Consider the following 57,096-nt stretch of genomic DNA (forward strand, 5'->3'; position numbering starts at 1 on the left):
GGTGACGCTGGAGCGTCAGCTGTGGCTCGCCGTGCTGCGGGCCCAGAATCACCACGAGCGGCCCGCAACGCCCCCTATCCATGTGATCCGCCTGCCGTTCCACCCGCCTACTTGTCGGCGATCAGCTTCCCGGCGGCGCCCCAGCTGTCCGTCGGCACCTCGTGGATCCACACCTGCACGGTCTCGGCCGGGATCTTGTACGCGTCGACGAAGGCGTCGGTGACGCGCTTGACGAGGTCACGCTTGAGCTCGACATCGCGCGGACCCTGCTGAATGGTGACGATGGGCATGACTGAACTCCCTTGAGTACGGCTGTGCACGGCGCCTCGTGCCGCTCGGCGGCGCCTGCGAGGCTGACGGAGTTCAGTTCATCGCGCGGGGCGCCGCCGACCAAGAAGCAGCCGGAGAGCGCAGCGATCAGTTCTCGTGATCGCCGCAGGCCGCGAGCAGTGCGGCCACTGCGGGAGAGGGTTGTGCGACCGCCGCCGGCAGCGCGAGGCCCGCGGTCAGTGCGAGGCCGGGCGCCCTGAACGGCACGAAGGCGACCCTGGGCGCACGCAGCACCCGCGCCTGCGAGGCGTACACGACCGTCCACAGCGGACGCGTCCCGATGGTCGCGAGGGTGTCCTGCAGCGAACCGCTCACCGGCCCGGGCACCGGCTCGAACCCGGCGTCGTGGCAGGCCCCGACGACCAGGTCCACCAGGGCGGGGTTGTTGCGGCGCGCGGTGATGCTGAGCGGCAGCGCGGCCAGGTCATCGAGCGCCAGCTCCCCCTTCCCGGCCAGCGGATGCCCGGCCGGGACGGCGGCGACCAGCGGGTCGGGCCACAGCGGGACGATCCGCACACCGGGCGCGGGTTCCGGGGCCCGCACGAACGCCGCGTCCAGCCGGCCGTCGGCGACCCGCGCCAGCCGTTCGCCGGTCGGCACGGACACCAGCTCCACCGGCACGTCCGGAGCGAGCTTCGACAACGCGACCAGCACCCGGTCCAGATGCTCCCCGAGTCCGGCACTCGTGCCGATCCACAGCCCCTGCCGCGGAGCGACCGCCGTACGCGCCCTCTCCGCCGCGGCGAGCACCGTCCGCGCCTCGGGAAGCAGCCGCTCCCCCGCACCCGTGAGCCGTACGTGCCGCGGCGAGCGGTCGAACAGCTCGGCGCCCAACTCCCGCTCCAGACGCCGTATCTGCTGGCTCACCGCGGACTGGACGATGTGCAGCCGCTCCGCCGCCCGCCCGAAGTGCAGCTCCTCGGCGACGGTCACGAAGTAGCTGAGCTGCCGCAGTTCCATGCCCTGGACTGTAAGCCCCCTGCGGTGGACGGCCGGGGCCGCCCCGGCCTGCCGGGATCAGCGCAGGACGGTCCCGAACCGAACGTCGAACGAGGACGGGCCCGCCATGGTCGTCAGCATCCGCTCGGCTTCCTCCACCACGTCCTCGCGCTGGGCCCCGGTCAGCTCACCGAAGGGCTCGATGGTGAGGGACTCCTCCTCCAGTCGCCACAGGCCCGCCAGGAACCCGTCGACGAGCAGGGTGCAATACGCCCGATTGCCCTGCCAGTAGCGCCCCTTGAGCTCGGGCGGCACCACCCGGGTGCGGTCCGCGTGCGAGAGGAGCAGGTTGTCGAACTCCGGCAGGAAGCGCGGCGGAGCCGGGGTGTCCGCGTCGGGGAGCGGAGCGCCCGGGAGGTCGAAGAGCTCAACGCCGTGCTCGTCGCGGAAGGTGACCAGCCGGGGGCGGAGGCGCTCGAAGGCGTCGCGCAGCCGGGTCAGACCGGCCCAGGTCTGCATGTCCTTGACGGAGGCGGGCCCGAAGGCGGCGAGGTAGCGCAGGACCGTGGCGTCCGGAGTGGGCACGGGCTCGGCGGGGCGGCCGAGCCAGTGCTCGACGGTGGTGAGCGCGACCTGACCGCTTCTGCCCCACAGCCCGCGCGGGGTGACCTGCACGAGCGGCAGCCTGCACCGTGCGGCCACGGAGAGCGACTGCGGATCGGCGTCCGGCCACTCGACCAACAGCGCCTCACGCAGCTGCTGCATGGTGCGTGGCTCCTCCTCGACCAGCTTTCGGCTGAGCGCGGTCAGCCGGTCGAGGTCGACGCCGACGAGCCCCTTGCGGAAGTTGTGGAGCTCCCGCTCCCGGGCCCCCTGCACGAGCGGCCGCAGCGTGAGGGCGTCCTCCGCGGTGTGCAGGTGGATGGTCGAACGCATGGTGACGATGCGTACGGCGTCCCGCGCCTGAAGCGCCTGCGACAGTTCCTCGGGCCGGAAGCCGTCGAGCCGGGCGGCGAGCGCGTAGTACGGCGGCTTCACGTTCTGGGCCTGGAGCCCGAGCAGGTGCTCGACCGCTTCGAGCGCCGAGAGCGAGGAGCGGGTGAGGAGGTGCTGACGGGCGAGGGTGGCGCGGTTGAGGGCTCGGGGGGTGAGGACGGGCCCGTTCGTCTTCGTCATGTACAGCACGGTAGCGAGGCTTGCGGACACCTTCTGTCCGCAAGGCTTACCGGACCTTGACAGGCTTCGCACGCCGACGTCGTTTGCCCCGTATATCCTGCTCGTGCTCCGTGATCACGCAGACGTACGTCCGAGACAGGCTTCGAGACGACTCGACAGTGGAGGCAGCCGCGATGTCAGAGCGACGCGCCCGCGCAGCCTCGAAGAACGGCAGGAAGTCGGCCTGGCGCCGGGCCCTGACCCCGCCCGCCGTGCCGCCCGTCCAGCCCCCCGCGCCCCCCTCCGAACCGCAGGCGCCGGAGCCGGCGGAGGCGGGCAGTGTCGTACAGGCGGCGCTGTACCGCGACGGCGTGCGGGTTGCCTCACCCGTCACCCTCGCCGACACCTTCCGACAGCTCCGCGACGAGCCGGACGGCATGGCCTGGATCGGCCTCGCCCGCCCCACCGAGTCCGAACTCCATTCCCTGGCAGCCGAGTTCGACCTGCACCCGCTCGCCGTCGAGGACGCCTTGGAGGCCCACCAGCGCCCGAAGCTGGAGCGGTACGGCGACACCCTCTTCGTCGTCCTGCGCGCGGCCCGCTATCTGGACGCGCCCGAGGAGGTCGACTTCGGCGAACTGCACCTGTTCGTCGGCCCGGACTTCGTGATCACGGTGCGCCACGGCGCGGCGCCGGACCTCTCGGCGGTGCGCCGCCGCATGGAGGACACACCGGAACTGCTGAAGCTCGGCCCGGAGGCCGTGCTCTACGCGATCCTCGACTCCGTCGTCGACGGCTACGTGCCGGTCGTCTCCGGCGTCCAGAACGACATCGACGAGATCGAGACCGAGGTCTTCCGCGGCGACCCCGAGGTCTCCCGCCGTATCTACGAACTCTCGCGCGAGATGGTCGAGTTCCAGCGCGCCACCCGCCCCCTGGTCGGCATGCTGCACGCGCTGATGGCCGGCTTCGCCAAGTACGGCACCGACGAGGAACTCCAGCGCTACCTCCGCGACGTCGCCGACCACGTCACCCACACCAGCGAACGCGTCGACGGCTTCCGCCAGGCCCTCACCGACATCCTCACGGTCAACGCGACCCTGGTCACCCAACAGCAGAACGCCGAGATGCGCGCGCTGGCCGAGGCGGGCTTCGAGCAGAACGAGGAGATCAAGAAGATCTCGGCTTGGGCAGCGATTCTGTTTGCTCCGACGCTGGTTGGAACTATTTACGGCATGAACTTCGAGGACATGCCTGAGTTGGGCTGGAGCTTCGGATACCCCTTCGCGGTCGGCTTGATGGGGGTAGTTTGCGTCAGTTTGTACGTAATTTTCAAGCGGCGGGACTGGCTCTGAGTCCCTGTCGCCGAGCTCAGTTCTTGTGCGGCCTTTGCTCTCGCACCGGTCACGGATCGGGCCAGAATCGGCTCTGGGGAGTCCCTGGGGAGAAGAGATGCGGGTGATCTCGTCTACCTGCCTCCGTTGAACCCCTGACCAGCACTTTTGCCCTCCTGAAGGCGCTGGGGAGAATCCGGGGAGAATCAGCCGACGCCACGGGCCCTGTACCAGTACCTCCGTCGCCGCCCCGTTCCGCGCCACGCGTCTCGCCGGTGTCCGTTGCTGCATCCGCAATGGACAACAGACAGTGACATTGGCTCCATGGACGGAGCCACAAGCCCCTGGCCCTGTGCGGCCGCCATATTGGACGCATGGCCTCCCACCGGCAGCACCCCGGACCCCGGCCGAGGAACCTCTCGGGCACAGACGCCGAAGACCTCGCGCTGTACCGGGAGAAGTTCCGGCGCCGTCCACCGGAGTCGCTGGACGAGCTGCACGGACCGGCCCACGGCGTCGTGGAGCTGCCGCTGCACCTGGCATGGTCCGGGATGACCTCGTACGACCTCTCCAATCCTCGCCAGCGCATGGGCCTGTACCGCACCGTCCTGCACGAGGGCCTGCACGACGATCTGCCCCGCTACCTCAACCGGGATCTACTCCTCGAGCTGTGGCCCGTACTGCGCACCATCGCCGGCCGCACCGTGTGGGAGGACGCCTTCCCCGAGCTCGCCTCCCGCACCCGGTGAGCGGGAGCGGGTCAAGATGTCGACGAGGAGATCGGAGCGCCGGGCCCCCGATGGTGGACGGCACTCAAGGCGCGCCCACCATCGGGATGGGAAGGTCACAGGGCGATGATCCGCCACTGCTGGCTCGCCAGTGACGCGTACGGCTGTTGCTCGATGACGGCTCCGTCGACGGTGCTGCCTTCGTCGACGGCCAGGCAGAGCCCGCTGTAGCGGTTGATGAGGAAGTAGTAACCGTCCTCGGTGGGCGTGACCGCCCAGTGCTGCTGGGGGGCGTCGCCGTCGGACCAGATGCCGACGCCGCCGCCGTCGGCGCGGGAGAGACCCGAGATCTCCATCAGCTTGCCGCTGCCCACACCCTTGAGCTCGTAGTAGCCGTCGCCCGTACCGGCGAAGGTCCACTTCTGGTTGGTCTTGTCGCGCCATGGCCACTGAAGGACGGGAGTGTTGTTCGCGGTGGCCGCGCCCTTCACGTCGGCGACCTTGCCGCTGTGCCGGGCGACGAGCCGGTAGACGGTGCCGTCGCCCGGCAACGTGCCGGACACCCGTGCAGGCTTGGCCGTCCGGCCGCCGATCCGCACGCCGCCCACGTTGACGTAGCCACCGGTGGCCGCGTTGACCTTGATCCGCACGAAGCCGGTGTTCCGGGCGGGCCATTCGGCCACCTTGGTGGCGCGGTCGCCGGCCCAGGTTCCGGTGGCGACCTGGGTGAACTCCTTGCCGTCGATGCTGGTGGAGATGGTGTACGAGGTGATGTCGCCGTCGGTGGTGTTCGAGCGGTCCCACTGCTTGGGCAGGTACTCCAGGGTGGAGACGTTGCTCCACACCCCGCCGAGGTCGATCGTGATCGCGTGCGGCAGGGCCGGTGAAAGTCCCCAAGTCGACCAGCAGGTCTCGTAGTTCCTGTCGCTCAGCCCGTCGATGGCGTGGAGCGGCCCCTCGCCGTCCCGGAACCCCGTCGCGTAGGCACTGACCGGCGTCACCGGGTGCTCTGCGCGCGGCATCTGCCTCGGCAGCGGGGGCCTGGAGGTGTCGGGGCTCCAGGCGGCCCCGACCTCGGCGAGCCGGTTGACGATGTTGGTGTCCAGCCTGCCGTCGCGGTTGGGCGGGCAGTTGAGGATGAACGAGGTGTACTTCGGTTCCAGGTCCGCGAGATGTGCCAGGATCGCGGCCTTGCTCATCGGGTCGTCGGTCGCCGTCGACGGATGCCAGAACCAGCCTCTGCTGATCGTCTGGCCCTGGGTGGCTGCGTAGGTGTTACCGGCGGGCGCGGTGAGGCCGCCCGGCTCCTCGAAGTAGATCGCGTCGCCGATGAAGGGTTCCACGATACCGCCGTGGTCAATCATGACGATGTCCGGCTGAAGGGACTTCACGTGCTCGCGGATCCGCTGGTAGGAGACGGCCTGCTGGCCCATCTGCCAGGCGTAGCCGTCGGTGACGAACAGGTCGATGGTGCCGTAGTTGGTGAGCAGTTCGGTGATCTGACCGAGGATGAAGTCCATGTCGCTGGGCTGGATGGCGTCGGTGATCTCAAGACCGGACACCTTGTGCCGGCTCTCCCACGCCTCGACGCCGTAGGTGCGGTCCCATATCGAGTAGTAGAACCCGACCTTCAGCCCCTTCGCGCGGAAAGCGTCGGAGTACGCCTTCACCACGTCGTGCTTGTAGCCGCTGTTCGCGACGTTCTGGGTGCCGTGGGCGCTCGGCCACAGGGCGAAGCCGTCATGGTGCTTGGTGGTCAGAAGGCCGTAGCTCATCTTCGCCGCCGCGGCTGCGGCAGCCCACTGGGCGCAGTCCACGGTAGGGGGAGCGAACTTGGCGGGGCTCTGGTTCGGCGCCGCCCACTCCTCGTTGGTGAAGGTGCCGAGGCTGAAGTGATTGAACATGCCGAAGCGCATGTTCGCCAGCTTCTCCAGGTTGGTCTGCGGGTCTGCGGCGGCGGCCTGCGCCGCAAGGGGCGCGAACGCGGGCATCGTCGGCAGCGCGGTCGCCGCGACGGCGGCGCCCGCGGCACCCAGCAGGGTGCGGCGGGACAGTCTCCCTGATGACATGTGTGTACTCCATGTTCGAATGGTTGATGTGCGGCGCGGCTGGGCGGCGGTCGTCTCAGTACCCGACGGCGAAGGTGGCGTCGGCCCGCCCGACGGCGGTGGAGATCGGGTCGATGCGCAGCGCGTAGTCGTAGTGCCGGATGTAGCGGTCCGGGTGACTGTGGGAGCGGAACGACGCCCAGGCCGAGTCGGCGAGCCCGGCGGTCTCGTGGAAGGTGGCGTCCTGGGCGAAGCGTGGGGTGCCGTCGTTGACGTCCAGCCGGAGCAGGTAGTCGATGTGCCGCAGGTAGCGGGTGGGGTGGTTGACGGACTGGAAGGAGACGCCGGAGGCGTCTGCCAGGCCCGGCGCCGGCTTCCACTGCGAGTCGGTGTACGGGTCGAAGGGGTACGGGTCGATACGGCCGACGTAGTCGGCGTGCCGCCAGAACCGGTCCGGGTAGTTGTAGGACTTCAGCCGGTTCCAGGCGGGCTTGCCCCACTGGGCGACCAGGCCGTCGTACACCGCCGGGGAGATCGGCTGGATCGTGGCGTGCTTGGAGTTCAGCGGCTGGGTGTAGACGCGTCGGTCGGTGGCGGCCCAGGTGCCGGTGGACAGATCACTTGTCTGCCACGCGTAGAACGTCGCGTTGGCGTCGCCCCACAGGTACCAGTTGCCGGCGGCCTGGGCGAGGATCGGGGCCTCGATGCCGCCTTGCGGTGCGAGGCCCGAGGTGAAAACGGTGAAGCTGCCGGGTTCGAGGGAGGTGGACCTCGCGCCCACGAGTCGGTTACGGGCCTTGAAGTAGAGGTAGTTGACGCCGCCCACGTTCATGGCCAGGGAGCCGTCGATCACGTCGTAGCCCGGGTCGAAGAAGACCTGCGGCGGCGTCACCGTGTGGAAGTCGGTGGTGTAGTTCACCATGATCACGTTGTGGCCGCTGCTGTTGACGGCCGAGTAGATGATCGCGAACTGGCCGCGCGACGCGTCCCAGAACGCCTCGGGAGCCCAGCTGTGCGTGTCCATCTCATGCAGCTTCAGCAGCCGGTAGTTGTCGAAGGAACGCAGATCCGCAGAGTCCCATACGTGGATGACCTGGCTCTTCTTCGTCCAGTCGGTGCCCTTCAGGTCGGTCGCGAGGACGACGAACGTGCCGTCCCGCTTGGGCAGGATGAAGGGGTCGCGCAGCCCGCCGTCACCGCCGGTCGGGGTGACGACGGGCTTGTTCTGGTTGAGCGGCATCCACTGCAGTCCGTCGGTGCTGACTGCCAGGTGCAGGCCGTAGCTCGTGCCGAGTCCTCTCGGGGACTCGGTGAAGTAGCCCATGACGAACGGGGAGCCGGCCGCGGCCCTCGCCGACTCGCCGATGGTCAGGGCTCCGGTCAGGGACAGGGGCACTGTCGCCGTCATGCCGAGGAACAGCCGGCGCGACGGGAGGGATGATGCGGTCATCTCATGGCTCCAAGGTCGTCGGGTCAGCTCGTCAGGACAGGGGCGCCGCGGTGAGCCAGCTGGTGTCCTGGGCCCACGAGGTCGTGGAGTCCCAGGTGTTGGAGCCGCCGTTGGAAGCGATGTAGGCCGCGTAGTTGTAGTGGCGGATGAATTTCGTCGGATAGTTGACCGACTTGAAGGACTGGCCGGTCCCGCTGTTGCCCGCGGTGGGGCAGAAGGTCGCGTCCTTCGCGAACGAGCTCCCGCCGTCGTCGACGTTCACGCGGAGCCGGTAGTTGGAGTGACGCAGGAACTGGCCGGGCTTGCCGACCGACTCGAAGGACAGGCAGGAGGTGTTGGCCAGTCCGGCCCGGACGACCCAGGTGGCGTCGGCCTTGTCGGCGGTGGGGCTTGAGGAGTTGACGTCGGAGATGCCGGCCGTGCTGTCGGCGGCGTTGCGGTGGAGGTACTGCGAGGTGCAGCAGGGTGCGGTGGTGGCCTTGAGGGAGACCCGCGAGCCGGGGGTGAGGGTGCCGGTGCCGGTCGTGGCGCTGCTGTAACCGGCGGCGGTGATGTTGGCCTGGACGGCGTTCTCGGTGGCGTCCGAGGGATAGCCCGAGGTCATGACGCCTTCGTAGAAGGTGCCTTGGCCGGTGACGCTGTTGTCGCCGCCGATGCCGAGGATGATCGCGCCTTGCTTCTTCATCGGGTTGTAGCCGGAAGCGTTGGGACGTACGCCGCTGTAGTAGGTGGAGAGGCCGCCCGACTGGGCGTTGCCGCCGCGGGTGGCCCACTGGTTGTGGCCTCCCTTGAGCGTGGCCGTCAGGAAGCGGTGGCTGACGGAGGGAATGTCGTTGAAGCGCGTATTCACCCCGGAGAACAGGCCGTTCTCCATGTCCGCCATGACCCAGGGACCGTTGCCGCTGCCATAACCCCAGCCCGTGCTGTTGCCGAAGTAGAGGGCCTCCATCGTGCCGTTGCCGTCGTCGTTGCCGGTCGTCTCGGCGTTGCCGTAGTCGAAGCAGCAGCCGCCGTTGAAGTGCGTGCCGTCGAAGATGGCGTACATGCCCTCGGGCTGGTCGCCGGTGGCGATGCCGTTGGTGTTGTTGTTGCGGTACCCGGTGCCGGGGGCTACGTAGACGCCATACGCCTTGTGGCCGCCGACGGTGACCGGCGCCTCGAAGGCGTTGGCCAGGTTGTCATTGCCGCCCTCGGCCGGCCCGGGCCAGTGGCCCTTGAGCGCCTGGGTGAGATTGTTGCCCTTGCCGGACTGGTCGTAGATGACCGTGATGACGCAGCTGGTGTTCGCGCAGAAGGAGTCCTGCGCGGCGGCGTCGGCGTATCCGCCGGCGCTCAGCAGGCCGATGTCCTTGGTCGCGCTGTCGGAGGCGCGCTTCACTTGATAGAGCGAGCCGTTGTAGTTCCCGTACAGGGCGCGCGTGGTGCTGTGCGCGGCGACACAAGGGGTGGCGCCCGCGGCGTAGATGTCGCACGGCCCTTGGGCTGCGGCCTGTGCGGTGGTCGTCGTGGCGGTGAGCAGGCCGCCGCTGAGCACAGCGGTGGCGACCGCCGCGAGGAGGGCGCGTGTGGCACGGCGGAACAGCCGTGGCTTGACCATGAGTTACTCCTTCACCAGATGTGGGAGGTGGGTTGAACTGGGCTGTCAGGCAAGGGACTTGAGGCAGGGGCGCCGCCGGGACGTGACGCCCCTGCCGCCCGCGACCGCGGGTCAGTTCGTCACGCGGAAGGTGGCGTCACTACGGCCCGTCGCGGTGCTGATCGGGTCGAGGCGCAGCTGGTAGGCGTAGTGCCGGAGGTACCGGTCAGGGTGGTTGTACGACTGGAACGACGACCAGGACGGGTCGGCGAGTCCGGCGACTTTCCGGAAGGTGGCATCCGCGGCGAACTGGCTGGTGCCGTCTTCGTGGGCGAGCTGGAAGTCGTAGTTGGCGTGCCGCAGGAAGTAGCCCGGGTAGTTCACCGACTCGAAGGAGACGGTGCCGGAGCCCGCCAGGCCGGGCCTGAGCCGGAACTGGGCGTCGTCGGCGGGGCTGACATCGGGGTCGATGCGCACGTCGAAGTTGGTGTGGCGTACGTACCGGTCCGGGAAGTTGTACGACTGGAGCCGCTCGGCCGGGGTGCTGGGCCAGCGGGCGAGCACGCGGCTCTCCTCGGCGGCCGTGAGCGACATGATCGCGCCGTGGCGCTTCGGGGTGCCGCCCATGTCGTAACTCGTCGGTTCCTGAAGCCGGTAGGAGCTGACGTCGAACGGGTTGGTCGTCAGGATCGGCCGGTATTCGCGTACACCGTTCGGAGCGTTGTAGTCGATGTAGAGGGCCCACTCGTCGCGGTCCTTGAACTTCACCCAGGCCGGGCCCTCGACCACATTGCCGGTGAGTCCGATGCTGGAGAGGTCGCCGAGGACGGTCCACGTCCCCAGGATCGAGTTGCTGCCCTCGACCGTGTTCCGGCCGTCTCCGGAGACCCGCACGTAGCGGTACTTACCGACACCGGCCGGCACCTCGGTCATCTGGGTGTCGACGACCGGCGTGGCGCCGGGAGGGTCGATGTAGACCTGCGGGGTGGTGATGGTGCGGAAGTCGCTGGTGCGGGCGTAGTAGATGCGGTACTTGAGAATGCCGTTCAGGGTGGCGTTCGTGGCCCAGTACAGCACGTAGTCGTTGGTCTCGGGGTTCCAGATCGCCTCAGGGGCCCAGGCGTTGCGCCCGTCGGGGATCGCCCCTGCGACGTTGAGCAGCCGCGGCTGCGACCAGGTGACCAGGTTGGTCGACTCCCATACGACGAGGCTGGGGCTGCCCTTTTCGTACGTGGAGCCGCAGCGGATACACAAGTCGGTCGCGACGATCCAGTACCGGCTTCCGTCGGGAGAGCGAATCAGCGCGGGGTCGCGTACCCCGCGCGTGCCGATGGTGGAGCGCAGAACCGGCGCTCCACCGTTGAGGTCGTTCCAGTGCAGGCCGTCCGTGCTGTGCGCGAGGTACAGCGTCTGACCGGTCGCGGAGTCGCCGGTGAAGTGCACCATCAGGTAGCCCGGTTCGGCGGCGGCGGCCCGCCCGGTATTACCGAGGGTGAGGGAGGTGAAGATCAGACCGACGGCGACGAGAATCGCCGCCAGCCGGGAGAGAACCACGGACATGCGTGTCTCCTGCCTCGTACAAGGGGAAAGGGCGGGGGCTAGCTCCTCACGATGCGCCAGCGGTTGTCGGCAGTGCCGTCGTCCGGGGCTTGTACCGCGAACGCGCCCACGGCCGTGGAGTTGCTCGCGATGGCGAGCAACTTGCCGCTGTGCTCGTTACGGATCTTGTAGGTCCCGTCTCCCTGGTCGAGCAGCGTCCACTTGTGGTCGGCGGTGCCGTTGTCCGACCACTGCAGGACGGTGGCGCCGTCAGCCGTGGACATGTCGAGGACGCCGAGCACCTTGCCGCTGTGGGCGTTGCGGAAGCGGACCGCGTTCCCGTCCGTGACCAGGACCCAGTCGTGGTCGGCCGTGCCCGTGTCGTTCCACTGCAGAGCGCGGCCGCCGTCGGCCGTGGACATGTTCTGGATGCCGAGCACCAGACCGCTGCCCGCGTTGGCGAGCCGGACGGTGGAGCTGGTGTTCCAGTAGACGGTGTAGTTGTGGCCGTGCGCGTCGTGGAACGGGCCCAGGTTGACGGTGGATCCGTTGGCGGTGGCGGTGAAGGCGAGCGAACCGCCGCTGGTCCGCTTGATCGATGACGTGGTCAGGGCGGGCAGGGAGTTGAGCGCCGAGTCGCCGTAGTCGCCGGACAGGACGACCGGGCCGTAGGTGATCGCCGCGACGTTCGGATTGTCGTTGGCCGCGCGCATGATGATCCGCATGGGCAGGCGGACGGTGACGGTGTCGCCGGAGGCCCATGAGCGGCTCAGGGTGGCGTAGCTGCCGGGGGTGGCGGTGATGGACTGCGCGACGCCGTTGACGCTGATGGTGGCGCCGGTGGTCCAGCTCGGGATGCGGATGCGCATCGCCCAGGTTCCGCCGACGCTGCCGGTGACCTTCAGGGTCGTGGTGTCGCTGACGGGGTACGCGGTGGTCTGGGTGACCGTGATGCCGCGCTCCGCCCAGTTGAGAACCGAGGGCACGAACAGGTTCACGGTCAGCGTGTTGTCACGGTGGAAGTAGATGGAGTCCATCAGCCTGGTGTGCATCTCCAGGCCCGTGCCCTGGCAGCACCAGAAGGTGCCGTAGTCGGTGCTCCAGGTGCCGCCGCCCAACCCCGGGCCCACACCGCGTCGGCCCCCGGGGTTGAGCGGGGTGAAGTAGGTGACATGGCCGTGGTCGTCGGCCGGGTTCTGCTGGCCGATCATCTGGTTCAGCCACGCCCGCTCGTAGTAGTCGAACAGTGCGGCCCGGTCCGGGTCCAGCTCGAACAACTCCCGGGTGAGGGTGAGCATGTTGACGGTGTTGCAGCTCTCGCACGTGTCCTTGTTCAAGTAACCGGCGATGGCGTTCGGCGCGCGGAAATGCTCGGCCTGGCTGTTGCCGCCGATGGCGTAGGTGTGCGTGCCGACGCAGATGTTCCAGGCGTTCGTGGCGATGTCGCGGTAGCGGGTCGTGCCGGTGGCCTGGTACTCGCGGGCCGCCCCGATCCACTTCGGCACCTGGGTGTTGGCGTGCAGTCCGCTGAGTGTGTCCTGGTTGGATGCGAGGGGGTCGAACACCGCGGCGTGGTCGAACCGTTGGGCGACGGTGAGCCAGCGCGCGTCACCGGTCCGCAGGTGCAGATCGGTCAGTACGGCGTTCATGCCGCCGAACTCGGTCCCCAGCATGGCCTGCATCTGAGCACCGCTCAGCCTGCTCGTGCGCCGGTCGACCCATCCCGCCAGGGCGAGCAGTACGTCCCGCGCTTGCGTACTGCCGATGTGGCGCCACACGTCGAGGAGGCCGGCGAGGGTCTTGTGGACGGTGTAGTACGGCACGTTGCCGTTGGTCAGGGTCCGTTGCTCGAGTGCGGTGAAGTCGGACTCGGGATAGCCGGAGAGATACCCGGCGCCGAAACCGGCGGCGCTGTTGTTGGCCTGGCATTTCGCCAACTCCCCCACCATGTACGTCGCCTTGTCCCGGCAGACCGTGTCCCCGATCACGGCGTACAACTGGGCCCACGCGGTGAGGAAGTGGCCTTGGACGTGGGTGCGGAACGGGAACGTCGGTGCGTCCCAACCCCCGGTGGCAGCCGCGCCGTTGATGGGAAGGCGATGGTTGGCCCGGAAGTTGTACAACAGGCGGTCAACGTCGACGAATTGGAGATAGTTCCGCGTCCGGTTCTGGTTGTCCAGCCATCGGCTCGCGGTGAGCCGGACCTGGCCCAGTTCGAAGGGCTGCGCCAGGACCCCGACGGCGGCCTGCGGGGAGGCGACCGCGGCGCGGGCGGTGGAACCGCCGATGGAGGAACCGGTGACGGAGGCCGCGGCGGTGGCCCCGGCCATGTGCAGGAGGCGCCGTCTGCTGACTGAGGAAGACATCTTGCACCCTTCGGTGACGAGAGACTGCTTGACTGGTCGTTGCTGTGCCGACTCGCGAAGGCCGCGGAGGCGGGCGGGCTCCCCCGGCCTCGCCTCACAGGGCTCCTAGCCGGTGACGCGCCGGAAGGTCCATCGCTGGTTGGAGCTGCCGACGTCGCGGTACTGGATCAGTACGGCGCCGTCGGCCGCACTGCCTGCCTTGACGTCGAGCACCTTGCCGCTGTTGCGGTTGACCAGGACGAATGCGCCACCGGCCCCCGGGGTCAACTGCCACTGCTGGCTCGTGCGGCCGTCGGCCGTCGCCTGCACGACCGGCGCACCGTCGGCCAGGGACGACCCCGCCACGTCGAGCACCTTGCGGCTGCGGACGCAGGTGATGGTGTGGTAGCCGTCCGCCGTGGACTGGAAGGTCCAGTGCTGGTTCGATCCGCCGGTGGCGGGCCACTGGATTACGGCGGCGCCGTCGGCGTTCGTGGCGCCGGATACGTCGACGACCTTGCCGCTGCGTACGCTGACGCACGTATAGGGCCTGGTGGGGGCGATGGCGTACTGCACCGAGTCGATGTCTACGTAGCCGGTGCCGTTCGGGTTGTAGGTGTAGAGGCCGACCCTGTCACCGCGGTAACCGCCCCAGCTGAGTTGGTAGGTGCCACCGAACGTGGTGAACGCGTCCCCGTCGAGGCTGTAGGAGAAGCTGCTGACTCCGTTCACATCCCAAGTGGTGCGCAGCCACACGGAGTTCTGCGCGATCACTGGGCCATCGGTCAGGCTGCCGCCGACGTTGTGCGCGAGCGTGGTGGTGGCCCCGGAGCGCCGGACACCCAACCCGGCGTAGGTGGCCGCGTAGTGGCACAGTCCGGCGTGCTGGCCCTCGGCGAGGCCGGCCAGTTCGAGGCGGACGGTGACCGTCGCCCCGCCCGTCGTGCGCAGCACCCGTTGAGTGAGGGTGTTTCCCACCTTGGTCAGGTTGTCGCCCACCAGCGGCGCGAACGCTTTCAACCGCAGACAGCCGGGGCGTTCGGTCAACGACCAGTGGTCCGCGCGCGGTTGGTAGTACCACTCCCACTGCGGCTTGAGGCGGGTGTCGGTGAACAGATCGCTGGTCACCACGGAGGGTAGCGCGTCCACCGGCAGACCAGAGGTGCCGCCTGCGGGTACATGGCCCGTCCACACCATGGTGCCGATGCCGTCCGCGCCCACCGTGCCGAGGATCGGCCAGCCGTCCACCCAGGTCACGGGCAGCAGGGACAACGGACGCCCCTCCCAGTCGCCGTGGCCGTGATGCGTCACGAAGTACCAGGAGCCGTCCGGGGCTTGCACCAGGCCGCCTTGGTTGGGTTCGCGGTCCACCGAGGCGTCGACATGCTCCAACTGGCGGGTCTCGAAAGGGCCGTAGAGGCTGGGGCCGCGGTTCATCATGAGCACCCGACCCTCGGACTTCACCTCGCTGTAGAGGTGGTAGTAGATGCCGTTGATCTTGTACAGCTTGTTGGCCTCGCTGCCCGGAGACTGGTGGATGACGGTGGACGGGCCGGCCAGAGACTTCCCGTCCGCGGACAGCTTGAACAGGTGGATCTTGTAGCTGTCCGAGTAGTGCGTGGTGACCAGGTAGCCCTGGCCGTCGTCGTCCCAGAAGGGGCACGGGTCGTCCCAGCCGGACGTCCGCCACACTGCCGTCAACGGCTCCCAGGGGCCGGTCGGGGACGGGGCCGACGTCATGAAGAAGCCTTCATCGGGGGTGTTGAAGTACACCCAGTACCGCCCCGCGTGGTGACGGATGGCCCCGGCCCATACCCCGCGCCCGTAGCGGTTCATGCGGTCCCATTTCAACTCCGGCCCGATGGTCGTGAGTTCATTGACTGCGCCACCGAGCGTCCGCCAGTTGACCAGGTCCTTCGAGTGCAGGACGGCCACCCCGGGCGAATACCCGAACGTGCTGGTGATGCCGTAGTAGTCGGCGCCGACGCGGATGCAGTCCCAGTCGCTGAAGTCGCCGGGGAGGATGGGGTTGGCGTAGGTGCCGTCGCCCTGGTCGCCCCACGTCCCGAGGGGAGGTGTGGGTGTTGCCGCCGCCCTGCTGGGCGGCATCAGGCCCGGCAGGAGGAGGGATCCGGTGCCGACCGTGGCGAGTCGGCCCAGCTGTCGTCTGGTGATGTCCACGACCTGTCCTTCGTCGGAAGTCATCGTGTGGGGGCGGTTCTTCGACGCGGAACGCGTGCCATGCGCAGATGCGGGGAGCGGCGGCTCCGGCACTGCCAATGACCGATATTTCGAACGCCGATCGGTTTGTCGGACGCGGTCGGCGCCGAACGTAAGCGCGGTCACGTCCGGAAGTCAACGGCCGTGACAGAACGGCGCTTTCGTCTGCATGCCGACGGGAAACGCGCCGGGAGGAACCCGTCGGAAACATTGACGGAACCACGGCTCACACCTATTTTTCGCGCGCGACGCGGCACCTGGCGCCGCCCCGCACGCCGCGTCGCAGCCTGAGCGGCGCTACCCGAACAGGCGTCGCTGGATCTCGCGGCGGTAGTCCTCCAGGGTCCTGTCGAGATGTGCCGCGGTGGCCTGCGCCGCCTCCTCGGGACGGCCGTCACGGATGGCCCGGTAGATCGTCTCGTGTTCCTCGACCGCCAACTCGGTGTTCTCTCCGAGGGTGTTGTGAATTCCGATGGCGCTGGACTGGCGCTGCAGACGGCGCGCGTCGCGCACGGCGCTGACGAGGAAGGTGTTGTGCGAGGCGACGGACACGGCCGTGTGGAAGTCGTCGTCCGCCTGGTTGAACACGTCGACCTGGTGGTGGACGAACGCGTGGCGGCACTGCTCCACGGCCACCTCGATGGTGCGCAGTTCCGAAGGGGTGGCGCGGGTGGCCGCCAGACTGCCGGCGGACATCTCCTGAACCCTGCGGAACTCGAACAGCATCAGCACGTGGTCGATGTCGACGGGGCGGAAGAAGCCGCCCCAGCGGCTGGTGATGAGCATGCCTTCGTCGTCCGCGGCGAACAGGCCCCGCCCCTTGTGGGCCCGCACACGGCCCAGCGCCGAAAGGATCTTCACGGCCTCCCGCACCACAGCCCTGCTGGTCCCCAGCATCTGGGCCAGGTCGATCTCCGTGGGAAGCCGGGCCCCTACCTCAAGCCCCTCCTCGGCGATGTACTCGAGGATCCGTTCCGCCGCGATCTCGTACCCGGGACGGTAGCCCCGCCGCTCGTCCGAGCCGTTCTCCACCGCGGGTGCAGCGGGAAGGGCCGGAGTCGGCACTGCCGTCCCGATCGCTGGCATGTCGTTCATCTGCGCTCCCTCTCGGACGGCTGCGGCGAACGCGACTCGCTGCTGTAAGGCGACAGCATCGTAATTTGGATTCGCGATGCGTCGCACTTATCAATTCCCGCGTATGGGACGCAGAGTCCGAAGCGCAGAGAGATGAGCGCCCTTTCCCGGTCATAAGCCTGCATAACTCTCACGACACCACCTCAGATTCATGAAAGATCGCCGCACACACCTTGACGAGGCCCCAGATAAGGCGGCTAATTTCTTCCCAACTGGCAGTGGACAGCCGCCCGCCGTGTCGTCGGCCCGTCCGAGCGCCGCCCCCGATCTGCTCGGGACACCCCACAATCCCAGTGGAGTCACTCATGACCGTCGTCAAGCCCGTGGCCCGCCCGAAGAGAGCCCTCAGCAAAGAACGTGCGGCGTCGCTGACCGGCTGCGCCGCCACGCTGGTGTTGACCATGGCAGCCTGCGGCGGAGGCAGTGCGGGAACGAGCACCAAGGACGGTTTCGCCCAAGTGCCGCAAAAGGACGGCACGTTGACGGTCTGGGTGGACGCGACCCGGGTGGCGGCCGCGAAGCTGTACCAGCAGCAGCACCCGGACGTGAAGATGGACATCGTCACCTACGACGGCGACGCCAACGGCTCGAACTACCTCCAGACCAAGGTCCAGCTCTTCAACCGCACCAAGAAGGGCTGGCCGGACGTCGTCTTCAGCTCCCAGAACAACGAGGTGACCTGGGCGGTCGACGCGGGCTTCGCCGCGCCGCTCAACAAGGGGCTGATCCCCACCGCGAGCCTCACCGGCTTCACCCGTGGCGCCAACGACGTCTGCACGGTCAAGGGCACCGTCTACTGCCTGCGCAACGACCTGTCCCAGGCCGTGCTCTGGTACAACGCGCCGCTGCTGAACAAGTTCGGCTACACGGTGCCCACGACGTGGGAGGAGTACCAGCGGCTCGGCGAGAAGGTGGCCGAGGAGCACCCCGGCTACCTGGTGGGTGACGCGGGTGACGCCTTCACGCCCGAGATCTACCTGTGGGCCAACAAGTGCGGCGCCAACCACATCACCGGGCCGAAGGCGGTGTCGGTGAACACCTCCAGCAATGCCTGCACCAAGATGGCCAGGCTCATGGACGTACTGATCAAGAACAAGTCCATGTCCATCAGCGGGGTCTTCAGCACCGACTTCGGCAAGAACAAGGCCGACAAGGTCCTGCTCATGCCGGGCCCGGCCTGGTACGGCGGCGCGCTGTTCGAGGGCACCTTCAAGACCCCGGCCAAGCAGATCGCGGCCGCACCCATCCCCCAGTGGGAGGGAGAGACCTCGCCGTCCACCGGCAACGTCGGCGGCGGCACGTGGCTGCTGTCCCAGCACTCCGAGCATGTCAAGGCCGCTGCCGACTTCCTGAAGTGGGTCACCACCGACAACGCCTACCAGGGTGAGAAGGCGCCGGGCTTCCCCGCGTACGCGCCGGCGGCCGAGACGTGGCTGAAAGGACAGGACGCCTCCGGCTACTTCGCCGGCGACCTGAGCGCTCTCAAGGCAGCCTCCTCCCAGGTCTGGCCCGGCTGGGGCTCGGGCCAGTTCAGCCAGGAGGCGATCTGGGCCGCCACCGTCAAGCCCGGTATCACCCAGGGCAAGTCCATCGTCTCGCTGCTGCCCGCCTGGCAGGACTCGATCGTCAAGTACGCCAAGTCCAACGGATACAAGGTCTCCCCGTGACCCTCACCCACTCCTCGTCGGGCTCTGCCCACCGGCGGCCTCGCGGTCCCGCCCGGCAGAGCCGGGCCGGCATCGCCTTCGTCTCCGCCTACGTACTCCTGCTGATCGCCTTCGGCGTCGTGCCCACCGGGTACGCCACCTACTTCGCCTTCACGAACGCCGGCGGAGCGTTCACCGGGTTCTCCACCTTCATCACCACGGCGCAGGACTTCCGCTTCATGGACGCCGTGGGCCATGTCGCGCTGTACCTGCTCTACTGGCTGGTCTCGCTCGTGGTCTTCGTGGTGGCCCTGGCCCTGCTCCTGCACCGTCTCTCCTCGGGCACCGTCAGCAAGTCCCTGCGCTTTCTCTACTACGTCCCCGGAGCGCTCGCCGGCGCCGCGAGTGTGCTGGTGTGGCTCTTCATCCTGGACCCGGCCGTCAGTCCGGTAAGCTCGCTGCTCGCCGCGATGGGGTTCGACACCTTCGGCGAGGTGATCGCGCCCGGTCATCTGCCCCTGCTGTTCACGGTGATCGCCTTCTGGACCGGTGCGGGCGGCTGGATCGTCGTGATGTACAGCGCGCTCAACAACATCCCCACCGACGTGATGGAAGCGGCCCGAATCGACGGCGCGGGCGCCTGGCAGACCGCCTGGCACGTGCAGATCCCCATGCTGCGCAAGTGGATCGTCTACATGGTGATCCTGGCCTTCGCGAGCGGCGCCCAGCTCTTCGTCGAGCCGCAGTTGCTCTCCCTCGCCAGCGTGGGCGTGGCAGGCCGCGACTACTCGCTCAACCAGCTGACGTACGACTTCGCCTTCCAGTTGAACAACGTCCACGGCGCCGCCGTCAGCCCGGCGTCCGATGGAGACTCCGCGGCGCCTGTCGACGGCATGCGAAGGGGAAGCGCCCGTCGTCGGTGACCGACGCTTCTCGGCCCTCGGGACGCTCACGGGCCGACGGCGATGAAGAGCCGCTTCCCCTCACACCGACCACATCTTGGAGCCGCCGTATGAAGACTTTCCGAACCGTCCGAACTGTCCGAACTGGCAGGAGGGGCAGACGATGAAGTCCCTCACGTCCACCCTCCGCACCTCGTCAGCACTCCTTGCCGCTGCTCTCTCCGCGGCGCTGCTGACATCCCTCACGACGTCGACCCCGGCCTCGGCCGCGCCCCAGGCCACCTACTACGTCGCCCCTGGCGGCAACGACACCAACGCCGGGACCATCACCGCACCGTTCAAGACGCTCCAGCACGCACGCGACGTCGTGCGCACGGTCAACAAGAACATGACCGGAGACGTCAACGTGTATCTGCGTGGCGGCAGTTACCCGGTGGGCAGCACGATCGATTTCACGTCGGCGGACTCCGGAACGAACGGTCACCGTGTCACGTACGCCGCCTACCCGGGCGAGAAGCCGGTACTGGACGGCGGCGTCAAGGTCACCGGCTGGACACGACACAGCGGCAACATCTGGAAGGCCCCGCTGGACCGCGACGACAAGCTCCGCGCGCTCTACGTGAACGGCAAGCGCGCCCAGATGGCATCGAAGACAATCAACTCGGCTGGGTGTTACGGGAGTTACTCGATCACGGCCGGCCAGGCACCCTGGGCCTGGGAGTCGGGGTCGCAGTGCGACGGAGCCAAGTACGGCCTCTCGGATCTGCCCGCCGTCGCCTCCAACCAGGACGACGTCGAGATCAAGTCGGCGACGACCTGGACCACGGCCATCGTGGGCGTCCGCCAGATCACCACGAGTACGGACGGCACCCAGCGCGTGGCCCTGTTCCAGCAGCCGGGCGCGGCCATCGCCCAGGGGCCGCCCAACGGCAACTTCAACCCCGGCGGCAGCCACACCTTCATGAACGCGTACGAATTCCTGGACCAGCCGGGGGAGTTCTACTTCGACAAGGCGAAGCACACGCTGTATTACGACAAGGCCGACTCGGAAGACATGTCGTCGGCGCAGGTCTTCGCGCCGACCGGAGTGTCCACCCTCATCAAGATCGCCGGCACGTCCACGACCGACCACGCGCGGAACATCACCTTCTCCGGGCTCACGGTCGAACACTCCGACTGGAACCTGGTCAAGGTCGCGGGCTCCGTCTTCCGGCAGGGCCAGCAGGGCAACGCCGGCTCGACCGTGTACGCGAAGAAGAACTTCCACGCCTACACCTACCGCAACGTCGACCTGCCGCCGGGGGCCGTCGAGATCGAGAACGCCGACGGGATCGCCCTGGTGCGCAACACCGTGCAGCACACCGGCGCTGACGGCATCCACCTGGTCAACGACGTGAAGGACTCGCAGTTGACCGGCAACATCACGAACGACATCGCCGGCTCCGCCATCACCGTGGGACATCCCCAGCACGTGTACATCGGGGACCACACCTCGACCAACAACGAGAAGTACCCGGTGAACGTCGAGGGCGTCTGCAAGAACATCTCCGTCGCGAACAACTACCTCTACGACAGCGCGGTGTTGTTCCAGGGGTCCAGCCCCGTCTCGGCGTACTTCGCCGATTCCCTGTCCGTGCGGCACAACCGGATCGAGAAATCCCCGTGGGCGGGCATCACGCTCGGCTGGGGATGGTGGAACTTCGACGGTTCGGAGAACTCGATCCGCCCCGGTGTCCCGACCACCACGGCGCGGAACAACACCATCAGCCACAACCAGATCGTCGACACGATGCAGGTGCTCGGCGACTCCGCTCCCATCTACACCCTGGGCAGCCAGCCGGGCACCGAGATCAGCGACAACTACATCCAGGGTGTTCCGGCGGGCCACAAGTACGGACTCCACCCCGACGAAGGCTCGGCGTACATCAACGAGCACGACAACGTGCTCGACGTCGACCCGGGCCTGGCGTACACCATCAACTCCGGCACCTGGGGCCGACAGCACGACCTGAACATCACCAACACCTACGGCACCGTCAACAAGATGGCCAACAAGAACGTCCCGAACAGCACGATCGAGGACGTCCACGCGTACGCGGACAACGTCTGGCCTTCGCAGGCGTACGCCATCACTGTGAACTCCGGTCCGGAGGACGCCTACAAGGACATCGTCCCCTCAAGCAGGGTGGCTCTGCAGGACTACGCCCTGCCCGCGAGCACCTTCACCGGCAAGGGCGTGTCATCCATCCCCGTCCGCACCGTCGGTGACGCGACGAGGACGCTCTGGCTGGCCCCCTCGGGGACGACGAGGTTCGCCGTCGGCCCCACGATGACGAAGGCGACCGGAACCGCCACGACCATCGGGGTCCCGCCGACAGCCGGCGACTACCGGCTCTACGTCGTGGACGCCCAGGGGAATGCGTCACCCGCGTCAAAGTCGCTCGTACGGCAGCGCTGGACCTACGCCGACGACAAGGACTCCAGCCTCACCTACTCCCCGGGCTGGTCGAACTGGAACGACACGCAGGACTTCAACGGGTCCGAGCGCTACACGAACAAAGCGGGCGACTACGTCCAGTACGCCTTCACGGGTACGGGCATTCGGTATCTCGGCATGAAGCAGCCGAACATGGGGAAGGTCGACGTCTACGTCGACGGCACTCTGACGCAGTCGGGCATCGACGCCTACGCCCCGACGGTGACCAAGCAAGTGCCGCTGTTCGAGAAGACAGATCTCGCCGCGGGCCCCCACACCATCAAGGTCGTCTGCACCGGCACCAAGAACGCGTCCTCTTCCAACACCGTCTGCGCTCTGGACGCGTTCGCCTCTCTCTCCTTCCCCGCCGCGAACACGTTCTACAAGATCCTCAACAAGAACAGCGGCAAGGCGATCGACGTCTCCGGCGGATCGACCTCCGCGGGGGCGAACATCATCCAGTGGAACGACACCGGGGCGCCGAACCAGCGGTGGCGGTGGATTGCGGTGGGTGACGGCACGTACGAGATCGTCAACCTGAACAGCGGTCAACTGCTGGACGTCACCGGCGGGTCCACCGCGGACGGTGCGACCGTCATCCAGCAGCCCGACCACAACAGTGCGAGCCAGCACTGGAGGCCGGTCGCCAACGAAAGCGGCTCCTACGAGATGAAAAACGCGAACAGCGGCAAGCTCCTCGCGGTGTCCGGCTCGTCGACGACCGCAGGCGCGCAGCTCGTGCAGACGACGGACACGAACGCCGGCAGTCAGCTGTGGCAGGTCATGGACGTGGACTGACGCGGGACGGGCCCCGCATGGGCGTGGCCCGCCACTGAGACCTGCATCAACTGCGCCAAAAAGACAAGAAGTTCACGAACGACACACGCATTGACCCCCACTTCCCCCAGTGCCACAATCGGGAACTTCGACCAGCCAGCCGTACAGCGTCCGGCATTTCGAACCTGTTGGTGTCGTGTCCGTGCACGCGAACGACCAAGGCGAGGAGCCTGGCCGCGCCAGGCTCCTCGCCGGTGCGGCCCGGATCACAGGAAGCAGCTGGTCCCCCGGTCGCCCCCCACCCCGCTCACCGGAGTCCCGTCCATGCGCAATCCCCCGATTCACCTGCCCACCGCCGAGGGACCCGCCCACCGCCGCTGCTCCCGACGCGCCGCGCTGCCCGTCGCGCTGGGGCTCCTGGCCTCGCTGACGCCGTGGCACAGCGCGTACGCGGCAGGCGGCAGCGGTGACATCACCGCCGAGATCCTGGCGGGCCGCGATGTGACGCTGACCGGCGACGCCCTGGTGCGTGTCCCGTCGGGGACCACGACATACCCGGGCGTCATCAGCGGCGAGGGCACGCTGCGCATCGGCGGCAGCGGCACCCTGATCCTCACCAGGGACAGCGACTTCACCCTGCCCAAGGCGCGGCAGCGGCAGTCGGCGAAGGTTCAGGGCGGCAACCATCCGTACGTCACCGTCGACCAGCCCGACCCGCCCGCCGTCACCGTCGAACGAGGTGCCACGCTGCAGTACGGGACGGGCGGCGGCACCGGGCTGATCGGCCGCTTCCCGTACAACACCCCCGGTTTCGCGCTCAACCAGGACAACATCCGCGTCGACGGCACCCTGCGCCTTTCGCTGACACGGACCTTCAACCTGGGCACCCTCAGCGGCGCGGGCCTGATCACCCAGCCCCGCGGCATGTGGGGCAAGCTCCAGCTGGCCGGGACCCATCCGTTCTCGGGCGTGATCGACAACGGCACGCAGATGGACGCCGGGGCACCCGAGTTCCCGGTGTCGCTGCCGAACGCCCACGCCGTCCTCAACCAGGGCACCTGGACCGTCGACACCCCGTTGAACCACACGATCACGCTGCGGCAGAACTTCTACCAGCGCGAGTACGGCAGCGACATCAACGTCCAGTCCCGGCCCGGCAGCAAGGTGATCCTGACCGGTCAGTACAGCCACAGCGACCAGGGCGGCGACACCGACCCCACCCTCAGCGACCCGGACATCAACTGGCGTCCGGTACCGAAGAACATCAACAAGCGCGGCACCAACATCAAGGGCGCGAACGTCCAGTGGGGCGACGGCACCACCGACAAGATCTTCATGCCCGGCACCGCGCAGACCGTCTACATCAATCTGCTGGCGGCCAGGTCCCGCTCCACGCTCGCCTTCGCCTACAACGGCCCGGTGACACTCGGCGCCCCGATCGGCGGCGGCAGGTTCCACGACACACTCTCCGCCCCGGGCCAGGGCGACATCGTCATCAAGGGCGTACCCGGCAACGACGTCACCTTCGCGGCCGTCCAGCACTACAACGGCTCCACGACGATCGAGAAGGGCGCCACCCTCCGACTCGGCAGCGGAAAGGCCGGCGGAGACGGAGGGCTGCTGACGGACGCGCCCCTGTACCGGGTCGTCAACAACGGCTCCCTGATATCCCAGAACGCCACCACGCCCCTCACCCTGTCGAAGGTCAGCGGCAGCGGCTCCTTCACCCAGGCAGGCGCGGCCACCACCAGCCTGACCGGAGCACTCTCCTACACCGGGCCGACGAAGGTCACCAAGGGCACCCTCGCCCTCACCGGCGCCGACAGCAGCCTGAAGTCGAGCAGCGCGGTGCTGCTCGCCGCGGCAGGCACAAAGCTGGACCTGACCAAGGCCGGTGACCAGACACTGCGGAACGTAGCTCTGGCGAAGGGCGCCACGGTCCGCTACGGCAACGAGGCGAAGCTGACCGTCGCCGACACGGCCGCGTCCGGCGACCTCTCCGGTTCCTTCCAGGGCGGCGAGCTGCGGGCCACCGGAAGCATGACCGGGGCCTTCACCGTCAAGGGCGACTACACCCAGGCCCGCGAGGCGCGACTCACCGTCCGGGCCGACGGCAAGCCGCTCCACGTCACCGGCAAGGTGACACTCGCCGGACACCTGCACATCGACCCGAAGGCGAAGGCGCCCACGAGCGGCACCGAGACGGTACTCGTCTCCAACTCCGGCTCCGACAAGATCTCCGGCACCTTCACCGGGCTCGCAGAAGGCGCGAAGGTCACCGTGCTCGGCACCGAGTACGCCCTCACGTACAAGGGCGGCGACGGCAACGACGTCGCCCTGGCCCGCACCAAGTCCTCCGGAACACCTGCTGCCGCCGCCGAGGGAGCACCGCGGAACACCCCCAACTCCCCCGCTGGCACCTCCTTCCCCTGGCGCACCACCACCCTGGCCGCCGCCCTCCCCCTCGCGGCACTCGCCCTGCTCTTCGCCGCCCGACGCCGCCGAGGCAGCCGTCGCGGCAGTCACCGGGCCCCCTGACAGCCGGGCCGCGGGTCCGCCTCACCACTCCCGCCCATGAGCCCGGACAAAACTCCTCTCCCCCCACAAGGAGGCGTACTGATCTCGTCGTGGGCGGCGATTCTGTTCGCCCCGACGCTGGTGGGCACGATCTACGGCATGAACTTCGACAGCATGCCGGAGTTGCACTGGGTATTCGGGTACCCCTTCGCGATCGTCCTGATGGCGGTTGTATGTACCAGTCTGTACGTCATCTTCGAGCGCAAGGAATGGCTCTGAGTGATCGCCGGGGGAGATGCTGCAGTGAGGAGGTGCGGCTCCGATCGTCGGCTCCCGGGCGCTACTCCTCGACGACCGCGACCAGCGCGGCAGCCGTGGAGGCTTCGGGCATGGCGGTCATCGGGTGGCCGGGATGTTCGGCACGGATCAGCGCAACGCCTTCAGTTGGTATCGCAATCCGCATCCGGGGACGCCGACAGGAGGCCCATCGGGCAGATCGGGACGTGCGGGCGTGTCCGTTCATGCGGTGCCGGCAGTCCAGGACGAGACCACGGCGAGGGCCTGCGACGGGTTGAGGCGGGGATCGCAGAGGGATGTGTAGCGGTCCCCGACGGAGTCGAGATCGGCCTCGGTGAAGGCGCACTCGGTGACGTCGTCCGGCGTCGCCTCCAGGTGCAGTCCGCCGGCGACACCGCCGCCGGCGCGCACGGCCTGGACGAAGCGGGAGACCTCCAGGGAGACGGTCTCCACGAGCCGTGTCTTGTAACCGCCGGGCGCGGAGACGGTGTTGCCGTGCACGGGGTCGCTGAGCCAGACGACGGGGTGACCCGCGCCGCGTACGGCTTCCACGAGGCCGGGCAGCCGGTCGCTGACGGCGTCGGCTCCCATTCGTGCGATCAGGGTGAGCCGCCCGGGGTCGCGCCACGGGTCGAGCTTCTCGCACAGGGCGAGCAGTTCGTCGGGCTCCATGGTGGGGCCGACCTTGCACGCCACGGGGTTGCTCACCTCGGCGAGCAGGGCAACGTGGGCGCCGTCGACCTGGCGGGTGCGCTCACCGATCCACGGCCAGTGGGTCGAGCCCAGGAACATCCGGCCCTTGTCGTCCATGCGCAGCATGGGTATCTCGTAGTCGAGCAGCAGTGCCTCGTGGCTGGTCCACACCAGCGGCTCCACGACCTCGCGCCCTGCGGCGCGGTCGCGCCAGCCCAGGTGCTCGACGATGTCACAGGCGGCCATGTAGCCGGTGAGGATGCGCAGTGGATCGGGCCGGCGCCTTTCGGGGTCGGGCTCCGGGCCGTTGACCATGTGTCCCCGGAAAACGGGGAGTTCGGCGCCGTCGATCACTTCGGTGGGCTCGGAACGGGGCTTGGCGAACTGCCCCGCGATACGTCCTGCCCGCAGGACGGGTTTGCCGGTGATCAGGCCGAGCGACCCGGCGAGCAGGTCGAGCAGCGCGATCTTCCGTGCGACATGGTGGCGTGTGCATTCCCGCGGGTCCTCGGCGCAGTCGCCGGACTGCAGCACCATGGCTTCGCCGAGGGCCACCGTGCCCAGCAGAGTCCGCAGCGTGGTCAGGTCGTCGGCCTGTATGAGAGTGGGGCGCGTGGCGAGTGACTCGCCTACCCGGCCAGCCTGTGAAAGGTCGCTCCATTCGGGTTGATGCAATGCCCCGCGTATACGAATCTCCCGCTTTACGTCTTCCAAGACGTACTCCGATCCAGCGGTCTTGTTGTACCTGTCAGGCCGGTATTCCGGTGCGCTTGATTTCCGGAACCGGAATACCTAGAGCCCGCAACTGCTGGAACGGGTTCATGAACTCCCGCTCCCGCTTGATCTTGCCGTTGTCCAGCTCGAACGAGTGCAGGAAGTGATTCTCGTAGAACCCCTCCGGGTAGTCGCCGAAGAGAATTTTTCCGCGTCCGTCGCACTCCACCCAGAACTGGTTGGGGTCCTGGGTCTCGAAGATCTGGATGTTGTACCACTCCCAGTCCGGGAAGCACTTCAGCGACCAGACTGCGTGCTCGGCCAGCCGGTCCCTGCCCTGGGTGGCGACGGGTTCACCGGTGTCAGTGGTCCACAGACCGCCGATGCCGTCCTCGGTGAACAGCTCGTGCCGACGCAGCCGGTCCTGACCCTTGGTATTCATGTAGCGCTCGACGGTGGCGCGGTTGATGCGACGCAGCTCGACCTCGTCGCTGAATCCCTGAGAATTGACGGATTCAGACACAACGTTCCTCCTGTATGGACGTGGATATTGACGCGGTGAATGCGGCCGGCTGCCCACCGCTGCCTGCGGCCCTGTCCGTTCGCAGGCAGCAGCGGTGCTGTCTCGATGCCGTCCGCAATCGACCGGAACTCGGTGTCAGAGGCGGAGTTCGGGGCGGTAGATGTCCAGCCAGGTGCTCAGGTCGAGCAGGCGCTCCATGCCGTTGCGGACGTGGATCGGCATGGAGGCCGGGTCCTGCCGTGTGATGTCCTCCAGCCAGCTGCGGTCGACCAGGTCGAAGACCGGGTCGTCGGTCGTGAGCAGTTCCTTGGACTGCTGCAGCAGCGCGCTGTTGTAGTGCGGGTCCAGAGTGGCGGGGTAGGAACTCTTCACCCGGTTCAGCACCGACTTGGGCAGCAGGTCGGCCGTCGCGGCGCGGAGCAGGCTCTTCTCCCGGCCGTCGAAGGTCTTCAACGACCACGGGGTGTTGTAGACGTACTCCACGAGGCGGTGGTCGCAGAAGGGGACCCGGACCTCCAGCCCGACGGCCATGCTGATCCGGTCCTTGCGCTCCAGGAGCATCCGGACGAAGCGCGTCACGTGCAGGTAGCACATCACCCGCATCCGCATCTCGTGGTCGCTCTCGCCCTCGGCCCGCTCGACCTCACCGACCGCGTCGGAGTAGCGGTCGCGGATATAGGTGGGCAGGTCGAGGGCGGCGGTGATGCCGGCGTTGAACCGGTCCGACGACTGGGCCTGCGGGCCGGTGACGAAGACGTCCATCCAGGGGAAGGTCTGCGCGGCCTGGACCTCCGGCTGGTGGAACCACCGGTACCCGCCGAAGACCTCGTCGGCGGACTCGCCGGACAGGGCGACCGTGGACTGCTGTCGGACGGCCTGGAACAGCTGGTAGAGCGAGGCGTCCACGTTACCGAAGCTGAACGGACTGTCCCGCGCGGTGATGACGGCGCGGCGCACGTCCGGGTCAGCGATCGCGGCGTGGTCGAGCGCGATGGACTCGTGCTGAGAGCCGACGTGAGCGGCCACCTCGAGTGCGTACGGGGCGTCCATCGTGCCACGCAGTTCGTCGCCGACGAAGTGGTCCTTCCGCCCGACGAAGTCCACCGCGAAGCTGCGCACCTTCTCGCCTGGCTCGCCGTGCTCCCCGGGCCGGCCCAGCTTGGCGGCGGCCAGCGCGGTGATCGCGCTGGAGTCCAGACCACCGGAGAGCAGGGTGCAGCGCGGGACGTCGGAGACCAGTTGACGGCTGACGATGTCCTCGAGCAGTTCGCGCACGGTGGCGACGGTGGTCTTCCGGTCGTCGGTGTGCGGACGGGTGGGCAGCGTCCAGTAGCGGTGCTCTCGCAGGCCGGAGCGGTCGACGGTGACCAGGCCGCCCGGGAGCACCTCGTGCATTCCGCACCACAGCGCACTGCCCGGCGTCTGGGTGAGGCTGACCAGCTCCCGCAGGCCGGCGAGGTCGACCGCGCGGTCCGCCAGCGGGTTGGCGAGGATCGCCTTCGGCTCGGAGCCGAACATCACACCGTCGTCGGTGCTGGAGTAGTAGAGCGGCTTGACGCCCATCCGGTCGCGGATCATCACGAGCTTCTCGACCCGGGAATCCCAGACGGCGAACGCGAACATGCCGTTGAGCCGTTCGGCGACCGCTTCGCCCCACTCCAGGTAGCCGTGGAGCACGACCTCGGTGTCGCTGCGGGTCTCGAACCGGTGACCCCGGCGGATCAGCTCGCTCCTGAGCTCGGTGTAGTTGTAGACCTCACCGCTGTAGGTGAGCGCCACCGGGCCGTCGTCGGTGGGCACCACCATGGGCTGGGTGCCGCCTTCGAGGTCGATGACCGCCAGCCTCCGATGACCGAGCGCCGCATGCCGGTCGAGCCAGGCGCCTCCGGCGTCCGGGCCCCGGCAGGCCATGGTCTGCGTCATCGCGTCCAGCTGCGTGCGCTGCTGAGTCAGATCCCGGTCGAACGAGACCCAGCCCGTAATTCCACACATCGCCTTGCCCTTCTTCCTCTTGAGTACATGATCCAGAGCACGGTCAGGGTTGGAGCTGGTCCGCATGCCGGCCGGAACCGTCACGCTCGTTACGCAGTCTCTGGCGCGACCGGTCTTCCGGTCGGCCTGCCAGAACTCGACCGACGCCGGCTCCGGCAGACAGCCCAGCCGGCGGTCCGAGCCGGGCCTCTCACCCTCACCTGGCGGTCGGCTCACGCCCGTAGCGCCCGGCTCACGCCCGGCTTTCGCGACGAGGAGTCCGGCACAGCCGGTACCTTCGTGGCGTTGTCCCTCACGGGCCACTCCTTTCGTATGGGACCGGTGGTGTGCCGAGGGCGGTCGGCTGATGCCGGGTGGACTGGCAGGACCTGGCCGCAGGCCCGCGCGAGTGGGTGGGTGGGGCCGCGCCGCATGCCGGGACGGGAAGTTCGCTCCGGCGACGCGCCACCAGTGGCGGCTTTGGCGTCCCGCCCCGGGGCCGTCGGCGGCCCGGGCCTTGTCGTCGAACTCCCTAAGGCTGCAGCCTGCTTGTGCGCCAGCCGTCGCCATGACGGTCGTAGCGCAGCCTGCGGTGCATCCTGTCCGGGTCCGCGCTCCAGAACTCGACGGCTGCCGGGCACAGCCGGTATCCGACGAACCGAGCCGGGCGGGGCAGCGCCGTACCCGTGGCCGACAGGCGCTCGGCCTCGGCGCGCAGGGCCGTGGCGTCCTCGAGCAGCTCACTCTGCCGGGACGCCGCCGACATGGCGTGCAGGGGGATCGGGCGGCCGAACCACAGGGCGTTCGACTCGGCGTCGGACATCTGCTCCACGGGGCCGGAGAGGATCAGCTGTCGGGCCGTCTCCCGCCAGTAGAGCACGCCGGACGCCCAGCCCGTGGCGGACAGCTCGCGGCCCTTCCGGCTGGTGCTGTGGCTGGTGAACACCAGGCCCTGCTCGGTCGTTTCGAGGACGGCGACGATCCGGTTGGAGGAGCGGCCCTCGGCGTCCGCAGTGGCCAGCGCCAGCGCAAGCGGTTCCCGGACACCGCGCGCGACGGCCTGCTCGATCCATTGCTTCACGAGCGCCATCGGTTCCGGTGGTGGTGCCTCGTATTCGGGGAAGTCGAGACCGATCTCGCCGGTGAGACTCTCCAGCCTGCTGGTACCCATCACAACCTCGCTCTCGCGCATTCACACGTGGATGACGCCGCGGGCGACGACAACGCCGTGGCCGCCCACCCGGACGTCGTCGACGCGGTCCCCCGACCCGTGGGCGGTGGCGAACATGTAGGAAGGGCGGCCCATGTCGGCCCCCTGGAGGATTTCGATCTCCTGCCCGTACTCGGCGAGCCCGTGCCGGGCGAGGTGGACGGCGAGCGGTCCGGCCGCGGAGCCCGTGGCCGCGTCCTCGACCACGCCGTAGGCCGGCGAGAACATCCGCGTATGCCAGTGCGTGCCGCTGCCGGCGAAGCAGTTGGCGGCCATGTCGGGGAACTGGGCCAGGGCGCGGTGGTCGGGGTCGAGAGCGGACAGCGCGGCCACGCTCGACAGTCCCACGAAGATGTGGCGGGGCCCGTTGCGGTAGATCTCCACCGGTACGGTCGACGACTCGACCCCCAGCGCCTGAATGAGCTCCTTGACGCGCTCGTACGGCTTCCACGTCGGCACCGGCTGCCGCATCCGGACGGCTACTCCCCCGTCGTCGTAGAACTCGAACGGGATGATGCCCATGGCTGTCTCCAGCCGCAGGCTGTCCGTCTTCTTGACCTCGCCGAGAGCCACGGCCGTTCCGAGCAACGGATGACCGGCAAACGGCAGCTCGTTGACCGGTGTGAAGATCCGGATCCGGGCGTCTGCGCCCTGCTGGGCGGAGAGCACGAAGGTGACCTCCGACAGGTTCATTTCCTTGGCTATGCGCTGCATCCGGTCGCTGGTGAGGTCGTCGGCGTCGAAGAAGACGGCCACGGGGTTGCCTTCGAGCGGAGTGCGGGAGAAGGCGTCCACGACCACGTACTCGTGCATGAGGATCTCCGTAATGTGTGAGTTGGCCCTACGCCGTGAACACCGGGCCGGTCCCGTGGAGGGCGGCCAGCGCGTACGCGCCCTCCACGACGGCTTCGGCGGTGAAGACCGAGCGGTGGGTCGGCGGACAGCCGATAAGTTCGGACGCCCGGTTCGGCGGGAGGACTTGGGGCCGGTCGCCCTCCCACACCATCACCGCGCCCCACCGGTTGCGGTCCCGGTCCGCCATCCAGAACTTCAGCCGCAACCCGCGGACGCCGGCCCACTGCTCGACCGCGTCCTGACGCAGGTGCTCCCGGAGCGAGTCGATGGTCGCGGAGGACTGGTCCAGGTTCCACCACACGATGTCAAGCCTCATGACCCAGCGCCCTCCGGATCGAGGCGGCCACGATGCGGGGCCCGTCGACGGTGAGCACCGACTCGGGGTGGAACTGCATCGAGGTGAAACGGGGGCCGCGCAGGGCGTGCACCTCACCGGTCAGTGGGTCACGGCTCATCTCCACCGGTCCGACGCCGTCGACGTGGCGCCGGTCCTCGGTACTGCGGGCCGCGAACGTGTTGTAGAACCCCACCTGCTCCCGCGCACCGAACAGGTCGATCCCCCGCTGCACGCCCTGGTTGGGTGCGTCACGACGTACGAGGTCCAGTCCCAGCCTCCTGCTGAGCACCTGGTGGCTCAGGCAGACGGCGACGAAGGGCCGGCGTCGGGCCAGGAGTTCGTCGACCACCGACCGCAGGCGGAGGATCTTCAGATCGTCGTCCGCGCGAGGATCGCCGGGGCCCGGGCCCATGACCACCAGGTCGTACCCGTCGAGCGTGGCGTCGTCGAAGCGCTGGATCGCCACTTGCAGTCCCAGCGCGTCCAGCTGCAGGCCCAGCATCGCGGTGAAGGAGTCCTCCGCGTCGATCACCAGCGTCTTCAGCCCCGTCAGCCCCGCCGGCCGTACCGACTCGGCCACCGCCGCCCGGTGTGATGCGTGGTCCTTCAGCCAGAAGCCCGCGATGTCCGCATTGCGACGCCGCAACGCGGACACCACCTCCGGGTGTTGTCCGAAACGGGAGGCGCCGCCGGACTGCAGAGCGGAAACGAGCCCGGAGACCTTGGCGTGGGTCTCGGCCACCTCCGAGAACGGATCGGAGTGGCGCACGACTGTGGCGCCGACCCCGATCCGCACCCGGCCGCCCGCATCGATGTCGGCGGTGCGGATCAGGATGGCGGAGTCGAGGGTGCGTTCGCCGTCCGCGTCCGTACCGATCAGCGCGGCGATCCCGCTGTAGTAGCCCCGCCCCTGCGGCTCGTACCGGCTGATCACACGCGCGGCGCTCTCCAGCGGGCTGCCGGTGACCGTGGGGGCGAACATCGACTCGCGGAGGATGTCGCGTACGTCGAGGTCGGTTCTGCCGTCGATGAAGTACTCGGTGTGGGCCAGCCGCCCCATCTCTTTCAGGTGGGGCCCGGTCACCCGGCCCCCGCGCTCGCAGATTCGCGCCATCATCTTGAGTTCCTCGTCGAGCACCATGTAGAGCTCCTCGGTCTCCTTGCGGTCGGCGAGGAACTCTGTGACGCCCTGCAGGGTGGGTCCGGCGGGCGGGTAGCGGTAGGTGCCGCTGATGGGGTTCATCACGGCCGTTCCGCCGCTCAGCGAGACGTGGCGCTCCGGGGTGGCGCCCACGAAGGTGCGCTCCCCGGTGTGGATGACGAAGGTCCAGTACGTGCCCGGCTCCCGGGCCAGCAGGGCGCAGAAGGCGGACAGGGCGTGGCGCGGCGAGTAGTCGCTGAGGCAGGCCAGGAAGGACCGCCTGATGACGAAGTTGGCGCCCTCTCCGATGCCTATCTCGTCCGTGATGATCCGGCGTACGGTCTCGGCGTACTCCTCGTCCGACGTGTCGAAGTGCTGGTCGACCAGCCGGAGCGGCATCTGTGGGATGCGGGCCAGGAGTTCGGGCACCGTGGCCGTCTGCTGCGCGGTGACGGTCATGGCGAGCAGCGGTTCCCCGTCGTCGGGGACGGCGAACCCTCGCTCGGTGAGCTGCCGGTAGGGCACCAGCACCAGGACTTCCTGCCGTGGAACGGGCACGTTCACACCGCTGTCGTGGAGCGGGATGTCCGCCAACGACCGGAGCTGGGCCATGTCCCCCACCAGGACGTCGACGGTGGCCGGCGCGGCATGCGCTCCGGGCCGGTGGAGCAGGGCGAACGCGGTCGGCTCCAGGGAGAGAACGCGGTCGAGCGGGGTGCGGTCGGGGTTCTCGGTCGGCGCGCTCATGCCCGGAACACCTCGTCGGTCAGGACGACCGTCCCGCAGCGCCGCGCCGTGTAGTCCAGGGCCAGTCGGTGGTCGGCCTCGCAGAGGTCACCGGTGGCGTCGGCGACCAGGAACGGCTGGATGTCGTTGGTGAACGCCTCCAGTGCGGTGGCCAGCACACCGACGTGCGCGTAGACACCGCAGAGCACGAGCTGGTCGCGGCCGGCTGCCCGCATGCGCTCCAGCAGGTCCGAGCGGAAGAAGGCGCTGTAGCGCCATTTGGTCAGGCGCCAGTCGCCGGCGGCGGGGGCGAGCTCGGGCACGACCGCCCGGTCTTCCGGATCCGTGCGCATACCCGGTCCCCAGAAGTCCTTGAGCAGGCCGCGCTCGTGCTCGGTCATCCCGCCGGACTGCGCCGTGTAGGCCACCGGCACCCCCTCGGCCGCAGAGCGCTCGCGCAGGGTGGCGACATTGTCGATGATCTCGGCGCGCAGCGGGTCGGGGAAGCTCCTGAGGAAGTAGCCCTGCATGTCGTGGATGAGAAGGACCGCCCGTCGGGGGTCGGCAGTCCACTGGATGACGTTCTCGGGAACGCTCGCGGTGGTGGGCAGGGGGTACGAACGGATGGGGGGTATGCCCTTCATGGGCGGCTTCTTCCGAGAGAGGGAGGATCATCCGGGCGTGGTGGGGAGGGGGACTCGGGACGTGGGGAGGGGATACGCCGGGGACGCCCCGTGTCGCCGGCCGTCGCCGGAGCGGGCACGACGTGCGTGGCCGTGTTGTCCGGCGCGGTCCGTGGCAGCAGGGGACCGCGCCGTCGGCCCGGCGGATGTGGTGCGGGAACGCAGGGACCGGTGGGTGGAGCGGTGCTGCGACGGACCGCGCAGGGGAGTCAGGCGCGCGGTGCGGCGATGAGCGCGGTGGTTTCCATCGGAAGCTCGGCGATCCGTTCGATGTCCAGGCCCGCCCGGTCCAGCAGGGACCGGAATCGATCGACGGAACGGTGTCCGCCGCCGGTCGTCATCAGCAGGTGCAGGTCCCATAGCGCGGGCAGCACGGTGGCGCCGTTGTCCACCACCATGCGGTCCATGACCAGTAGCCTGGAGGAGGGGCCGGTCATTGCGCGGCGGCAGTGCTCGAAGGCCGCGACGGCATCGTCGTCGGACCAGCCGGCCAACACCCGGCAGAAGATGTAGACGTCGCCACCCTCGGGTACTGACGTGAACATGTCTCCACCGAAGAGCTCGACCCGGTCCAGGCCGACCGTTCCCGCCAGGTACTCGCGGGCGATCGGGACGACGTGTTCGCGGTCGATCAGTTTCCCGCGGGCGTCCGGGGCCGCTTCAAGGATCACCGAGAGCAGGTGCCCGTTGCCGCCACCGCAGTCCACCACCGTCTTGTCGGAGAAGTCGAAGATCTCCGGTACGTGGTCGAAGAAGAGGTTGCCCGCCTTCATGGTCCGCTGGAACCGGTCGGCCAGGTCCGGGTGGCCGTCGAGGTGGCGATAGAGCGGCTCACCGTAGGCCAGCTCGAACCCGGCTGTCGATGTGCGGAAGCACTCCGCGGCATGACCCCACGCGGTGTAGAACTCCTCGCCGTACAGCAGGCACATGTCACGCATCGTCCCAGGCCGATCGAGCAGTGCGGTGCTCACCGGGGTGTTGCGGTAACCCGTCTCGGGGCCCCCCTCGAACACCCCCATCGCCACCAGCAGCCGCATCAGGCGGTGAATGCCCTGCTCCTCCACCCCCGCCGCCTCGGCGAGTTCGCCGTCGCGAGACAGGCCTGCTTCGATGTGATCGGGCAGTCTGAACTTCGCCGCTGCGTAGACGGCCTGTGCGCGCCACCCACCGGTGACGAGTTCGACCACTTCCTGCACGGCCTTCAGATCGCGTTTCATCTGTGAACTCTCCAGGCTGTCGGCACCCTTTTGACTGGCCCTATTCATCGCCTTGCACGAATTTCACCGCTCACTGCCTTGTGATGAATTCACTGGCTTGGAGCACTCCTTCAAATCATGTGAGCACCGCACCCACGCGACAACCCCAGAAAATCTCGCAAGAAATGAGGGGTTGCGGGGGCCCGGATCCCCGGCGGTGACTTCGTTGTTGCGGGCCGGTCCGAGGTCACGGCCGATCGCTCGCAGCCCAACTCCCTTGCCGCGGAGGGCATGGACAGCCGCGTACTGTTCCCGGATTCGGTCGGACAGGCGGCCTGCTGTCCGCGGCCCCGGCGCGGAGTGCGGTTCGAGTCCCATCGTCTTCATGACCGCACCGATCGGTGTGGCGGCGGAGTCGTGCGGTCTTCGGAGCAGAGCGCGGTGCTGGACGACGGTCTTCGCGACGGCACCCGCGAGAAGCACGGCCGCCGCGAACGGCTCCGCAACCTCATCTCGGGACTGCGCGTGGCGTGGCCCGGCACCTCGCTCACCGGCCGTGCCCGGATGACGTCATCCAGCGCACGTTCCCAGCGGCGGCTCCGGATGGCTCCCCAGTGGGCCCGTCGCAGAGCCGTACGGGAGAACAGCACGGCCTGGGCCGCGTCGCCGACGAGGAGGCAACGCCCCTGGCACAGATCGGTGGCGATGCGCTCCTGGCTTCCTGGGGTGGATGCCGAGCACATCGGCGATGACCAAAGGCGGTAGGTCTACCAGGGCGTCCATCATGGCGGTGTTCCGAGCTGCGCGGGCGGGCAGACCGTGGTGTCTCAGAGTGTCGGCGAGGCCGAGGGGGGTGACGCGGGCGTCCAGGACTTTGAGTCGTAGGCGCCTCGCGCTGTGGCGGTCCCGATGACGACCGGTTCGGCGCACAGTCCGCCGTTGAAGTGGGTGACGTTCATCCCGGTGACGATGTGCCCGTCGCAAGTGCGCGCCTCAGCAGCGACAGTGTGGTCTTGTCGCCACGGCAGTAGGTCTCTGCCGCTTGGAGGGCGGCTCGGACGAGTTCCTGGTCGACTGCGATCGTCGATGTGGTCATCATGCTCTGCTCCCGTGTGGCGTTATGCGGCATTCGCCTTGGCGACGATCTTCCGGAGGCGGGCGTCGGCGGTGTGCCGGTTCCACCGGGTTCGCGCCCTCGCCGACCGCGGAGCGCCTCGCGACCTGATCGACGTCTTCGCGGCCTCCCGCCGCTGGACGAACGCCGAGCTCGAGGAGTTCGGCCGCCGCCACGCCCGTGGCCGCTTCGAGCGCGAGGACCTCCAGACGAACCCGACCGGCGCCGAGTGGACGGACGACGAAGCCTTCACCGCCTACGGCCTCGACGACGCCACCATCACCGCTCTGCGCACCTGGGCCGTGGAGTGGGCCGACGACCTCGCGACCCGCCTCCTCGAAGAGCTCGGCGACCCCGACATCGACCAACACAGCACCGGGCGAGTCCTCGTCCTCTCTTCCCGCCGTCGCCGCCTTCCAGCCGGAGGCCGACTCGCCACCGGTCCGGAGTCCGCGCAGCACCCGTGCCGGACCGGCCGCTCGTGTTCCAGGACGAGCGCGCCGACGACTCCTCAAGAACGTCAGAGGAGCGGACAGAAGCACAGGGCAGCGCATGCATATCGAAGCGTCGCCCCGGCCGCACCATTGCCTCGGCTGAGTTCTGTCGCGTTTCCGATGCCGTGATGCGGTGCGCCGGGCGCGGCACGTGTGGACGGTGGCGGCGGCGGGCGGGCGTCGCCGGCCGGCTCGATCGCCCAAGGCGGCCTGGGTGCACGGCACTTGCATGGCCCTCGGCTCGCCGGTCCGCACCCTGGAAGCCGACCGGCCGCCCGTCGGCACGTTGCCCGATCGGGGCTGAATCCCGTCGGTACCCGGGCAAACATCGCGCGGGCGCGATCATCGCATCGAGTTAATGTCGCCCACTTTCCTTGGTCCACGGGGCGACGCGGCCATTAGGGTTCACCTGGATCTGGACCGATTCCCCTTTATATACATCGTTTTACAGCTATTGCCCGGTGGCGCCCGCATACGTGCCATCACCGCCCTGAACAAGGAGAGCCCGCCCGATGACTGTTGACTCGAGCCCGGAGGCGCGACTGGAGCCACCCCGGCACACCAGCCTCGGCACGGCGGCCGCCCGTAACCTCGCGACCACCACCAAGTCCGCCCCGCAGATGCAGGAGATCACCTCTCGCTGGCTGCTGCGGATGCTCCCCTGGGTGGAGACCAAGGGCGGGGTCTACCGGGTGAACCGTCGCCTGACCTACACCGTCGGCGACGGGCGCGTGGAGTTCGTCCAGAACGGCGGCGACGTCCGGGTGATCCCCCGTGAACTCGGCGAACTGGCCCTGCTGCGCGGCTTCGACGACGTGGAGGTGCTCACTGCCCTCGCCGATCGGTGCGTCCAACGCGACTTCCGGGCCGGCGAGGCGCTGGTGCAACGCGGCGCGCCCGCGGATCAGCTCCACCTGATCGCCCACGGCCGTATCAGCCGGACCTCCGTCGGCGAGTACGGCGACGAGGTCGCCCTGGACGTACTTGCAGATGGCGACCGGTTCGGGGACCACGCCCTGCTGGACGGGAACGCCCCTTGGGAGCACACCGCCACCGCCGAGACCTCCGGCACCCTGCTCACCCTGGCCCGCGCCGACTTCGAGGCCGTGCTGTCCACGGCGCCGGGCCTGCGGGACCACATCGAGTCGTTCACGTCGCTTCCCCGCCAACGGCAGAACCACCGCGGCGAGGCGGAGATCGCGATGTCGGCCGGCCACACCGGCGAGCATGAGCTGCCCGGGGCGTTCGTCGACTACGAACTGAATCCGCGCGAGTACGAACTCTCGGTCGCCCAGACCATTCTGCGGATCCATACGAGGGTCGCCGACCTCTACAACGAGCCGATGAACCAGACCAAGGAGCAACTCAGGCTCACCATCGAGGCGTTGCGCGAGCGCCAGGAACACGAGCTGATCAACAACAAGGAGTTCGGCCTGCTCAACAACGCCGACTTCAAGCAGCGCTTCCAGACACACTCCGGGCCGCCGACCCCGGACGACATGGACGAGCTGCTCTGCCGCCGTCGCGGGTCCAAGTTCTTCCTCGCGCACCCGAAGACCATCGCGGCGATCGGGCGCGAGTTCAACGCCCGCGGGCTCTATCCGGACCATGTCGACCTCGGTGGTCAGCAGGTCCCGGCCTGGCGCGGGGTTCCGATCCTTCCCTGCAACAAGATCCCGATCACGAAGGAGAAGACCAGCTCGATCCTGTGCATGCGTACCGGCGAGGACAACCAGGGTGTCATCGGTCTTCGTCAGACGGGTCTGCCGGACGAGTACGAACCGGGTCTGTCGGTCCGGTTCATGGGCGTCAACGAGCAGGCGATCATCTCCTACCTCGTCAGCACCTATTACTCCGCCGCCATCCTCGTGCCGGACGCGGTCGGCGTGCTGGAGAACGTACAGATCGCCCGGTGGCCCAGGTAGCGGGCTCGGCCTGCACGACATGGTGCGACACCCCGGACCTCCCGGATCGGTCGCGCAGACCTGAAAGGCCCGGGGCAGCCGCCCACCCCACGAAGGAGCCATCGATGCCCGCGCCTGAGCCGACATCTCCGCAGTCGAGCCTGCCGGCGGCCGCTGCCCACTTCGGGGCGCACGTCCTCTCCGAAGCCGCGGCCCGTGCCTGCGACATCAAGGCTGTCACCGGCGACCCACCCTGTGCGCAGGCGGCGCCCGCACCGCCCGCGCTTTCCGTGCCCGCACCACCACCCCCCGATGCCCCGACAGCCGTGATGCCGACACCGATCCCGGACCTGGAACGGATCCTGCGCGGCCCCAGCGGCGTGGGCACGGCGGGCCTGCGCCTGATCCCGCGGGAGCAGCCGCCGACGCCCTCGGAGCCGTCGGCAGCCACGGCGGAAGGCACGCCGATCCCGGGCCTCTACCACCACCAGGTGGCCGAGCCGGACCCGGTGCGGGTCGAGGAGGTCAGCCGAAGGATCAAGTCCTGGGCGCTGGACGAGGTCTCCCTGTATCCCGAGGACTGGGAGGAGCAGTTCGACGGCTTCTCCGTGGGCCGCTACATGGTCGGCTGCCATCCGGACGCACCCACCATCGACCACCTCATGATCGCCACCCGTCTGATGGTGGCCGAGAACGCGGTGGACGACTGCTACTGCGAGGACCACGGAGGCTCGCCCGTCGGCCTCGGCGAACGCCTTCTGCTGGCGCACACCGCACTCGACCCCGTTCACACGACCGAGGAGTACCAGGGGGACTGGGCGAAGTCGCTCCACGCGGACGCGCCCCGGCGTGCCTACCGCTCCGCCATGGACTACTTCAACCAAGCAGCCAGCCCCTCCCAGACCGACCGATACCGGCACGACATGGCCCGGCTTCACCTGGGGTACCTCGCCGAAGCCGCCTGGGCCCAGATGGACCACGTACCCGAGGTGTGGGAGTACCTGGCGATGCGCCAGTTCAACAACTTCCGCCCCTGCCCGACCATCACCGACACCATCGGCGGCTACGAGCTGCCGTCGGACCTGCATGCCCGGAGCGCCATGCAGAAGGTCATCGCGCTCGCGGGGAACGCGACGACCATCGTCAACGACCTGTACTCGTACACCAAGGAACTCGACGCTCCCGGGCGGCACCTGAACCTGCCCGTCGTGATCGCCGAACGTGAGGGCCTCTCCGACCGGGACGCCTATCTGAAGGCGGTCGAGGTCCACAACGACCTCATGCACGACTTCGAGAGCAACGCCGCGGCCCTGGCCGTCGACTGCCCCGTCCCGACCGTGCAGCGCTTCCTGCGAGGCGTGGCCGCCTGGGTCGACGGAAACCACCACTGGCACCGGACCAACACCTATCGCTACAGCCTGCCCGACTTCTGGTAACGACTTCCGGTAAGAAGATTGGACTCATCTGTGACCAGCACGACCAGCACCGAACTCACCGCCACCGACGCCTCTGTGCTCATTCCCGGCCCGGCGACTCCCTACCAGGGAGACATCGCCCGCTACTGGGACGGGGAGGCCAGGCCCGTGAACCTGCGTCTCGGCGATGTCGACGGTCTCTACCACCACCACTACGGCATCGGTGAAGTCGACCACTCCGCACTCGGCGACGCCGAGGACAGTGAGAGCGAGAAGAGGCTGATCGCCGAGCTCCACCGGCTGGAGTCGGCGCAGGCCGATGTCCTCCTGGGGCACCTCGGCGACATCGGGCGTGACGACACCCTCGTGGACGCCGGCTGCGGGCGCGGCGGGTCGATGGTGATGGCGCACCAACGCTTCGGATGCAAGGTCGAAGGTGTCACGCTGTCGGCCAAGCAGGCCGACTTCGCCAACCGGCGGGCCCACGAACTCCGCATCCAGGACCACGTACGCGCCCGCGTCTGCAACATGCTCTCCACGCCCTTCGAGACCGGGCAGGCCGCGGCCTCGTGGAACAACGAGTCGAGCATGTACGTCGACCTGCAGGACCTCTTCGCGGAACACTCCCGCATCCTCGAGGTCGGCGGTCGCTACGTGACCATCACCGGCTGCTGGAACCCGCGGTACGGCCAGCCTTCGAAGTGGGTCTCCCAGATCAACGCGCACTTCGAGTGCAACATCCACTCCCGCCGGGAGTACCTGCGCGCCATGGCCGACAACCGCCTGGTGCCGCAGGCCGTCGTCGACCTCACGCCCGACACGCTGCCCTACTGGGAGCTGCGGGCAACGTCCTCGCTGGTCACGGGGATCGAGGACGCGTTCATCAACTCCTACAGGGACGGGTCCTTCCAGTACCTCCTCATCGCAGCCGACCGAGTCTGACCTGCCGCTGCCGAGTCTGACCTGCCGGTGCCGGGCCTGGGGCCGCCCTTGACGGGACGGCCCCTCGCCCGCTGGTTCGACATGTGTCAACATAGATGTATGTCGAACACCACGGTCCTGCCGCTGCTGGAACCCGAGAGCCCCGAGGCAGTGGCGCCGTGCTGCCCCCCGCTCACCGAACGGCCGCTGACCGCCGAGGAGGCCGAGAAGACGGCCCGGATGTTCAAGGCGCTGGGCGATCCTGTCCGGCTGCGGCTGTTCTCGGCGGTGGCCTCGCACGAGGACGGCGAGGCGTGCGTGTGCGACATCTCCGACGTCGGCGTCTCCCAGCCGACCGTCTCCCACCACCTGAAAAAACTCAAGGAGGCCGGCCTGCTGACCTCCGAGCGGCGCGGGACCTGGGTCTACTACCGGGTCGAGCCGTCCGTGGTCGCCTCGATGGGCCGGATGCTCGGCACCCTCGGCTGAGCCGGCCGGCGGGGCAGGAAGATCAGCGCCACCAGCGCCAGCCCGACCACCGCACCGACGAGCTGCATCCCGACGAACCCCGCGACCGAGCCGGGAGCGATGCCCGCGAAGGTGTCGGTGAACGCGCGGCCGATCGTCACCGCCGGGTTGGCGAACGAGGTGGACGAGGTGAACCAATAGGCGGCGCCGATGTACGAGGCGACGGCCACCGGGGCGAAACGCAGGCGATCCGTGCGGGCCAGGCCGAAGATCAGCAGTATGAGGCCGGCGGTTGCCACGACCTCGCCGAGCAGCAGATGTCCGGCCGAACGGTCGTGGGTGGACCACTTGACCAGCGGCTCGCCGAACATCGCGTCCGCGAGGACGGCGCCCGCGATCGCACCGGCGATCTGTGCGGGGACGTACGCCGCCGCCTCGCGCAGGGTGACACCGGCGCCGCCACGGCGGGCCGTCCACCACTCGGCCAGGGTGACCACCGGGTTGAAGTGCGCGCCGGAGACCGGGCCGAGCAGCAGGATCAGTACGCCGAGGCCGAGAACGGTGGCCGTCGAGTCGGCGAGCAGCTGCAGGCCGACGTCCTTGGTCAGCTCGGTGGCCTGGATTCCGGAGCCGACCACGACCGCCACCAGGGCTGCCGTACCGACCAGTTCGGCCGCGACACGCGCGACCAGCGGAGCAGCGGCGGGTGCTACGGCGTACTCCCCGGACCTGTCGTGCCCGGTGGCCTCAGCGGCTTCAGTGGCCTCGGTGGCGGTCAACAGGATCTCCTCGGTGCAGGTCGCCTGCGGGGCGGGTTCAGGGGCAGGAGCGCTTGACGTTGTTCTCGGCGGTGGCCCGCGCGGTCCTGGCGAGGTCGGCGAACCGACCGGCGAGGGTGGCGATGACCTCGGGCTTGAGCCGGTAGTAGGTGAACCGGCCGCACGGCTCGGTCTCCACGACGCCGGCGTCACGCAGCACCTTCAGATGGTTGGAGAGGTTGGTCTGTCTGGCCCCCGTCTCCTCGATCAGGTGCGTGGTGCAGAGCGTCTCCCTGGCCAGCAGGGTGACGATCCGGAGACGGAGCGGGTCGGCCAGGACCCGCATCAGATCAGCGTCGACCGACGTCAGCATGGACTGATACTGTCACATCACTTCTCGCTGATACCAGCCGGGGCTGATCCATTCGTGAAGGAAGAACCGATGCCCTCCAGCCCGCTCGCCTCCGTGCTGTTCGTCTGCGTCCACAACGCCGGGCGCTCGCAGATGGCCGCCGGATTCCTCGACCACCTCGCGGGCGACCGGATCGAGGTCCGCTCCGCCGGCTCCGTGCCGGGCGACCGGGTCAACCCCTCCGCGGTCGAGGCGATGAAGGAGGTCGGCATCGACATCGCCGGCGCCCAGCCGAAGATCCTGACCACCGAGGCCGTCCAGGCGTCCGACTACGTGATCACCATGGGCTGCGGCGACGCCTGTCCGGTCTTCCCGGGCAAGAAGTACCTCGACTGGGCCCTGGAGGACCCGGCCGGCAAGGGTGTCGGGTCCGTCCGCCCCATCCGCGACGAGATCAGGACCCGCATCGAGTCCCTGATCACCGAGATCGACGGCCGGCAGGAGACGTAACCTCCCGTATGAGCCGTGAGGCCTCGCGGAGTAGCCTGAGTGTCTGCGGTGCTCCTGGTGTGCGCCGCGCGGCGGTGGGGCCCGCCGTACCCCAACCGCGGCGACGGCGCCGCCAACGGTCCCTGCTTGCGACGTGAGCGCGCCCGAAGACGGCTGGGCGCCGTGCGAGTAGGAGATGTCTGCATGGGAGAGGCCCGATCCCCGGTGCTCGGCGAACCCACCGACCCCGACGTCGATCTGCGTGTGCCCGCACAGCGGCATGAGCTGCTGCGCGGCCAGTGGCCGATCATCGCGGCTGTTTCGGTCGGCGGCGGCATCGGAGCCTCGGCCCGCTACGGCGCGGCGCTGCTGTGGCCGACCGCGGCCGGCTCCTTCCCCTGGACGACCTTCTGGGTGAACGTGATCGGCTGCGGCGTCATCGGCGTCTTCATGGTGGTCATCACCGACGTGTGGGCCGCGCACCGCCTCGTCCGCCCCTTCTTCGGCACCGGCGTCCTCGGCGGTTTCACCACGTTCTCCACCTACGCCGTGGACATCCAGCGCCTCTTCGACGACGGCCGCGCCGGCACCGGCCTGGCCTACCTCGCCGCCACCATGCTCGCGGCGTTGGCCGCGGTGTGGACCACGGCGAACCTGACCCGCCGTGTGATCGAGTGGAGGCAGTCATGACCCGGCTGACCGGCACCGCCCTGCGAGTGACGATCTTCATCGGCGAGAACGACACCTGGCACCACAAGCCCCTGTTCTCCGAGATCGTCCACCGCGCGCACGCCGCCGGACTCGCGGGCGCCAGCGTCTTCCGCGGCATCGAGGGCTACGGCGCCTCCTCGCTCATCCACACCACCCGGCTGCTGTCCCTGAGCGAGGACCTGCCCGTCGCGATCGTCATCGTCGACACCGAGGACCGTGTCCGCGCCTTCCTCCCCCAACTGGACGAACTCGTCGGTGAGGGCCTGGTGATCCTCGACGACTGCGAGGTCATCCGCTACGTCGGCCGCGACGGGGAGCACAGGTGAACTGGCTGCTGGTCGTGGTCGGCGCGATGGCCGGGGCCCCGCTGCGCTACCTGACCGACCGCACCGTGCAGACCCGGCACGACACCGTCTTTCCCTGGGGCACCTTCACGGTCAACACGGCCGGCTGCCTCATCCTCGGCCTGATCACCGGCGCGATCACCGCCGGCGGCGCCTCCTCCCACGTTCAACTCCTGCTGGGCACGGGCCTGTGCGGCGCGCTGACGACGTACTCGACCCTCTCCTACGAGACGCTGCGGCTGGCCGAGCAGGGCGCCCGCTTCTTCGCCGCGGCCAACGCCGCCGCCGGCATCGTCGCCGGCCTCGGCGCCGCCTTCACCGGAGCCGCGATCGCCCAGTCGATCTGGGCCTGACCCCGCGTGACGCCCTGCGGCGCAGGGTGCGCAGCGTCCCCGTGGCACCGGCCGCCGGCAGAGCCCCGGCGGCGACACCCACCGGGAGGCCGGGGAGCCGGGAGGTGTCGGTGGTGGTGGCGGCGTTCTCCGGCGCCGGGCCCGGCGTGATGCTCGTGGCGACGGGCGCGATGTGCCGGATCGGGCCGACGGACCTGATGGAGCCGTCCGCGTTCAGCAGCACCTGCTTGTCGCTCGGGTGGCGGAAGTCGAACATGCCCGCCCAAAAGAAGGCCATGCCCGAAGGTTCCCTCCGGGCTCACCCGCGCGGACCGGGACGAGTCCCGGCGGGGCTGTCACAGCTGAGCGGGCTGTCCTGTCATCTTTGGTGAGCGGGACGAAGATCCACGCCGGTCAGCGGCGGGCCGTCCTCGGCTCTCGGTCGAAGTTGCCGGAAAAGGGTGTGGTTGGCATGAGGATCGCCGTGATCGGTGGCACCGGGCTCATCGGGTCGCAGGTCGTCGAAATCCTGCGGGCGGAGGGGCACGAGGCGATGCCGCTCTCGCTGTCGACCGGTGTGGATCTCCTCACCGGTCAGGGCCTGGGCGAAGCGCTGAAGGGCGCCGAGGTCGTGGTGAACCTGACGAATTCGCCGACCTTCGACGACGCGTCGGGGGCCTTCTTCCACACGACGATGGACAACCTCCTGGCGGCGGCCGACCGTGCGGGTGTCGGCCACGCGGTGATCCTCTCCATCGTCGGCGCGGAACAGGTGCCCGACCTGGCCTACTACCGTGCCAAGGTCCTCCAGGAGGACATTCTCAAGGCCGGACCCGTGCCGTACTCGATCGTCCGCGCCACCCAGTTCTTCGAGTTCATGGACGCGGCGTTCTCGTGGACGGCCGACGAGACCACCGTCCGGCTGCCCGCCACCCCCGTGCAGCCGATGGCCGCTGCCGATGTGGCCCGTGCCGTCGCCGAGGTCAGTGTGGGCAGCCCGCTGCGAGGCACCCGCAACGTCGCGGGTCCCGAGGTCTTCCCTCTCGACGAGCTGGGCAGGATCACCCTCGCCGCCCGTGGCGACCACCGCACCGTCGTCACCGACGCCGGCGCCGGCATGTTCGCCGCCGCGCCCGGCAACGCCCTCATCGCCGAGGAAGACGCCGTCATCGCTCCCACCGCGTACCGGAAGTGGCTGGAAGGTCAGCCCCGGTCAGCGGACTGACGCCCTCACCGACCCGCACGAGGAAGCAGCGGGGGTACGTGTTCGTGACCCTGCCGCGGCTACTGGCACCGGGCAGGGCAGAGCCGGGAACCGTGTATCGACCGTAGCTCCCGGCTTCCCCTCCTCAACGGACGTTCTTCATGAAGGGACGGTCAGGCCAGCCGGACCGGCAGCGACCGGTAGCCGTGGCCGATGAAGGACTCGCCGAGCCGCGCGGGACCCGCCGCCTCGTCGAGACGCAGCCCGGGGAAGCGTTCGAAGAGCGCCGGGAGCGCGATGGACGCCTCCAGACGGGCCAATGGGGCACCCATGCAGTAGTGGACACCGTGGCCGAAGGACAGATGCTCGTTGTCGGCGCGGGAGATGTCGAAGGCGTGCGCGTTCGCCCCGTGTTTCAGCGGATCCCGGCCGGCCGCCGCGTACATCGCGAGGATGGCGTCGCCCTGCGGGATCACCGTGCCGTCGGCGAGCTTGATGTCCTCGACGGCGAACCGGAGGGGGACATTGGCGATCGAGGGGGCCCAGCGAAGGGTCTCCTCGATGACGTCGCTCCACGCGGCCTCGCCGCGGCGTACGCGTTCCAGCTGGTCGGGATGGGTCAGCAGGGCGTGCACCGCGTTGCCGATCAGGTTGACCGTCGTCTCGTGGCCGGCGCCGATGACGATGAGGAAGGTGTCGACGAGTTCCTGCTCGGTGAGGTGCGAGCCCTCCTCGTCGCGGGCCCCGATCAGGACGCTCGCCATGTCGTCGCCGGGCTGCTCGCGCTTGAGGGCGACCAGCCCGGTGAGCAGTTCGTGGACCTCCGCCCAGGTGGTCATGACCTGTTCGGGGGTCGCGGTGGTGTCCATGTTGGCCTCGATGAGGCGTGCGGTCTCGGCCCGCCATTCCTCCGGCACCCCGAACAGCTCGCACATCACCTGCATCGGAAGCGGGTGCGCGTAAGCGGTGCGCAGATCGAGGCGCCCGTCGGGTGCCTCGGCCATGCGGTCGAGCAGGGTGGTGGAGATCTCCTCGATGCGGGGCTTCAAGGCGTCGGTACGGCGCTTCGTGAACGCGGGTGAGACGAGCTTGCGCAGCCTTCGGTGGTTGGCGCCGTACGCGGTGATCATGTTGGACACGCCGACCCAGAGGCTGACCCAGGTGTCGCGGTACTGGCCGTCGATCCAGGCGTTCCAGTGCTGGTTGGGATCCTTCGAGACCCGGTCGTCGGCGAGGAGCTGCCTGAGGACCTCGTGCTGGGTGGTGGCCCAGGCGCGTATGCCGCCGGGGAGTTCGACGAGGGCGACGGGGCCGCGGGCGCGCAGGCGGTCCGCCTCGCCGTGGATGTCACCACCCGCGGGGTCGATGACGAAGGGCTGGTCCAGTATGTCGTAGGGCTGGTCCGGCACGAGGCCTCCTGTTCGTGGGGTGAACACCAGGGTCTGATCACGGAGTTCGATCACAGGGTTCGATCACGGGACGAGGTGCAGGCGGTGCGGGGAGCGGTGGATCAGGGTGGGGCGCATGGTCACCGGGTGGTCCCCGGCGAGTCGCAGTCCGGGCAGGCGGCGCGTCAACAGCTCCAGCGTGATGCGGAGTTGCTCGCGGGCCAGCTGCGATCCGGGGCAGCTGTGCACACCCAGGCCGAACGCCAGATGGCGGGCCGGGGCGCGGGTGATGTCGAAGGTGTCGGGTAGCGGGTGCCGGGCGGCATCCCGCCCCGCGGCACCGAAGGCGACGAACACGCTTGACTCCGGCGGGAGTTCTTTGCCCGCCAGGGTGACCGTGCGGGTGGTGACGCGCCGGAAGCCCTGGAGCGCGGTGTCGTAGCGGAGGGCCTCCTCGACGGCCGCCGGAATGCGGTCGGGTTCCGCGCACAGCAGCTCCCACTGCTCCCGGTGGCTCAGGAGGTGGAGCACCGTGGTGCCGATGAGGGCGGCGGTGGTCAGATGGCCGGCGATCAGCAGGTTCTGCAGATGCGCGACGAGTTCGTGCCGCTGATCCAGCGTGAGGTCCCCGTCACCCGGGGCGAGGGAGGCGATCAGCTCGCCCGCGAGATCCTCGCGCCGCTCGCCCCGCCGCCGTACGCAGGCGTCCAGGAGATGCTGCATCGCGACGACGTCCTGAGCGGCGGCCACTTGCTCGTCCTCTTCGAGGGGGCGGAACAGCAACTCCTCCGCGCGGTACCCGCCATGGACGACGGCAGGTACGTCATCGGGGTCGAGCCCGACGATCCTGCCCATGACGTCGCCGGGCAGGCGTCGCGCGTACGCCGACATCAGCTCGACGTGCCGGTCCTCGGCGAAGGCGTCCACGAGCGAGGCGGCACGCTCGGCGACGTACGGGAGGACGGCCGCGACCCGCGCGGGCGACAGGCCGCGCACGATCGGGGCGCGCAGCCGCTGGTGGAGCACGCCGTCCGCGGTGACGACGACGGGCCGGCCGCCGAAACCCCCGCCCAGCACGGCCAGTGCGACGGGCGAGGGCACGACGTCCGGCCGCAGCGCGCCCGCCGAGGAGAAGTCGTCGGGCCTGCGCAGCACTTCGCGGACGTCCTCGTCCCGCGCGACGAGCCAGGCGTCCAGCTCGGGGACGTGGACGAGCCCCTCGGACTGCCGCGCCCGTGCGTAGTGCGGGTAGGGATCGCGCTGCAACTCGTCGAGCCCGCCGTGCAGTTGACGGTTCACAGACAGTCGTCCTCCGGGCAGAGGTGTGCGGTCGCGGGACATCGTGCGGTAAGGCGTCGCGCCGGTGACAGGGACGCCGTGCTCAGAACACCAGGGTCCAGCCTTCTCGCGCGGCCTGCTCGGCGGTGTAGGAGACGCCGTGCACCTTGAGGCCGTCCGCACCCAGCAGGGTGATCTGGCCGCCGTGGTTGCCCAGTTGGACACCGTCGGTGAGCGGGACGACGAGAGCGGCGCCGGCGGCGAGCGGACCGGCGGGCACCGCGCAGCCGTGGCCGAGCCGGTCGGCTACCTGCCAGCCCGTGAGGTCGACCGGATCGGGCGAGGCGTTGATGAGCGTGACGGTCTCGGACTCCGGGGCCGGTCCCGGCGGGTTGACCAGGGCGGCGACGACACGGACCGGCCCGCCGCCGGCCTCGGGGCGGGGGTGGCCGGGGTCGAGGGTGTGACCGGTGGCGTCGTCCGTGTGCCAGGCCTGGCTCTGGAAGGCGAGGAAGACGCCGACCCAGCGAGACTGGGCGGGGAAGTGGATCAGCAGTCCGCCGTCCTGCCACACCCCGTCGTCGTCCTCGAAGCGGCGGCTGTTGCCCTGGTTCATATGGATGTCGTGGACGCCGTTGCCCGGCAGGAAGCCGAAGACCTTGTCGCGGACGGCCGGTTCGGGCCCGAAGCGTTCACCGAACACGTACGTCCGGGCGTCCGGGTCGGCGACCGCGCGGCGCACGTAGTGGTCGAGCAGGTCGGCCAGGTCGTTGTCGGGGCCGTCCACGTCCGGCGGCAGCGAGCGCATTTTCGCCGGGTCGAAGAGGTTCCCGCGGACGAAGTCGAGGTTCGGTCCGGAGGGCCCCGACGGCAGCCCGTTCCAGCCGGACGCCAGGCCCTCCAGGGCGGCGGTGACGGGGTGCCTGAAGTCGTCGTCGACCAGATAGAGCAGCTCCGAGGGCCGCTCCTGCGACTGCACGTTGACCGCCGCGCGGTAGTGGACTCCCTGATCATCCGTCAGGTGGATCTGGTAGTGCGGGGTGTCGGCGGAACCCTCTCGTCGGGTGTCGACTGCCCGTGTGATCAAAACGCCGTACGCCTTCAGCGGCATGACGACCAACTCCCCCTGGAGGCAGGCACGTTGCCCACCCCATGCGGGCATGTTAGGGCCCCGGCCGCCACATACCGGCTGGTCCGGTCGAAAATTTACGTCCCTGATCGCCCGCCTACGATCACTTCGTGGCCCTCTTCCTGCTGGAACGCACGACTCCGCTTCCCCCCGCCGAGAGCTGGCGGCGGCTCACGGCCTGGCCGCGCCATGCCGACGTCGTCCCGCTGACCCGTGTCAGCGTGGTCACGCCTCCGCCGACCCGGGTGGGCACGGTGTTCGTGGCGCGGTCCGGGGTCGGTCCGGTGGCGTTCGACGACCCGATGGAGGTCGTCGTATGGCGGCCGCCCGAGGACGGCGCGCCGGGCCGGTGCCGCCTGGCCAAGCGCGGCACGTTCGTCACCGGCTGGGCCGAGATCGAGGTCCATCCGTCGGACGGCGGCGGCTCGCGCGTGGTGTGGCGGGAGGAGCTGCTGGTGCGCCGGCTGCCGGGGTTCCTCGACCGGCCGCTGGCCTGGACGGCGCGGCGGATGTTCGGGCGCGCGGCGGAGGGGTTGCTGCGAGCGGGCTGACCTTCGGCGTCGCCTTCGGCATCGACCGTGACGTCGGCATCGGCATCGGCCCTGACTTCGGCATCGGCGCCCGCCTGGCTCGCGACTCGCCCTGGACGCCGCCGTGACCGCGACGGCCGCCGCAGGAGGAGAGTCACCCGGGGATCATGGTCTGCCCGGGTCGGGATCCCCGTTCGCGGCGACCGCCAGTTTGTCGCCGCGCTCGCGGTCGCCGTCGCCCCTGGTGCTGAGGATCGTGTCGCAGACCTCGCGCAGCTTGTCCGTCGCCTGCTTCGAGAAGAGGCCGCACAGGCCCGCGATACCGCAGAAGCCGTACGGATTGGTCGCCCCGGCGCCCGAGCTGCCGGCGAACAGTCCGCCGCGCAGCAGGAAGTACACCAGCAGGGCCAGCGCCACACCGATACCGGCCCTGAGCAGGTACCACCACAGCCAGCTCGCGTACAGCCGCCTGTTGCCCACATAGGTCGCGAACGACGTGGCCGCGTGGACGAAGCTGCCCAGCCCGCTGCAGAGGATCACCGCGAGCAGCATCGCGGTGTCGGCGGTGAGCGACCACCCCCCGAGCCCGAAGGGCGACCAGGATGACGCCCCGGCGCCCGCGCCCCCGTCCGTGCCGGGCTGGACCAGGCCGAGCATCACCGGCCACAGACTCACGAGAGCTCCGCATACGAACACCAGGTCGGCCAGGAGAAAGACACCCAGTACGGCAGTGGCCACCGGTGACAGACAACGCCCGTTCGCCGTGCCGCCGTCGCCGCCCTGGACCGCGGCCAGTTCCTCCGTCGCCCCGCTCAACTTCCCGCCCCCGATGAGTTCTTGTCATGCCGACGCCCCGGCGCCCCACCCTGCCTCTCCACCGGTGCACCTGCAAGTTCGGGCGCCAACTGGGATGCCGGGGTGACCACTAGACTCATGAGACTGGGGCGGCGCGACACATTCTGGAGATGGTTCAGTGGCGATCGACGAGGTGAGGACCGGCGACGAGGACGATCTCGTCACCCGCCTGAAGACGCTGCTGATCAAGGGAGACAAGCCCGTCGCCTTCATCACCGGCTCCGGCATCAGCTTCGGGGCGGTCGACGGCGTCGACAAGATCGTGGAGAACATGCGGAAACTGGTCGACGACGCGGCGGCGCGCGACCGGTTCGACCGGGACGTCAACGGTGACAACGCCGGTAAACGATACCAACAGGCCGCGGACTTCGTGGAGTTCAACCTCGGACAGGACGAACTGAACAAGGTCATCCGGCAGGCCGTACTGCGCGCCTGCACCGGAAAGAGCACTGCCGCGAGGACGAGCCTCTACCGGCGCAACGACCCCGCGGAACTCATCGCCCTCGAAGAACAGACCGGCCTGTGGAAGCTCACCCCGGGCGTGGAGGCGCTGGGCCGGCTGCTGCGCCATCTGCCCGCCGAGCGCCGGGGGCCGGTGATCACGACGAACTTCGACCCGCTGCTGGAGATCGCCGTCACCAAGGCCGGAGGCCGGCCAAACTTCCAGTACTTCGACCTCGACGGCAAGTTGATGCGTCCCCACCACAAGGACCAGGTCAACATCGCGCATGTGCACGGGTACTGGTGCTGGGGCGACACCCTGCACACCGCAACCCAGCTGCAGAAGAAGCGGCCACAACTGCACGGCAGCCTCCGGGAATCGCTCCAGGGGCACACCGTGGTGGTGGTCGGCTACAGCGGGTGGGACGACGCCTTCTCCCGGTCGCTGCGCGAGCGCGTGCTCGAACAGAACACCCAGGGCAGCGACCTGATCTGGTGCTCGTTTCCGAAGCTCACCGCAGACGACTTCTCCGCCGGGCTCTTCCAGGAGCTGCACTCGCTGCCGAGGACGTACTTCTACGACGTCATCGACGCCAACAAGGTGTTCCCACGCCTGCTCGGCGAATACCTGGCCGCCCTCCCCCAGCCCGGCCTGAAGGGCTGGCGGCACCTGGACACCGCGTTCCTCGACAAGGAAGCGCGCGCCCCGCACGACGAGAACGACGTGATCGGGTTCTTCGACGGCGCGGAGCCGAGCTGGCGCACGGCCCTCGACTCCCGGGTGCCCCGCCTCGCCCTGGTCGAGGAGTTGACCGGCCGGGTGCGCGACTGCCTCGACGGCGTGCTCGACAAGCGGATCGTGGCCGCGGTGGCCCCCATGGGCGAGGGGAAGAGCATCACGCTGCGCCAGGCGACGGTCGACCTGCTGCGGTCCCGCGACGACATCACGGTCTACTGGCGGGAGCCCGGGTCCGCGATCGATCCCGACGCGGTCCTGGCGCTGCCGCAGCGTCCGGATCACCACATCCTGCTGGTGAGCGACGACGGGGCCCTCGTCGTCGACGATCTGCAGCGGCTCAGCCTGGCGTGCACGGCCCGGGGCCGCACGGACGTCCATGTGCTGCTGACCGCGCAGGAGCGCGAGTGGCGCGACCAGGGCGCCGCGGGACGGCTGCGCCCGACCCTGGAAACCCTCTCCGGCACCGGCCTCACGGAACCGGACGGACAGACCCTCGTCACCGCCTGGGAGCAACTGGGCGCCCTGGGCGAACTCGAGGGGACGCCGCCGGACGAGCGCGCGGGGCGGCTGGTCGAGTTGGCCGCGGCTTCGTACGGGCAACGGGACAGCGCGCTGGTGGGCGCCATGCTCCAACTGCGCTACGGACCGCTGCTGCGCGCCCATGTGGGCGCGCTGCTCCAGCGGCTCCAGGCGTACACCCCGGTCGGGAACTGCTCGCTGCGCGAGTGCTTTCTGATGATCGCCATACTCCACACCGCCTGTCTGCGCGCCAGGTTCAAGGCGCCCCCGCTGTCCCGGCGAGTGCTCGCCCGGGCCGTGGGGCTGAAGTCGCCGGACGCCGTCGAGTGGGAGATCACCGACCCGCTGGGCAAGGAGGCGGCTGCGTCCGGACACGGCCCCGCGCTGTGGGTCCGCCACCCCTCCATCGCGGATGCCGCCCTCGACATCAGCAAGGAGCAGGACCCGGGGGAACTCGCCGCGGTCGTCCGGAAGTTGGTCACCGCCGCCGTGGAGATCGCCCAGGAGACCGGAACGTTCGACGACGACCTCCACGCGGCCGCGTACCTGTCGCTGCGCCTGTCCGCGCCGAACGAGAAGCGCTTCACACAGGAGTCCGTGGCGGCCGCCGAGGCCGCGGTGACCGCCTCACCCCGGCGGCTCAGCTTCCGCACGGCCCAGATCACCGTGCTGCGCCGCGCGGACCGTATCGACGACGCGCTGGTCGTCGCCGCCCGCACCTGCCGTGAACTGGCGTCCATGACGGACCGCGAGTCGGAGATCAAGTTCTTCCCGGCGTGGGGCGCCGCCGCCGGACAGGCCAGGCAGTACGCCTCCAACATCCTGCTCTGCGGCGTCACCCTGCCGCTGTCGGAGCACGAACAGGACGTGGTCGTACGGCTGTTGGGGATGGGGGTGGGACTGGCCGAACTGCACAAGGAGACGTCCGACCCCGTCCTGCTCGACGCGCTGCGCGGTGTCGTGGGGCTGGTGTCGGCGCGCCGGCTCACCGCGCGAAGGACGGGCCATCTGAACCGGCACCGCCAGTACCTCGCGACGCAGACGGCCTCACCGCCCCTCGAGGGCGCCGATGCCTGGGCAGCGGTTCAGGCGGCGGTGGACGCGCTGGTGCCGACGGCCGATCCCTCCCTCGCTCCCCTGTTGGGCAAGGGAAAGCGGTCGGTGCTCCCCCGCAAGGGGCTCCTGTGACCCACGCCTGCGCACCTCGGGGCGAGGTGCCGTGCGGTCAGGCCTTTCCCCGCCCCCGAGTCATGCCACCGGGCCGCCGCTGCGTCATGCCACCGAGCCGATCCTGGCCGGCTGCGCCGTCACGTCGTGGTGGATCGGCGTGTGCGCGCCGGTGAGGGAGACACCGGTGCCGCCCCGCCGGTTGGCGACGATCTCCGAGGCGATGGACAGGGCCGTCTCCTCGGGCGTACGTGCGCCGAGGTCGAGGCCGATCGGTGACCTGAGGCGGGCCAACTCCAGCTCGGTGACGCCGACTTCGCGCAGCCGCTCGTTGCGGTCCAGGTGGGTGCGGCGCGAGCCCATCGCGCCGACGTAGGCCACCGGCAGCCTGAGCGCGAGCCGGAGCAGCGGGATGTCGAACTTGGCGTCGTGGGTCAGGACGCACAGCACCGTCCGGGCGTCGACCCGGGTGCCCTCCAGGTACTGGTGCGGCCACTCGACGACGATCTCGTCGGCGTCGGGGAAGCGGGCGGCGGTGGCGAAGACCGGGCGGGCGTCGCAGACCGTCACGTGGTAGTTCAGGAACTTGCCGATGCGCACCAGCGCGGAGGCGAAGTCGATCGCGCCGAAGACGATCATCCGGGGCGGTGGGACCGACGACTCGACGAGCACGGTGAGCGGTGCTCCGCACCGAGAGCCCTGCTCTCCTATCTCCACGGTGCCGGTGCGGCCGGCGTCCAGGAAGGCGCCCGCCTCTCCGACCACGGTCCGGTCGAGCTCGGGATGGGCGCCGAATGAGCCCTCGTAGGACCCGTCGGGACGGACGAGCAGTGCGCGGCCCAGCAGATCGGCGGGCCCGGACACGATCCGCGCGACCGCCGCCGCTGCCCCAACAGCAGCGACGGCCAGCGCGTCTGCGATCACCTCACGCCCCGGGTCGGACGCCCGGACCGGGGTCACCAATATGTCGATGACGCCGCCGCAGGTCAGTCCCACGGCGAAGGCGTCCTCGTCGCTGTATCCGAAGCGCTCCAGGACGGTCTCGCCGTCCGCCAGCGCCTGCGTGCACAGTTCGTAGACCGCTCCCTCCACACAACCGCCGGAGACCGAGCCGATCGCCGTGCCGTCGGCGTCCACCGCGAGGGCGGCGCCCGGCAGGCGGGGCGCGCTGCCGCCGACGGCCACCACGGTGGCCACGGCGAAGTCACGTCCCTGCTCGACCCACCGGTGCAGCTCCTCGGCGATGTCCAGCATGTCTCGGTCTCCTTAACAGGGGTTGTGTGGAGGGTACTTGGACGTCAGTGGACGCCCATCCAGCTCTCGATCGGGTTGAGGGCGAAGAAGACGAGGAAGATCACCGTCAGCCCCCACATGAACGCCCCGATCTCCCGGGCCTTGCCCTGGGCGACCTTGATGGCGGCGTACGACAGGACTCCGGCCGCGACGCCCGCGGTGATGGAGTACGTGAACGGCATGATCACGACGGTCAGGAACACCGGGATCGCGGTGGCGCGGTCGGCCCAGTCCACATGGCGGGCGTTCATCATCATCATGGCGCCGATGACCACCAGGGCGGCCGCCGCGACCTCGCCGGGCACGATCGCCGTCAGTGGTGTGAAGAAGAGGCAGGCCGCGAAGAACAGTCCGGTGATCACGGACGAGAGGCCGGTTCGGGCGCCCTCGCCGACGCCCGTCGCGGACTCGACGAACACCGTCTGGCCGGACGCGCCGGCCACCCCGCCGACGGCTCCGCCCGCGCCGTCGATGAACAGCGCCTTGGACAGGCCCGGCATGCGGCCCTGCGCGTCGGCGAGCTTGGCCTCGGTGCCGACGCCGATGATGGTGGCCATCGCGTCGAAGAACCCGGCGAGCACCAGCGTGAAGACGATCATGCCGACCGTCATCGCGCCTACGTCGCCCCAGCCGCCGAACTCGACGTCGCCGAAGAGCGAGAAGTCCGGCATCGAGACCGCGCTGCCGTGCAGTTCGGGAGCGCCGCTCGCCCACTGCGTGGGGGCGATGACGTCGAGGGCGTTGAGGATCACGGCGAGGACCGTGCCCGAGACGATGCCGATCAGGATGGCGCCGGGGATGCCCCGGGCCTGGAGCATGAAGATGAGGAGCAGGGTCGCCGCGAAGAGGAGGACCGGCCAGCCGGCGAGTTCACCGCCGGGGCCGAGGGTGACCGGGGTCGCCTTGCCCTGGTGCACGAAGCCGGCCTTGTAGAAGCCGATCAGTGCGACGAACAGGCCGATGCCCATGGTGATCGCGTGCTTGAGTGCCAGCGGGATCGCGTTCATGATCATCTCGCGCAGGCCGGTGACGACCAGGAGCATGATGACCACGCCGTAGATCACGCACATGCCCATGGCCTGCGGCCAGGTCATCTGCGGGGCTACCTGCGAGGAGAGCACACCGGAGACGGAGAGTCCGGCGGCCAGGGCGAGCGGCACCTTGCCGAAGAAGCCCATCAGAAGCGTGCTGAAGGCCGCCGCGAACGCGGTGGCGGTGATGAGCGGCTGCTGGCCGAGCGTGTGTCCCGCCACGTCCTTGCCGGACAGGATCAGCGGGTTGAGCAGCAGGATGTACGCCATCGCCATGAAGGTGGTGACGCCGCCGCGCACCTCACGCGCGACCGAGCTGCCTCTCTGGGATATGTGAAAGTACCGGTCGAGCCAGGACCGTCCGGCCGGGACGCGGCTACCCGCGCCCGCGTCGTCCGCGACGGTCTCCGGCTCCAGTGACTGCTGGGTCATGATGCCTGACTCCCAAGGTTCACAGGGGCACCCGCGTCGCCCTGACGGCGGCGGGATTTGGGAAGGTGCTTCGGCTGCACGACCGGGGGACGGCCCGATACGAACACAGGGTGGTACTCGGGTGTTGCTGAGGTGGTGCGTCAAGTCCCGCGAGCGGTGCGGTACTCGAGTACTCCGGGCGGCGCGGCGAAGTGTGACGTTCCCTGCGCCGCCCGGAGAGCCTTACGCCTTGCCCGTGAGGTGCTCGGGACGTACCGGCGTGCGGTTGAGCTCCAGACCTGTCGCGTTCCGGATCGCCGCGAGGACGGCCGGGGTGGACGACAGGG

At 69.0% G+C, this 57,096-nt stretch carries 49 protein-coding genes and 3 pseudogenes (1 of these 52 only partly in view); 21 read left to right on the forward strand and 31 right to left on the reverse strand.

Annotated elements, in window-relative coordinates:
* Window positions 1-107 precede the first annotated feature (107 nt).
* The 3 genes from dmpI to ABZS97_RS12090 form a co-directional block, all read right to left on the reverse strand.
* A complete protein-coding gene (dmpI, locus tag ABZS97_RS12080) occupies window positions 108-290 on the reverse strand; it encodes a 4-oxalocrotonate tautomerase DmpI (RefSeq protein ID WP_356136493.1) in 183 nt (60 codons plus the stop codon).
* Between the two features lie 127 nt (window positions 291-417).
* On the reverse strand, window positions 418-1,290 hold the full coding sequence (locus ABZS97_RS12085) for a LysR substrate-binding domain-containing protein (protein WP_356136494.1): 873 nt from the start codon (window positions 1,288-1,290) through the stop codon (window positions 418-420).
* Window positions 1,291-1,347: 57 nt separating this feature from the next.
* On the reverse strand, window positions 1,348-2,445 hold the full coding sequence (locus ABZS97_RS12090) for a winged helix DNA-binding domain-containing protein (RefSeq protein WP_356136495.1): 1,098 nt from the start codon (window positions 2,443-2,445) through the stop codon (window positions 1,348-1,350).
* A 173-nt stretch (window positions 2,446-2,618) separates the two neighbouring features.
* On the opposite strand from ABZS97_RS12090, the gene ABZS97_RS12095 reads away from it, so the two are divergent.
* Together ABZS97_RS12095 and ABZS97_RS12100 are read left to right on the forward strand one after the other, a co-directional pair.
* Complete coding sequence (locus ABZS97_RS12095; protein ID WP_356136496.1) at window positions 2,619-3,779, forward strand: magnesium and cobalt transport protein CorA; 1,161 nt, start codon at window positions 2,619-2,621, stop codon at window positions 3,777-3,779.
* Window positions 3,780-4,132: 353 nt separating this feature from the next.
* The gene (locus ABZS97_RS12100; RefSeq protein ID WP_356136498.1) at window positions 4,133-4,507 is read left to right on the forward strand and encodes a hypothetical protein; all 375 of its coding nucleotides are present in this window, start codon (window positions 4,133-4,135) and stop codon (window positions 4,505-4,507) included.
* A gap of 95 nt (window positions 4,508-4,602) precedes the next feature.
* Here the strand turns inward: ABZS97_RS12100 and ABZS97_RS12105 are convergent, their stop codons facing one another.
* The 7 genes from ABZS97_RS12105 to ABZS97_RS12135 all read right to left on the reverse strand — a co-directional run bounded on the left by ABZS97_RS12105 (window position 4,603) and on the right by ABZS97_RS12135 (window position 16,759).
* Complete coding sequence (locus tag ABZS97_RS12105) at window positions 4,603-6,555, reverse strand: alpha-L-fucosidase (protein WP_356136500.1); 1,953 nt, start codon at window positions 6,553-6,555, stop codon at window positions 4,603-4,605.
* Window positions 6,556-6,610: 55 nt separating this feature from the next.
* Window positions 6,611-7,984: a glycoside hydrolase family 43 protein gene (locus ABZS97_RS12110; protein ID WP_356136502.1), complete on the reverse strand. Its 1,374-nt coding sequence runs from the start codon at window positions 7,982-7,984 to the stop codon at window positions 6,611-6,613.
* 31 nt (window positions 7,985-8,015) lie between these two features.
* The gene (locus tag ABZS97_RS12115) at window positions 8,016-9,581 is read right to left on the reverse strand and encodes an alpha-L-arabinofuranosidase B (RefSeq protein ID WP_356136504.1); all 1,566 of its coding nucleotides are present in this window, start codon (window positions 9,579-9,581) and stop codon (window positions 8,016-8,018) included.
* 111 nt (window positions 9,582-9,692) lie between these two features.
* Window positions 9,693-11,120: a glycoside hydrolase family 43 protein gene (locus ABZS97_RS12120; RefSeq protein WP_356136506.1), complete on the reverse strand. Its 1,428-nt coding sequence runs from the start codon at window positions 11,118-11,120 to the stop codon at window positions 9,693-9,695.
* A gap of 38 nt (window positions 11,121-11,158) precedes the next feature.
* Entirely contained in the window at window positions 11,159-13,465 is a 2,307-nt protein-coding gene (locus tag ABZS97_RS12125) for a beta-L-arabinofuranosidase domain-containing protein (protein ID WP_356136508.1), read from the reverse strand.
* A 105-nt stretch (window positions 13,466-13,570) separates the two neighbouring features.
* Window positions 13,571-15,649, reverse strand: coding sequence for a family 43 glycosylhydrolase (locus ABZS97_RS12130; RefSeq protein WP_356136510.1), 2,079 nt, complete (start codon window positions 15,647-15,649; stop codon window positions 13,571-13,573).
* A gap of 312 nt (window positions 15,650-15,961) precedes the next feature.
* On the reverse strand, window positions 15,962-16,759 hold the full coding sequence (locus ABZS97_RS12135; RefSeq protein ID WP_356136512.1) for an FCD domain-containing protein: 798 nt from the start codon (window positions 16,757-16,759) through the stop codon (window positions 15,962-15,964).
* Window positions 16,760-17,103: 344 nt separating this feature from the next.
* Between ABZS97_RS12135 and ABZS97_RS12140 the strand changes: the two genes are divergently transcribed.
* From ABZS97_RS12140 to ABZS97_RS12160, 5 genes and pseudogenes are all read left to right on the forward strand, one after another.
* Window positions 17,104-18,465 carry an ABC transporter substrate-binding protein gene (locus ABZS97_RS12140; protein WP_356136514.1) on the forward strand — a complete coding sequence of 454 codons (1,362 nt, stop codon included), beginning with the start codon at window positions 17,104-17,106 and terminating at the stop codon, window positions 18,463-18,465.
* Window positions 18,462-19,367, forward strand: a complete 906-nt coding sequence (locus ABZS97_RS12145; RefSeq protein ID WP_356136516.1) for a sugar ABC transporter permease — start codon at window positions 18,462-18,464, stop codon at window positions 19,365-19,367. The genes ABZS97_RS12140 and ABZS97_RS12145 overlap by 4 nt, the downstream gene beginning before the upstream one ends.
* Before the next feature lie 142 nt (window positions 19,368-19,509).
* Complete coding sequence (locus ABZS97_RS12150; protein ID WP_356136518.1) at window positions 19,510-22,620, forward strand: RICIN domain-containing protein; 3,111 nt, start codon at window positions 19,510-19,512, stop codon at window positions 22,618-22,620.
* 303 nt (window positions 22,621-22,923) lie between these two features.
* Complete coding sequence (locus ABZS97_RS12155) at window positions 22,924-25,137, forward strand: autotransporter (RefSeq protein WP_356136520.1); 2,214 nt, start codon at window positions 22,924-22,926, stop codon at window positions 25,135-25,137.
* A gap of 81 nt (window positions 25,138-25,218) precedes the next feature.
* A pseudogene (locus tag ABZS97_RS12160) lies at window positions 25,219-25,395 on the forward strand (CorA family divalent cation transporter); the annotation flags it as partial.
* Window positions 25,396-25,456: 61 nt separating this feature from the next.
* On the opposite strand, the gene ABZS97_RS12165 reads toward ABZS97_RS12160, so the two are convergent.
* The 10 genes from ABZS97_RS12165 to ABZS97_RS12210 form a co-directional block, all read right to left on the reverse strand.
* On the reverse strand, window positions 25,457-25,579 hold the full coding sequence (locus tag ABZS97_RS12165; protein WP_356136522.1) for a hypothetical protein: 123 nt from the start codon (window positions 25,577-25,579) through the stop codon (window positions 25,457-25,459).
* Between the two features lie 56 nt (window positions 25,580-25,635).
* Window positions 25,636-26,820: a 3-deoxy-7-phosphoheptulonate synthase gene (locus ABZS97_RS12170; protein ID WP_356136524.1), complete on the reverse strand. Its 1,185-nt coding sequence runs from the start codon at window positions 26,818-26,820 to the stop codon at window positions 25,636-25,638.
* A 34-nt stretch (window positions 26,821-26,854) separates the two neighbouring features.
* Window positions 26,855-27,343 (reverse strand): PhzA/PhzB family protein, encoded by a 489-nt coding sequence (locus tag ABZS97_RS12175; protein WP_356136526.1) that lies wholly within the window; start codon window positions 27,341-27,343, stop codon window positions 26,855-26,857.
* A 135-nt stretch (window positions 27,344-27,478) separates the two neighbouring features.
* Window positions 27,479-29,335, reverse strand: a complete 1,857-nt coding sequence (asnB, locus tag ABZS97_RS12180) for an asparagine synthase (glutamine-hydrolyzing) (protein WP_356136528.1) — start codon at window positions 29,333-29,335, stop codon at window positions 27,479-27,481.
* Window positions 29,336-29,846: 511 nt separating this feature from the next.
* Window positions 29,847-30,485: a phenazine biosynthesis FMN-dependent oxidase PhzG gene (gene phzG, locus ABZS97_RS12185; protein WP_356136530.1), complete on the reverse strand. Its 639-nt coding sequence runs from the start codon at window positions 30,483-30,485 to the stop codon at window positions 29,847-29,849.
* Window positions 30,486-30,506: 21 nt separating this feature from the next.
* Window positions 30,507-31,337, reverse strand: coding sequence for a PhzF family phenazine biosynthesis isomerase (locus tag ABZS97_RS12190; RefSeq protein WP_356136532.1), 831 nt, complete (start codon window positions 31,335-31,337; stop codon window positions 30,507-30,509).
* 28 nt (window positions 31,338-31,365) lie between these two features.
* Window positions 31,366-31,695, reverse strand: coding sequence for a hypothetical protein (locus tag ABZS97_RS12195; protein WP_356136534.1), 330 nt, complete (start codon window positions 31,693-31,695; stop codon window positions 31,366-31,368).
* A complete protein-coding gene (locus ABZS97_RS12200; protein ID WP_356136536.1) occupies window positions 31,685-33,604 on the reverse strand; it encodes an anthranilate synthase family protein in 1,920 nt (639 codons plus the stop codon). The genes ABZS97_RS12195 and ABZS97_RS12200 overlap by 11 nt, the downstream gene beginning before the upstream one ends.
* Window positions 33,601-34,227: an isochorismatase family protein gene (locus tag ABZS97_RS12205; RefSeq protein WP_356136538.1), complete on the reverse strand. Its 627-nt coding sequence runs from the start codon at window positions 34,225-34,227 to the stop codon at window positions 33,601-33,603. The genes ABZS97_RS12200 and ABZS97_RS12205 overlap by 4 nt, the downstream gene beginning before the upstream one ends.
* Before the next feature lie 248 nt (window positions 34,228-34,475).
* Window positions 34,476-35,483, reverse strand: a complete 1,008-nt coding sequence (locus ABZS97_RS12210) for a methyltransferase (RefSeq protein WP_356136540.1) — start codon at window positions 35,481-35,483, stop codon at window positions 34,476-34,478.
* Window positions 35,484-35,879: 396 nt separating this feature from the next.
* Between ABZS97_RS12210 and ABZS97_RS12215 the strand changes: the two genes are divergently transcribed.
* The gene (locus tag ABZS97_RS12215; RefSeq protein ID WP_356136542.1) at window positions 35,880-36,227 is read left to right on the forward strand and encodes a hypothetical protein; all 348 of its coding nucleotides are present in this window, start codon (window positions 35,880-35,882) and stop codon (window positions 36,225-36,227) included.
* A gap of 62 nt (window positions 36,228-36,289) precedes the next feature.
* Here the strand turns inward: ABZS97_RS12215 and ABZS97_RS12220 are convergent, their stop codons facing one another.
* Entirely contained in the window at window positions 36,290-36,421 is a 132-nt protein-coding gene (locus tag ABZS97_RS12220; RefSeq protein ID WP_356136544.1) for a hypothetical protein, read from the reverse strand.
* A 223-nt stretch (window positions 36,422-36,644) separates the two neighbouring features.
* Here ABZS97_RS12220 and ABZS97_RS12225 point away from each other — a divergent pair.
* The 5 genes and pseudogenes from ABZS97_RS12225 to ABZS97_RS12245 all read left to right on the forward strand — a co-directional run.
* Window positions 36,645-36,941 (forward strand): annotated as a pseudogene (locus ABZS97_RS12225) (hypothetical protein); the annotation flags it as partial.
* 641 nt (window positions 36,942-37,582) lie between these two features.
* Window positions 37,583-38,995: a family 2B encapsulin nanocompartment shell protein gene (locus ABZS97_RS12230; RefSeq protein ID WP_356136546.1), complete on the forward strand. Its 1,413-nt coding sequence runs from the start codon at window positions 37,583-37,585 to the stop codon at window positions 38,993-38,995.
* 104 nt (window positions 38,996-39,099) lie between these two features.
* Window positions 39,100-40,410 carry a family 2 encapsulin nanocompartment cargo protein terpene cyclase gene (locus ABZS97_RS12235; protein ID WP_356136548.1) on the forward strand — a complete coding sequence of 437 codons (1,311 nt, stop codon included), beginning with the start codon at window positions 39,100-39,102 and terminating at the stop codon, window positions 40,408-40,410.
* Window positions 40,411-40,440: 30 nt separating this feature from the next.
* Window positions 40,441-41,331, forward strand: a complete 891-nt coding sequence (locus ABZS97_RS12240; RefSeq protein WP_356136550.1) for a geranyl diphosphate 2-C-methyltransferase — start codon at window positions 40,441-40,443, stop codon at window positions 41,329-41,331.
* Between the two features lie 99 nt (window positions 41,332-41,430).
* Window positions 41,431-41,799, forward strand: coding sequence for a metalloregulator ArsR/SmtB family transcription factor (locus ABZS97_RS12245; protein ID WP_356136552.1), 369 nt, complete (start codon window positions 41,431-41,433; stop codon window positions 41,797-41,799).
* Here the strand turns inward: ABZS97_RS12245 and ABZS97_RS12250 are convergent.
* Both ABZS97_RS12250 and ABZS97_RS12255 read right to left on the reverse strand, forming a co-directional pair.
* Complete coding sequence (locus ABZS97_RS12250; protein ID WP_356136554.1) at window positions 41,739-42,557, reverse strand: aquaporin; 819 nt, start codon at window positions 42,555-42,557, stop codon at window positions 41,739-41,741. The genes ABZS97_RS12245 and ABZS97_RS12250 overlap by 61 nt on opposite strands.
* Before the next feature lie 37 nt (window positions 42,558-42,594).
* On the reverse strand, window positions 42,595-42,909 hold the full coding sequence (locus ABZS97_RS12255) for a metalloregulator ArsR/SmtB family transcription factor (protein WP_356136556.1): 315 nt from the start codon (window positions 42,907-42,909) through the stop codon (window positions 42,595-42,597).
* A 69-nt stretch (window positions 42,910-42,978) separates the two neighbouring features.
* On the opposite strand from ABZS97_RS12255, the gene ABZS97_RS12260 reads away from it, so the two are divergent.
* From ABZS97_RS12260 to ABZS97_RS12275, 4 genes are all read left to right on the forward strand, one after another.
* Window positions 42,979-43,398, forward strand: coding sequence for an arsenate reductase ArsC (locus ABZS97_RS12260; RefSeq protein ID WP_356136559.1), 420 nt, complete (start codon window positions 42,979-42,981; stop codon window positions 43,396-43,398).
* 183 nt (window positions 43,399-43,581) lie between these two features.
* A complete protein-coding gene (gene crcB, locus ABZS97_RS12265; protein ID WP_356136561.1) occupies window positions 43,582-44,067 on the forward strand; it encodes a fluoride efflux transporter CrcB in 486 nt (161 codons plus the stop codon).
* Window positions 44,064-44,414: a DUF190 domain-containing protein gene (locus ABZS97_RS12270; RefSeq protein WP_356136563.1), complete on the forward strand. Its 351-nt coding sequence runs from the start codon at window positions 44,064-44,066 to the stop codon at window positions 44,412-44,414. Before crcB ends, ABZS97_RS12270 begins: the two co-directional genes overlap by 4 nt.
* Window positions 44,411-44,785 (forward strand): CrcB family protein, encoded by a 375-nt coding sequence (locus ABZS97_RS12275; protein WP_356136565.1) that lies wholly within the window; start codon window positions 44,411-44,413, stop codon window positions 44,783-44,785. The genes ABZS97_RS12270 and ABZS97_RS12275 overlap by 4 nt, the downstream gene beginning before the upstream one ends.
* Here the strand turns inward: ABZS97_RS12275 and ABZS97_RS12280 are convergent.
* A complete protein-coding gene (locus tag ABZS97_RS12280; RefSeq protein WP_356136567.1) occupies window positions 44,748-45,062 on the reverse strand; it encodes a hypothetical protein in 315 nt (104 codons plus the stop codon). The genes ABZS97_RS12275 and ABZS97_RS12280 overlap by 38 nt on opposite strands.
* Before the next feature lie 174 nt (window positions 45,063-45,236).
* Between ABZS97_RS12280 and ABZS97_RS12285 the strand changes: the two genes are divergently transcribed.
* Window positions 45,237-45,989 carry an NAD(P)H-binding protein gene (locus ABZS97_RS12285; protein ID WP_356136569.1) on the forward strand — a complete coding sequence of 251 codons (753 nt, stop codon included), beginning with the start codon at window positions 45,237-45,239 and terminating at the stop codon, window positions 45,987-45,989.
* A 23-nt stretch (window positions 45,990-46,012) separates the two neighbouring features.
* A pseudogene (locus ABZS97_RS12290) lies at window positions 46,013-46,096 on the forward strand (polysaccharide deacetylase family protein); the annotation flags it as partial.
* 45 nt (window positions 46,097-46,141) lie between these two features.
* Here ABZS97_RS12290 and ABZS97_RS12295 read toward each other — a convergent pair.
* The 3 genes from ABZS97_RS12295 to ABZS97_RS12305 form a co-directional block, all read right to left on the reverse strand.
* Window positions 46,142-47,377 carry a cytochrome P450 gene (locus tag ABZS97_RS12295; protein WP_356136571.1) on the reverse strand — a complete coding sequence of 412 codons (1,236 nt, stop codon included), beginning with the start codon at window positions 47,375-47,377 and terminating at the stop codon, window positions 46,142-46,144.
* A gap of 63 nt (window positions 47,378-47,440) precedes the next feature.
* Entirely contained in the window at window positions 47,441-48,655 is a 1,215-nt protein-coding gene (locus ABZS97_RS12300; protein WP_356136574.1) for a cytochrome P450, read from the reverse strand.
* An 82-nt stretch (window positions 48,656-48,737) separates the two neighbouring features.
* Window positions 48,738-49,745 carry a DUF2278 family protein gene (locus tag ABZS97_RS12305; RefSeq protein WP_356136576.1) on the reverse strand — a complete coding sequence of 336 codons (1,008 nt, stop codon included), beginning with the start codon at window positions 49,743-49,745 and terminating at the stop codon, window positions 48,738-48,740.
* A 128-nt stretch (window positions 49,746-49,873) separates the two neighbouring features.
* On the opposite strand from ABZS97_RS12305, the gene ABZS97_RS12310 reads away from it, so the two are divergent.
* On the forward strand, window positions 49,874-50,314 hold the full coding sequence (locus ABZS97_RS12310; protein WP_356136578.1) for an SRPBCC family protein: 441 nt from the start codon (window positions 49,874-49,876) through the stop codon (window positions 50,312-50,314).
* Window positions 50,315-50,458: 144 nt separating this feature from the next.
* On the opposite strand, the gene ABZS97_RS12315 is transcribed toward ABZS97_RS12310, so the two are convergent.
* Window positions 50,459-51,109 (reverse strand): hypothetical protein, encoded by a 651-nt coding sequence (locus tag ABZS97_RS12315; protein ID WP_356136580.1) that lies wholly within the window; start codon window positions 51,107-51,109, stop codon window positions 50,459-50,461.
* 157 nt (window positions 51,110-51,266) lie between these two features.
* Between ABZS97_RS12315 and ABZS97_RS12320 the strand changes: the two genes are divergently transcribed.
* Complete coding sequence (locus ABZS97_RS12320; RefSeq protein WP_356136582.1) at window positions 51,267-54,035, forward strand: SIR2 family protein; 2,769 nt, start codon at window positions 51,267-51,269, stop codon at window positions 54,033-54,035.
* A gap of 84 nt (window positions 54,036-54,119) precedes the next feature.
* On the opposite strand, the gene ABZS97_RS12325 is transcribed toward ABZS97_RS12320, so the two are convergent.
* The 3 genes from ABZS97_RS12325 to ABZS97_RS12335 all read right to left on the reverse strand — a co-directional run.
* On the reverse strand, window positions 54,120-55,268 hold the full coding sequence (locus ABZS97_RS12325; protein ID WP_356136584.1) for an XdhC/CoxI family protein: 1,149 nt from the start codon (window positions 55,266-55,268) through the stop codon (window positions 54,120-54,122).
* 44 nt (window positions 55,269-55,312) lie between these two features.
* A complete protein-coding gene (locus ABZS97_RS12330) occupies window positions 55,313-56,770 on the reverse strand; it encodes an NCS2 family permease (protein WP_356136586.1) in 1,458 nt (485 codons plus the stop codon).
* 222 nt (window positions 56,771-56,992) lie between these two features.
* Window positions 56,993-57,096, reverse strand: the final stretch of a protein-coding gene (locus ABZS97_RS12335) for a molybdopterin cofactor-binding domain-containing protein (RefSeq protein ID WP_356136588.1). Its footprint extends 2,284 nt past the window's final position; 104 of the gene's 2,388 nt are visible here — the last part of the coding sequence; its start codon lies off the right edge, out of view; it ends in the stop codon at window positions 56,993-56,995.

Source organism: Streptomyces sp. NPDC005485 (genome assembly GCF_040606085.1).
In the GTDB taxonomy this organism is placed as follows: Bacteria; Actinomycetota; Actinomycetes; order Streptomycetales; family Streptomycetaceae; genus Streptomyces.

Excerpts from the sequence above, each read along its gene's own strand:
- dmpI (WP_356136493.1), bottom strand. The coding sequence starts at position 290 with ATGCCCATCGTCACCATTCAGCAGGGTCCGCGCGATGTCGAGCTCAAG.
- ABZS97_RS12085 (WP_356136494.1), bottom strand. The coding sequence starts at position 1,290 with ATGGAACTGCGGCAGCTCAGCTACTTCGTGACCGTCGCCGAGGAGCTG.
- ABZS97_RS12090 (WP_356136495.1), bottom strand. The coding sequence starts at position 2,445 with ATGACGAAGACGAACGGGCCCGTCCTCACCCCCCGAGCCCTCAACCGC.
- ABZS97_RS12095 (WP_356136496.1), top strand. The coding sequence starts at position 2,619 with ATGTCAGAGCGACGCGCCCGCGCAGCCTCGAAGAACGGCAGGAAGTCG.
- ABZS97_RS12100 (WP_356136498.1), top strand. The coding sequence starts at position 4,133 with ATGGCCTCCCACCGGCAGCACCCCGGACCCCGGCCGAGGAACCTCTCG.
- ABZS97_RS12105 (WP_356136500.1), bottom strand. The coding sequence starts at position 6,555 with ATGTCATCAGGGAGACTGTCCCGCCGCACCCTGCTGGGTGCCGCGGGC.
- ABZS97_RS12110 (WP_356136502.1), bottom strand. The coding sequence starts at position 7,984 with ATGACCGCATCATCCCTCCCGTCGCGCCGGCTGTTCCTCGGCATGACG.
- ABZS97_RS12115 (WP_356136504.1), bottom strand. The coding sequence starts at position 9,581 with ATGGTCAAGCCACGGCTGTTCCGCCGTGCCACACGCGCCCTCCTCGCG.
- ABZS97_RS12120 (WP_356136506.1), bottom strand. The coding sequence starts at position 11,120 with ATGTCCGTGGTTCTCTCCCGGCTGGCGGCGATTCTCGTCGCCGTCGGT.
- ABZS97_RS12125 (WP_356136508.1), bottom strand. The coding sequence starts at position 13,465 with ATGTCTTCCTCAGTCAGCAGACGGCGCCTCCTGCACATGGCCGGGGCC.
- ABZS97_RS12130 (WP_356136510.1), bottom strand. The coding sequence starts at position 15,649 with ATGACTTCCGACGAAGGACAGGTCGTGGACATCACCAGACGACAGCTG.
- ABZS97_RS12135 (WP_356136512.1), bottom strand. The coding sequence starts at position 16,759 with ATGAACGACATGCCAGCGATCGGGACGGCAGTGCCGACTCCGGCCCTT.
- ABZS97_RS12140 (WP_356136514.1), top strand. The coding sequence starts at position 17,104 with ATGACCGTCGTCAAGCCCGTGGCCCGCCCGAAGAGAGCCCTCAGCAAA.
- ABZS97_RS12150 (WP_356136518.1), top strand. The coding sequence starts at position 19,510 with ATGAAGTCCCTCACGTCCACCCTCCGCACCTCGTCAGCACTCCTTGCC.
- ABZS97_RS12155 (WP_356136520.1), top strand. The coding sequence starts at position 22,924 with ATGCGCAATCCCCCGATTCACCTGCCCACCGCCGAGGGACCCGCCCAC.
- ABZS97_RS12165 (WP_356136522.1), bottom strand. The coding sequence starts at position 25,579 with ATGCGGATTGCGATACCAACTGAAGGCGTTGCGCTGATCCGTGCCGAA.
- asnB (WP_356136528.1), bottom strand. The coding sequence starts at position 29,335 with ATGTGTGGAATTACGGGCTGGGTCTCGTTCGACCGGGATCTGACTCAG.
- phzG (WP_356136530.1), bottom strand. The coding sequence starts at position 30,485 with ATGGGTACCAGCAGGCTGGAGAGTCTCACCGGCGAGATCGGTCTCGAC.
- ABZS97_RS12190 (WP_356136532.1), bottom strand. The coding sequence starts at position 31,337 with ATGCACGAGTACGTGGTCGTGGACGCCTTCTCCCGCACTCCGCTCGAA.
- ABZS97_RS12195 (WP_356136534.1), bottom strand. The coding sequence starts at position 31,695 with ATGAGGCTTGACATCGTGTGGTGGAACCTGGACCAGTCCTCCGCGACC.
- ABZS97_RS12200 (WP_356136536.1), bottom strand. The coding sequence starts at position 33,604 with ATGAGCGCGCCGACCGAGAACCCCGACCGCACCCCGCTCGACCGCGTT.
- ABZS97_RS12205 (WP_356136538.1), bottom strand. The coding sequence starts at position 34,227 with ATGAAGGGCATACCCCCCATCCGTTCGTACCCCCTGCCCACCACCGCG.
- ABZS97_RS12210 (WP_356136540.1), bottom strand. The coding sequence starts at position 35,483 with ATGAAACGCGATCTGAAGGCCGTGCAGGAAGTGGTCGAACTCGTCACC.
- ABZS97_RS12220 (WP_356136544.1), bottom strand. The coding sequence starts at position 36,421 with ATGAACGTCACCCACTTCAACGGCGGACTGTGCGCCGAACCGGTCGTC.
- ABZS97_RS12230 (WP_356136546.1), top strand. The coding sequence starts at position 37,583 with ATGACTGTTGACTCGAGCCCGGAGGCGCGACTGGAGCCACCCCGGCAC.
- ABZS97_RS12235 (WP_356136548.1), top strand. The coding sequence starts at position 39,100 with ATGCCCGCGCCTGAGCCGACATCTCCGCAGTCGAGCCTGCCGGCGGCC.
- ABZS97_RS12245 (WP_356136552.1), top strand. The coding sequence starts at position 41,431 with ATGTCGAACACCACGGTCCTGCCGCTGCTGGAACCCGAGAGCCCCGAG.
- ABZS97_RS12255 (WP_356136556.1), bottom strand. The coding sequence starts at position 42,909 with ATGCTGACGTCGGTCGACGCTGATCTGATGCGGGTCCTGGCCGACCCG.
- ABZS97_RS12260 (WP_356136559.1), top strand. The coding sequence starts at position 42,979 with ATGCCCTCCAGCCCGCTCGCCTCCGTGCTGTTCGTCTGCGTCCACAAC.
- crcB (WP_356136561.1), top strand. The coding sequence starts at position 43,582 with ATGGGAGAGGCCCGATCCCCGGTGCTCGGCGAACCCACCGACCCCGAC.
- ABZS97_RS12270 (WP_356136563.1), top strand. The coding sequence starts at position 44,064 with ATGACCCGGCTGACCGGCACCGCCCTGCGAGTGACGATCTTCATCGGC.
- ABZS97_RS12280 (WP_356136567.1), bottom strand. The coding sequence starts at position 45,062 with ATGGCCTTCTTTTGGGCGGGCATGTTCGACTTCCGCCACCCGAGCGAC.
- ABZS97_RS12285 (WP_356136569.1), top strand. The coding sequence starts at position 45,237 with ATGAGGATCGCCGTGATCGGTGGCACCGGGCTCATCGGGTCGCAGGTC.
- ABZS97_RS12305 (WP_356136576.1), bottom strand. The coding sequence starts at position 49,745 with ATGCCGCTGAAGGCGTACGGCGTTTTGATCACACGGGCAGTCGACACC.
- ABZS97_RS12325 (WP_356136584.1), bottom strand. The coding sequence starts at position 55,268 with ATGCTGGACATCGCCGAGGAGCTGCACCGGTGGGTCGAGCAGGGACGT.
- ABZS97_RS12330 (WP_356136586.1), bottom strand. The coding sequence starts at position 56,770 with ATGACCCAGCAGTCACTGGAGCCGGAGACCGTCGCGGACGACGCGGGC.